We start from the raw sequence: 41,179 nt of genomic DNA, 5'->3' as shown, positions 1-41,179 counted from the left end.
AAGCTTTAATGGTCGATTTCGGGATGAGTGTCTGAACGAGCACTGGTTCAGCGATATCGTTCACGCCAGGAAAATCATTAACGACTGGCGGCAGGGCTATAACGAGTGCCGGCCTCATTCCTCACTGAATTATCGGACGCCAGCGGAATTTGCAACGGGCTGGCGAAATGGAAAAATTGAAGGTAAACAAACCGACATTACTAACTGACGATTGTGTTTAATACTGGGGGCAGGTCACCCTGAATCAGTTAAAAGTGTAATTCTCAGGACGCAGATGACTATATTTGGCACGAGGCGGACAGGTCCAAGAGGCATGACGTCTGCTATTGAGTGAGAAGTAGAAGTTCAAAATTGTGAACGATGCGTCATCATATGATGAACAAAAGAGATGTCGTTAAAAAAAATGGCACCTGTGAAAGTTACACAAAACTATATTAATTGCTTTTCATTAAAGCTGTATAGTGGCCTGCGGTGGTGATGACAATTTGTTGATGACTTTATATTTCGTTCATAAAGTTCAGAGCTTGCCTTGCCTGATGTTGTAGCGGTAATTGGATCTGGCAATCAACATATTGATATCACCACCGAGCTAGTACTGTTAATAACAGCTACTCAGTTTCTGATGGTTTTGGGCTACTCTCGGTTTCAGATGGTTCTGGGTTGCTATCAGTTTCAGGAGCATTCAAAGACTTATAATGATTTTCAATGTTTACCAATCCTGTATTCGTTATGTGGAGGATTTTCTTTCCTGATTGTGAGTGAGCAGATTGAAGACTAGTAAGCTCATCCTTGGCTCCTTTGGTAAGATCACTACCCCCCATTAGAACATGATTCTTACAGTCAGGGTTTTTTCTTATATCACCACCAAACTTAATTATTGTATCCTTGCCAAGCTTTCTATCAGTATTTTTTACATCAATTCTTGTTTTTTCTGTCTTAGTTATAACTTCACTTGGCGGTGAATTTGTAAGTACAGTACTTTCTGGAGAAATACTATCAGGGGTTTTGGATTCAGTATCTGGATTAGTAGATATTCTCTCTAGTTTATCCATAAAACCTTGTGGATGTTCAAGAACTATATCTGCACCACTATCCGCAGTATTTGTGTTAGTATGTCGAGTGAAGTCAACATCACCTTCGACATCCATGATATCAGTGATAACGCGAATAACTCTGGTTTCACCAATTCTACCCTTGTTTTTTTTAGACATTGGTTAACCCACCTTTAAAAAGACGTTTTTCACGCCTTGATAATTGTCAATTTTTAATTTCAGGATTGATATTAGATTTGCTAGCGTTTTAAATTTTTCAATATCATTAAAAGTGAAGTCAAGATTTTTATTATCCGCACTAATATCTGTTAACTTATCCTTGGAGGAGAGTGTGATTTTTTCATTCTCTTTTATTATCAATCGCTTGAAAGCTTCAAAAAAATAATCATAAATATCATTAATCGCGTCATCCCCTAAGCTCTCAATTTCTATTTGTTCATCACTCCCTTCCTCTTCATACATAACAGTAAGATTGAAATCCCAAGTATCTCTTATTTCTTTTAAAAGTCTTTGGTCAATAAAAGCCTTTTCAATGATGTGAGCAGTATTTTCTAATAATTTACCATCTAAAGATTGGTCATATTCCACTAATAATAAACTATTTGACATAAATCGCTCCTATTCTCTTAGATTATATGACATCGATCATGGATTTTTCCGGTTTTTTTCTAATTGTCAATATTTATTTTTTTCCAATAGCATCTGCTTCTGGTACGGAGCGGAGTTGCCAAGTCTGAATGAACACAGCCTGCCTGAACACTCACATCATAAGCATAAATAACGAACTCTGCGATAATTACCTGAAACGGGCAAAAACCAATAACAAGATAATCACTTGGATATCTGGTTGTACGCACTTTAATAACAATTAGTTACTGCTCTCGCCTCACTATAAACTCATCATAGAATGCGCCATTCCGCGGTATCAGTCGCTCGCTCAGTGAAACCATGCGAGCGGTAAAGTGCATATGTTGCGTGATTAGTAGTCACGCCTGAAAGCTTCACTGTTTTGGCTGAAGTTGCCACCTTCAGAGCCGCTTTGATAAGGGCTGATGGAAGCCCTGATCTCCTCATCTCAGTACGGACATACATTCCCCAGGTAGTGGCGATATGGATGTTTTGGGTAAAGTACTACAACTGACCCCGATGATGCCCAGCAACTTGTTACAGCGCTCTGAAATGAAGAGCTCCAGAAATGAATTTTTCCATGGTAACGGTAGTAACAACGGTCACACGCCGTCACATCAACGTTCTTACTGTTACGATTCCCTATTTGGCTCGGTAACAAAAGTAACACTGCCGGTCTGCTTTTATATCTCTTATACCCTCGCTGTAATTCAATATTGAACGCTTTCCCCGGTACAAGAAACGTGCATACAACTACAGGAGATTACTATGCACGATATTATCAATCAGGCCCGTGAGCTGTTGACAGCAAGACTGCACCGTAATGAGTCCTTGGGGTCCCCCAAAGAAACTGAAAGCTATCTCGCCCTCCAGCTTGGCGACCGTGAGCAGGAAGTCTTCGCGGTCATCTTTCTGGATAACCTTAATCAGGTTCTTCACTACAAGGAAATGTTCTACGGAAGTATCGCTTCCACCAGCGTCTACCCACGTGAAATAGCCCGCTTAGCGCTTCGTCTGAACGCTGCTGCGATTATCTGCTCCCATAACCATCCTTCGGGTCATCCTGAGCCATCAGCGGCTGACAAAGCCATTACCGAACGGATAAAGAACACGATGGAACTGATAGACGTTCGTGTGCTGGATCACGTTGTTGTCGGTGGCGGTCGGACCGTATCGTTTGCCGAAAGGGGCTGGCTATGAACTGCATACTGCCGTTACAGCGTGGTTTCATCGCGATAATGGAAAAGAACCGTAAACCCGGGGAGTGCATCCTCAACTTCCGTTCACCGGATTATTCGTCAGAGGGAGGTTACTGCCCGGTTGAGATCCGTCTGGTCCGTGATACGCTGGACTACGTTACCGAGTATTCCTACTTCGGCTACGAACAGGAAAAGTCATTGGATTTCGACTTTGGTCAGGGTATCGGTTTTCAGGCTTATGGAAGATATACCGACATCCGGAGTTACCGTGAGCTGTTCCTGCTATGGCAGCAAAACTTCATAACCTACTATCGGGCAGGCATCTATGAGGTCAAATCATGAACTGGAAAGCGTTACTCGTCGAAGCTTTGATTATGGCCTTAACGACTTTTGCAACCGTCTTCTTCCGGGGAATGGCTACACACTATGCACCCGACGAAGATTTCTTCTAATTTCCTCTCACTAATAGACCCCTGCCGCCAGGTATACCCTAAAGATCTGCCAGCATAACAACGGTGCAATGCCTCATGAAACCCTGCCACGATGCAGGTTTCGGATTTTGGCAGGTTTTGTGCACCGTAGCATACCTATTGGCAGGGTAAGGGGTTCATATGGCTATTGTTGGCTACGCCCGAGTATCCACCACAGGGCAAAGTTTGGATGTACAAATTTCAGCCTTATCCGGCTGTGAAAAAATCTTTAAAGAAATAATCAGTGGGGCTAAGGATGACCGCCCTCAGTTATTGGCAATGCTGGAATTTGTCCGTGAGGGGGACACTGTACAGGTAACGAAACTTTATCGTCTCGCCCGTAACACTCGCCACCTGCTGGAAATATCTGAGTACCTCCAGAAAAAAGGGGTGGCGTTGAGCATTCTTAACATTGGCATCAATACAGTCACTCCGACCGGAAAACTCATGCTGACTATGATAGGGGCAATCGCCACGTTCGAAAGAGAAATGATTCTGGAGCGTCAAGCTGAGGGGATAGCGCTGGCAAAACTAAAAGGTAAGTACAAGGGCAGAAAGGCCACTGCTCGTAGCAAATCACAGGAAGTTCTGGATATGCTGGATCAAGGACTGAGTAAGCCCGCAATTTCACGCCAGTTGGGAATAGGTATCACCAGTATTTATCGAATAGTCAGAAACAAATCAAGTTAAAGGAATACAAAATGAATCACGTTTCACTAATAACAGTGCTATCGCTTGTTATAGTCGTCTGTTTCCCCGCAAGAGCAGAAAGTAAAGTAATGGATATAACGTTAATCTGTGAGAAGAGCATAACCGCTGATATTCATTATGCTGATGAGCAAGGATTTATCGACATTAACACACCAAGTGGCGAGCGAAAAATACATTTACACAAAGCAGATGTTGTCGATAAATATTCGATTATGACCTTCTATGATGGGTTAGCACTGGCAAAAGTCATGTTTATGAATGGCAGTAAGCTAAATCACTTTGAATTGCAGATAGGTCCACACGGCGAGCTTAATACATGTAAAGGAGTCAGATAATGGTATTTAAAAATCGCCCCGAAGTCCTGTCAATACTGGCCGTAGTGCTTGCCCTAGCTTCCATCGGTTACGCTAAAGGTATCGTGGGCTATCAGGTCTGGACTACTGACGAAGGTTACAGTTTCGGCTTACAGGTCATGTTTCCCCGAATTATACTTATTCTCAGTGGCTTTATTGGTGCATGCGGTGCATTCGCTATTGCAAATAAATGCAGCCATTCACCAGATAAACCAGGCACTGTATATAAACTAGCATCCACTACAATGTTCATTATTGGTATTGGTCTCCTTGTCTACGGATTCTGGAACTGGAAAACCGACTATCAGGTAATCTACAGCATATTCGGGCCAGTATTTGTCGGAAACGGAATGTTCATTTTCATGCACAGGCTCAAATGGCTTAAAAGTAAAACTGTCACAGCGTCCTTTGCTGCGGTATTGCTGATACCAGCTTTTGTAGTAGCAAGCATAGGTAGGCCATCTCCGTTTGATGTATGGCAGTTTGTCGTTGTGCTAAATGGAGGAACAGGTTTATTCATATTGATGGCGGCTCTGAGCGGCAGTTTCGTTATGAACAGTATGATCTACCAAAAAGTTGAGCGGTAATTTGAAATAGTGATAAGGACAGAATCGAAGTGCGAAGATGATTTATTGTTCATCTATGATTCAATTTGGATGAACATAAAGTCTTGCCTTCGATTCTGCAATCAACACACTTACAACATTTCCCTGCTACTGCCTTGGTAGAGGTACTTCTGGAAGCCAATGAAAGTCTCTCTTACCACATCCGCCGAGCCTAGTTCGGCAAATGCATCGGCTAGGGCATTGTTATATTTGAGTTTGAGTAGTGGTCCAAGTTTGGTCTCATCTAGCTCAGTTACCCCTTCCTTAACATAATGGCCTAGCACAAAACTGAGGAAAGCATGTTGCTTGCTGTCAAATGCATTGCCGATAATTGTTTCGGCTCGGATGGCTCGCTCTTGCCTGGTTAATGGTTCGCTGGCATAAGCTACATACGCCAAGACATCAAATAGGTCACTTTCCTCAGCCTCAAGAACTTTCTGCATCTCAGTCAATTGATCAGCGCCAAATCCCTTTTCTGCCAAGCCATCGAGCAGTTTCTTACGCGTACTCGGCTCACTCCAGATAGTGCGGAGTTCATCCTCATCCTTGAAAAACTCTGGGAGTTTGCCAAACAGGTTTCCCATAAACTCCGTGGCTGACATTGGGGTACCATCCGGGTGCCAGAAGCTGGTTGCACTCATATGCTGTATTTTGCGGGCCTTGCCGTCTGCCAATTCGATTTTGATTTTTGCCTTCTTGTTGCAGCTACAAGGTTTATTACCGCACAATTGACATTGATCCTCGGGCGTCGGCTCCTTTAGGCATTCACATGGGCGTTGGTTACATACTGCACATATCTTTGCAACGGGTTTTTCGCATGAGCAGGGACTGGTACTACAGACTTCACACTCTTCGGGAGTCAAAGGTTCACCGTCCCATTCTGCATCGCTAAAGTGGTGATGGGCCTTCACAAAGTCATGGATAGTAAAGTAGTGTTTGCCATCATATAGACGAGTTCCACGGCCAATGATTTGCTTAAATTCAATCATTGAATTAATTGGGCGCATAAGAACAATATTACGCACATTGCGTGCATTTACCCCGGTAGACAATTTCTGTGAAGTAGTCAGTATTGTCGGGATCGATTTCTCGTTATCCTGAAACTCTCGTAGCCATTGTTCGCCTAGTGCTGCATCATCAGCAGTAACTCGATGGCAATAATTTGGATTGCTGCTTTTTTTAACCTGATTAATAAGGTCGCGAACAGCCAATGCATGCTCTTGGGTAACACAGAATACTATCGTCTTCTGGCTCTGATCGATCTCCTGCATGAATATTTCGATTCGCTTACTTTCTCGGGGTGTAATTTCGATAACGCGATTGAAATCCTTCTCAGTGTATACCCGGCCCCGCTCCACTTCACCTTCAACGACTTGATCATCGGATGTATAGATATATTCATCCAAAGTAGTGGCGTGCTGGCGCACCCTAAATGGCGTTAGGAAGCCATCGTTGATTCCTTCTTTGAGTGAATAGGTATAAACGGGGCTGCCAAAATAAACATAGGTATCAACGTTATCTTTGCGTTTTGGGGTCGCAGTCAATCCAAGTTGTACTGCTGGTTTAAAGTAGTTGAGAATGTCTCGCCAGTTACTCTCATCATTGGCACCACCTCGATGACATTCATCAATAATAATAAGGTCGAAGAAATCTGGCGGGTAGTCACCAAACACCGGGGATGGTTTGCCCTCGGCATTTGTGCCAGTCATGAAAGTTTGGAAAATAGTGAAGAAAATATTTCCATTCTTCGGTGCTTTCCCTTTCTTTTTTATCTCATCAGGGGAGATTCGTACTAAAGCATCTTCAGGGAAGGCAGAGAAGTCGTTGAACGCTTGGTTAGCAAGAATATTACGATCAGCCAGAAATAGAATACGTGGACGGCGAGTTGGTTCTTCCTCTTGTTTCCAGTCATTGAGGTTCCAGCGACTATGGAATAGCTTCCAGGCAAGTTGAAATGCGATAAATGTCTTGCCCGTGCCTGTAGCCAGGGTGAGTAAGATCCTATCTTGTCCTTCAGCTAGGGCTCTTAACACCCGCTCGATAGCAATGTCTTGATAGTAACGCCCCTGCCAATAGCCACCCTTATCTTCAAAGGGCACGGCAGTGAATCGATCCCACCACTGGTTTTGCAGCATAAAAGTGGCTTGCCATAGCTCATCTGGAGTAGGGAAACTGAGGACTGTTTCCTCCTTACCTGTTTCCATATCGATGGCATAGATACCTTGACCATTACTGGAATAGGCATAGCGGAGGGTAAGTTTGTTCGCGTAATCTTTAGCCTGTGCTACCCCGGATGTGAGCGGCTTGTCCCAGGCTTTGGCCTCGATTACAGCTAGCTTAGTATTTCTGTATTCCAGTACATAATCGGCGGAGAGCGCTTTACCACGTTTGCCATTACCTTCTAGTCGCCCTAGGGTGATGAGGTATTCTCGGCGAATACGGCTTCCAGGGAAGCTACCCCAACCAGCAGCAGCCAGCATGGGATCGATATGTTCGGCTCTTGTTTCGGCTTCATTCATAACTTTTATTCTCCCATGCCCAAATCTGTTCGCAAATTTTCTGGATTAACCATTGGCGTTCATCTATATCAGCTTTTCGGAATTTTTCATGTGATTGAAATTTGAGTTTTTGGTTTTCTGCCATAGATAAAAAATTCGGATTGTTTATGTAAGCTTGTGGATGCAACGATTTTGCCAGCAGATTTTCTTTCAGATAGTGTGGGACTTTCTCATCATAAGACATGGCTCCGTAAGATTGATTAGTGCCACGAGGTAAGAGGAGTAGGTCTCCTATCCGGTTTCGATAAGTGTCGAATTCATGTTTCTGATCAAACTCGTCGAAATGATCTTCAAACTTATCGGCCCAAATGTGCTCGACTTCGTAAGGTTTTGAGTTTTCAGCTTGAATAAAGTAAGTCGAGAAATTACTTTTAAGACCTGAGTGTGACTCGATATATGCAGTCACGCGTGAAAGAAGGAACTTAACGAAATAGCGATTCTGGCCGTGTAACCGAAAATGAGCCATACCTTCCCATTGTTCTTGCATCTCTTCAATCTTATTACCTAAGACTGAATGCAACTCTTCAATACTTTTGCCACGAATGTCCTTAACTAGCGAGTACATCGTGTAGCGAATCGAACTGGCACCAAAGTTTCTAAAGTTGATGGCTCGCCGTACGGAAAAGGTTTCTAGAAATTTCGCTACTAGATTTATTTTGAGCCTTACCGTTTCTCCGTTGTCCGACGAGCGGAGTGGAGCCAACATTAATGGTAAGCTTAATGAGTCGGCAATACCCCAGTTGTAGTGGTAGAAAACTTGTTCCCAACCAAGCTTTTCTTCATTTTGCGCTTCTAATATCTTCAAATATGCATCCAAATAGAACGCCATTTCAATGTGAACGAATTTTTGGAAGTCTTCCACCGAGTTGGCTTTTAACTTGGCTTTACCTATGTTGTCGCGAAACCAATTATGGAAGCGTGTGCCTATTTTCTCGAAATCTTCATTTGATGAGCCAGCTTTGCTCTGTCTGATCGTATCTGCGTATTGACTACGAAACCAAGCTTGGATGAAACGGAGGTCTTCCTCTTTACTTTCTAGATGCAAGTTCTGGATCGACTCTTTCCAGAAAGAGTTGGCTTTATCACGGCTTTTTTGATCGGGCAAACGGGATAAAATGTAGCTCTTTAACATTTCAGTGGCAGTTAGATTCAAGCCACGATCATTCATCGACTCGAAAATTGTATATGCATTTTCGTCAGAATAGGCCGTGATTTCGACCAAAATCACGTTGTATTTCAACCAGTCTAAAAAATAAGGAAACGCTGTAGCTTTTATCTCTTCAGGGAAAGCCAATTCGATATCGCAGTAGCGTTCCACCATATTGAAAGTAGATTCATCATCACCTTCTCGGACTTCGTAATGACCTTCCTGAAACAATTTTTCCAGACAGCGTTTACGCTCTTCAACCTGAATGTTGAAAGACTTTTCGCCGTATTTCTCGGAGAAAATCATCGGCTCGATAGACTCTTTTCCACCGTTCTGCTTTTGCAAATTGTTTAGATAAATCAGTAGGAGCGTGAGTGATGTCAGCCGTTGTTGTCCATCAATAATGCTGCGAGCCCCATCTTTACTGGCAACGACAAATGGACCAAGGTAATAATTATTATAATGTTCGACCTCAGATCTCGCATCACCATCCTCATAGGCGGCAAGAAAAGCAGAGCTCAGATCGGTCACCAGTTGCTCAATATGCTTTTTTTCCCAACTGTATTCGCGCTGGAAGTAATCAACCGTGTATTTTCGCTCGTTCAATACTTCAAACACGCAACGGTCATCTGCATCAATCTTGTGGTCGTCTTTGCTCATGCTTTATCCTTATAGCTTTCCACTGAATGCTTGGTGTAGAAGAGATTGTTTCAGCTCATCCAATGCGTCTATCTTTCGTTGGTTGAGGGAACTAAGGTGTTTGGTTTCTGCTTTCCGTTGATCAAGGTATGAAACAATCTTCATTTGCTCATCTAAAGGCGGAACAATCACAGGTAATAGGCGCAAATCTTCCAGATTAATTCCTACGTATGCAGCCCCTTTCTTCACTCCTCCGAGCCACTGCTGGCTAACACCTGACCCAATTAGGTAACTCAGGAAGTTTGGATTCATCTGAAGAGGGTCTACTGGAACCATGGCAACCTCTCGCGAAATATTCCAACCTGCCATTGTCTGTTCGACAACAGCAACTCCACCAAGGGTACCTCGAACGTTTACTAGGACCTCGCCACCCTTAAGTATGGTTCGTGAGTAATCCGCCGAAAGTTTTGCAGCTATTCGCTTTATTCCTCGTGTTTCGATATTAAGCCTACGAACATTACTTGTTCGTAGGCAGGGCACGCCATGTGGGGTTTCATCTCCAAGCTTGATGACACCGTAAGTAATTACTCTTGCAGGATCGCATAAATCAGCAAGAGGTTTTACCACCCATCCATTCCCTTTCTGACTAAAAATGCCATGAAGATAACTTTCAAAAAGGGTTAGCGAATTCTGGCGATTTTTCTCAGTGTTGGCTCTGGCTGCTGCTATTCCCTCAAATGCTTGTTCTAACAGGCTAACAATACGTTGCTGTTCGAATAGAGTTGGAAGGTTAATCTTAATCTGCTGGAGTTTCTGAATTGTCAGAGTATCCACAGTTGCACCATTTCCACGATCCAATTGCTCGAAAAATTGTGGTGATTTCAGCCATAAATTTACAAATTGGCTACTAACCTCACTTTTTCTCTTCATCCAAAGAATACTGGCATCCTTAAAGTAAAACCGATCATTTGGTTGAACAATATACGAATTACCGATGGTACCAATCGCTGTGATGATAATATCCCCTGCTTCAGGTACTCCGGATTTGGCAGAAAGTTCCTTGTAATGTTCTTCGGAAATAAAAAGCTCGTTATCGACCGATCCATCTAATGCTAAACGTGTCACTTCTCGACCGCGATAGAATGGAATTCCACATTCTTTCCATTGGGACTTCAATACTCGTTTGCTAGAACCAATCTGGAAAAGTGAACTAAGTGGTAGAGCTGTATGATTCATACCAACCCCCGAATGCTGGCTAATAATTTTGCACTCTTCGCATCGAGTATCGCTATTTCATCTATGATTTCCTGAGGTGAGCGGTGTACGAGTTCTTCCGCACCATTTGGGTTCTTCACCGTCAAATCATAATTGCTGCTGTTGATATCAGATATATTTAGACTCCAGCTTTTGTCTGAGTCAGCAAATCGTGCTTGAAAAGCCACAAATTCCGTTAGATCTTCATCATTCAACGGATTGGTTTTGCCCAAATTACGCCCTGGCTCAAGCTGATAGAACCAAACTTTGTTAGTCGTAGTGCCTTTGTCGAAAAATAGCACCACGGTTTTCACTCCTGCACCTTGGAAGGTACCACTAGGGCAATCCAGCACGGTATGTAGGTTGCAGCTCTCCAGAAGTAATTTACGTAGTGCCACTGAAGCATTGTCTGAGTTGGAAAGAAAGGTGTTCTTGATAACAATGGCGGCACGACCACCCACTTTTAGCATCTTGATAAAGTGTTGCAAAAATAGAAATGCCGTTTCGCCGGTACGGATCGGGAAGTTCTGTTGTACCTCTTTGCGTTCCTTGCCCCCGAATGGCGGATTGGCGAGAATTACTTCCATCCGTTCTTTTTCCTGAATATCCGCCAAATTCTCGGCCAGAGTATTAGTATGTTGGATGTTAGGCGCTTCGATTCCATGCAGAATCAGGTTCATAATGGCAATAACGTAGGCGAGGCTTTTCTTCTCCTTGCCGTAGAATGTCCGAGTTTGCAATGTATCGAAATCGGCGGTAGTGAGATTTGGGTTTGCTGACAAGTAATCGTGGGCTTCGCATAAGAAGCCCGCCGAGCCACAAGCCCCATCGTAAATACGCTCGCCAATGCATGGCTTGACTACCTGGATCATTGCACGAATCAGTGGGCGAGGTGTGTAGTATTCACCGCCGTTACGTCCGGCGTTTCCCATCCGCTTGATCTTTTCTTCATAGAGCGCTGAGAGTTCATGCTTCTCAACCTGCGAGCGAAAACGTAACTCGTCGATGTAATCGATGATATCTCGTAAGGTGTATCCGCTACGGATTTTGTTTCTAATCTCGCCGAAGATCTCCCCAATCTTGTATTCAATGGTATCCGGGCCACTGGCTCTTTGCTTGAAACCCTCGAGATAGCCAAACAAATCTTTGTCTACGAATTCAATCAGGTCATCGCCTGTTAAAGCAACATTGTGGTCAATCTTTCCATCCGCACCCTTAGGAGCGGCCCAGCGGGACCAGCGATAGCGCGGTGATAGGATTGGTGTGTAGGTTTTGCCTTCCAGCAGGGCTTCATTTTCTTTGTCCTGTTCAAGTCCATCGAGATACTTGAGAAACAGTAACCATGAGGTCTGTTCGGTATAATCCAGTTCTGAACTACAGCCAGACTCTTTGTGCAGGGCATCGTCAATATTTTTAAAGGCTTGATCAAACATGAATGGTATCCGAGTAATTCACTGAGTAAGGATCTGCCGTGACAGGCACTTACAGCTAATAGATTGAGTTGGCTACTATTCTATCGCTTACAGAAGTCGCTATAAACAGGCATTGGGTTATTTTGAAGTATTATTGGATGTACATGAGTGATATGGGAGAAATTAGACAGACCCCTACCCAACTTGCGGCGCCAACAACAAAGTTGGTGAGCTAGGCATCAGAAAGGCATCGTACTCAGTTTTGTACGGCGATAATGCCTGGAAGCAATAAAGCTAAAAAAGAGTTTAAAAAACATAATATAATCAGTATCCTATTAGATGTTTCACATCTCGTTCAATACAGAGTTGTCCCTTTACACTTGGCAGGTAAGTTTTTGAGGTGCCTTTATCAATGTCTGAGTTCATCCATCCCATTACGCAACTTGTGCATAGTACGGTACGCATTGAATGTACAGATTCACAAAACAGAATCTCATCAGGTTCCGGCTACATATTCATGTTTTGCGAGACAGAGGAAACGGCAATTCCTTGTGTAGTAACAAACAAACATGTTACCGAAGGTGCGATTCGTGGGGTTTTCCATTTAACATTAAAAAATGAAGACGGTACCCCAGCACTGGCGATGCATGAAGCTGTTGTTCTCGACGAATTGGAAAAATATTGCATCCCCCACCCGATAGCTGCAATCGATCTGGTCGCTTTTCCTATTGGGCCAATCTTGAACAGTGCAAGTAAAGAAGGACGAGCCTATCACTTTGTACCTCTTGGTAAACAGATGTTAGCGAGCAGCGAGCTTTTAGAGTCACTTCCCCCAATGGAGGAGATCGTAATGATTGGTTATCCGAACGGGTTATGGGATCAACTTCATAATCTGCCAATCATCAGAAAGGGGATTACGGCCACTCATCCCAAGCTGAAGCTGAATGGAAAACCTGAATTTCTCATTGATGCGGCTTGCTTCCCAGGGTCTTCGGGGTCACCTGTTTTTTTGGCAAATATTGGGAGTTATGTTAGCCCAGATGGTGCATTGTGTGCAGGAACTAGAATTGCATTACTTGGTACGCTATATGCGGGCCCTCAGCATACGACTAGCGGGGAAATTGTTGTTGTTGATGTTCCTACTGATACGAAACAGATATCAGTAGGAAGTATCCCTAATAACCTTGGGTACGTAATTCAGGCAAGTGAGCTTCTGGTTCTTGAAGATGCCGTAAAACAAGCCCTTCAGCTGGTTCCGAAGATGTCGCGAAATGCTCCTTGTCCCTGTGGAAGTGGACAGAAGTTCAAAAGGTGCTGTGGTGTCCTTGGCTAACTCATTTTTGAAAGTGGACTAAGCTATCTGATTCACTTCATTAAGGCACTTGTAATAAAAACTGCTCGCAGTTTTTTATCCCGTACATGGTCAGCATAATGAAACCTTTTTCATTCAATTAAGCGCGGAACGCAGATTTTTCCGAATATACTCGCGACGCACCCGGCGGCCTGTCCGTTAGCATCCTGAAACTTGAGTTATTTCGGGGATATATAAGCCAATAGGGAATAATACGTTAATCGGTTTAATAAATGTAATTTTTTGCCGGGAATATATAACCATGCTTATATGTTGGTTAAATATTCATCTCTTGCCGCAGGATTGTGACGGCGCTCGCGTGCTGAAATCCTGGTCCTTTCTGCCGTAGACGGTCAACCCATAAGAACGAGCCTAATGTTGCAAAATGTTGCTGTCTATCACATTAAATTGACGGTGGCGGGGCCATAGTAACGGCAAATCAGCGATAGCTATCCTGACAGTGGCCATCAGGCAATCAAAGCAATAGGGGCAGGCGACTTCCCATTACTGATGAATTTACATAAAATCACCCATAATAATAAGAGAGGCTATTATGATTGATCATGAACTAGGGAACTGGAAAGATTTTATCGAAGGCATGCTTCGTAAATAAATTCCGCAATGTGAGCAGGGTAATCTGACTGCGAAAATAACGATGCAGTGGATCTGAACACATAAAAAAGGCGACCCCTGTGGTCGCCTTTTTTGTTATTCCATCTCCACGAGAGATCCTCGCGATGGACGCAGGTTATTGCGGCCGCTCTTTCAGCGGGAAGCGGCGACGCACCAGCACAAAGAACAGCGGTACGAAGAAAATAGCGAGAATGGTGGCGGAGATCATGCCGCCCATCACCCCGGTGCCGACCGCGTGCTGGCTACCCGAACCCGCGCCGGTGCTGGTCGCCATCGGCAGCACGCCGAAAATAAAGGCCAGCGAGGTCATCAGAATCGGCCGCAGGCGCTGACGGCAGGCCGAAAGCGTCGCAACCAGCAGATCCTCGCCTTTTTCATTGAGCTCGTTGGCAAACTCGACGATCAGGATGGCGTTCTTTGCCGACAGGCCGATAACCGTCAGCAGCCCGACCTGGAAGTAAACATCGTTCTCAAGACCGCGCATCCAGGTTGCCAGCAGGGCGCCGATGACTCCCAGCGGCACCACCAGCATCACGGAGAACGGAACCGACCAGCTCTCATACAGCGCCGCCAGGCACAGGAAGACCACCAGCAGAGAGATCGCGTACAGCGCCGGGGCCTGGGCGCCGGATAAGCGCTCCTGGTAGGACATCGCCGTCCACTCGAGGCCGAAGCCGTTCGGCAGCTGCTGCGCCAGCTCTTCCATAATCGTCATCGCCGTACCGGTACTGACGCCCGGCGCGGCTTCGCCGACGATTTCGACCGCCGAGTAGCCGTTATAGCGTTCCAGGCGCGGCGAGCCGGTTTCCCAGCGCGAGCTGGCAAAGGCCGAGAAGGGAACCATCGTGCCGCTGCTGTTGCGCACGTACCACTGATTGATGTCGTCCGGCAGCATGCGATATTTTGCCGCCGCCTGGACGTAGACTTTTTTCACGCGGCCGCGATCCATAAAGTCGTTCACGTAGCTCGAGCCCCAGGCGGTTTGCAGCGTATCGTTGATGTCATCTATCGATATCCCCAGCGCCTGCGCCTTGCGCTGATCGATATCCACCTGCAGCTGCGGGCTATCGTCAAGGCCGTTGTGGCGCACGCGGGTCAGCTGAGGATTGTTGGCGGCCAGCTCCAGCAGGGAGTCGCGGGCGGCCATCAGCGCGTCGTGGCCGTTGCCGGCGTGGTCCTCAAGCTCCATATCGAAGCCGGCGGAGCTGCCCAGCCCGCTGATGGCCGGAGGGCTGCTGGCAAAGACGCGCGCCTCTTTAATCTTGTTAAAGGCTTTGGTTGCCCGTTCGATAATGGCAAAGGCGGAGCCGCTGGTGGGGTCCCTCTGGTCCCAGTCCTTCAGGCGTACGAACATTCGCGCCACGTTCTGGCCGTTGCCGCCCGGGCCGGAGCCGATGGTAGCGAACACCGATTCGACGTTGGTCTTCTCGTTCTTAAGGAAGTAGTCTTCGGCCTCCTGCACCACCTTCAGCGTCTGCTGCTGCGTAGAGCCGGCGGGCAGCTGCACCGAGGTGGTGAACATCCCGCGATCTTCCTGCGGCAGGAACGAGGTCGGCAGGTGCATAAACAGGAACACCATCCCGCCCAGCAGCAGGACGTAGATCATTATCCAGCGCAGCGAACGGTGCAGAATTTTCCCGACCGATGATTCGTAGCGGCTGGCGTTGCGGTCAAACATGCGGTTAAACCAGCCAAAGAAGCCTTTCTGACCGTGCAGTTCGCCTTTCTGAATCGGCTTGAGCAGGGTGGCGCACAGCGCCGGGGTGAGGATCATCGCTACCAGAACCGACAGCACCATCGCGGACACAATGGTGATTGAGAACTGACGGTAAATGGCGCCGGTGGTGCCGCCGAAGAAGGCCATCGGGATAAACACCGCCGACAGCACCATGGCGATACCCACCAGCGCGCCCTGGATTTGACCCATCGATTTGCGGGTCGCCTCCCGGGGCGAAAGTCCCTCCTCGCTCATGATACGTTCGACGTTCTCCACCACCACGATGGCGTCATCCACCAGCAGGCCGATCGCCAGCACCATGGCAAACATCGTCAGGGTGTTGATGCTGTAGCCGCAGGTATAGAGCACCGCGAAGGTGCCCATTAAGACGACCGGGACGGCAATGGTCGGGATCAGGGTGGCGCGGAAGTTTTGCAGGAACAGGTACATCACCAGGAACACCAGGGCGATCGCTTCAATCAGCGTTTTCACCACGTCGGTAATCGACGCCTTAACGAACGAGGTGGTCTCGTAGGCGATTTTATACTCCAGGCCGTGGGGGAAATATTGAGAAAGCTCGTTCAGGCGGGTGATGACCCGCTCGGCGGTGGCCATTTCGTTGGCGCCGGAGGCGAGCTTAATACCCAGCCCTGATGCCGCCTGGCGGTTATAGCGGCTGAGGTAATCGTACTTTTCGGCCCCCATCTCAACGCTGGCAACGTCGCCGAGCGTCACTTCCGAGCCATCCTGATTAACGCGCAGCGTAATATCGCGGAACTGATCCGGCGTCTGCAGCAGCGACTGGGCGTTGATGGTGGCGTTAAGCGCCTGCTTATCAACCGACGGCGTGCCGCCCAGCTGGCCTACGGCAATCTGGGCGTTCTGCGATTCGATGGCGTCTGTGACGTCTTTCGCCGTCATCTGGTAGCTGTTGAGCTTCGCCGGATCGAGCCAGATACGCATTGAGTACTGGGAGCCATAGGCATCGATATCGCCGACGCCGTTGACGCGGCTTAGGGGGTCCTGGACGTTACTGGCGACGTAGTCGGCAATATCCTGCTTGTCCATGCTGCCGTCGGTGGAGACAAAAGCGAGGGTCAGAATGTTGGTATCACCGGTCTTACGCACCGTGACGCCCTGATTCTGCACCGCCTGCGGCAGCTTACGCATCGCCGACTGCAGCTGGTTTTGCACCTGCTGCACCGCTTCATCGGGGTCGGTTCCGGCGGTAAAGCTCAGGGTGACCGTCGCCTGGCCGGTGGCGCTGCTCTGAGATGACATGTACATCAGGTTATCGAGGCCGGTCATATTCTGCTCGATAACCTGGGTGACGGTATTCTCCAGCGTTTGCGCGGAGGCGCCGGGGTAGTTGGCGGTGATCCTCACGTTCGGCGGCGCCAGCTCGGGATATTGCTCAACGGGAAGCGATAAAATCGCGAGCGTTCCGGTCAGGCATAAAAGAATAGCCAGTACCCACGCAAAAATGGGGCGATCGATAAAGAAATTCGCCATCAGAATTAGGACCTCATTTTGTACATTTTTTGTTATTGCACAGCTTGTGACACTCTAGCGGTAAGCCTGCAGGCAATCGTGGAGAAATTAAGGAGATAGTGTAATTTATCGTGTGCCTTTTACGGCATGGTAAAGAAGTGTCCTGCCCCTTTACTGAAGGTCGCTTCATGGCGTTACCCTTTCGCAATTGCTGCCGGAAGTAAACATCTTTTATCGCTTTTATGCCGGGCCTTAGCCTCTGTTAAGTAAGTAAAACATCATTTCATTTAAGTCAAAAAATTTGATCCAAAACGGATTATCGCCAGATAAGCGCTATCCTGGGCAAATGAACATTGTTTCCGTCCCACCTTGTCGGGTAATTAATAGCTATGCTAACCGCATGGTTATTTACCGGGAAGACGGAAGGATGCCATGAACCACTTTATTTTGAGCGATAGTCACAAATGCATCGGATGCCGGGCCTGCGAAGTGGCCTGCGTCATGGCGCATAACGATGAGCAGCACGTCCTGACCGAACGGCGTTTTTTGCCACGGATTGTGCTCATCAAAGGCGAGCAAAAATGTAACCCCATAACGTGTCACCATTGTGAAGGCGCGCCCTGCGCCCGCAGCTGTCCGAACGGCGCGATAAGCCGGGTTGACGGTAGCGTACAGGTGCGCCAGGAAAAATGTATCGGCTGTAAATCCTGCATGGTGGCCTGCCCGTTTGGGGTAATGCAAATAGTGCTTACGCCGCTGGCGGCGGGAAAAGTAAAGGCCACCGCGCACAAGTGCGATCTGTGTCGAGAGCGCGAAGCGGGTCCGGCCTGCGTGCAAAACTGTCCGGCTCAGGCGCTACAGCTGGCCGATGAAGAGACGCTGCTCGGCCTGGCGAAACGACGACGCCTGCGGGCGGCCCGCATGGAGGCGCAGCCGTGGCACAGCCATCCTGCAGAGCTCATGCCGGCAGAGCGTAATGAGAAGGTCGAGCAGATGGCGGCAACGCCGCCGCGCGCGGAGGCCGAGAGGCTCGCGCCGGCGCTGCGTAAAACGCATTTTTCTGAAATCTACCTGCCGCTTTCTGCGGCCCACGCGCAGCAGGAGGCTCAGCGCTGCCTGAAGTGCGGCGAGCACAGCATCTGCGAATGGACCTGCCCGCTGCACAACCACATCCCGCAGTGGATTGAAAAGGTTAAGGCCGGGGATATCGCCGCCGCCGTTGAGCTTTCCCACCAGACCAACTGCCTGCCGGAAATCACCGGCCGCGTCTGTCCGCAGGATCGCCTGTGCGAGGGGGCCTGCACGCTGCATGATGAACATGGTGCGGTCACCATCGGCAATATCGAACGCTATATTTCGGACCAGGCGCTGGCGGGCGGCTGGCGGCCGGATCTGTCGCGGGTGGTTGCCAGCGGTAAAAAGGTGGCGATTGTCGGCGCCGGCCCGGCCGGCCTCGCCTGCGCGGACCTGCTGGTACGTAACGGCGTGCAGCCGGTGGTGTTTGACCGGCACCCGGAAATCGGCGGCCTGCTCACCTTCGGTATTCCCGCCTTTAAGCTGGACAAATCGCTGCTCTCCCGGCGGCGGGAGATCTTTAGCGCAATGGGCGTGCGCTTTGAGCTGAACTGCGAGGTAGGCAAAGATCTTCCCCTCAACGCGCTGCTGGACGACTACGACGCGGTGTTTATCGGCGCCGGGACCTATCGCTCGATGAAGGCTGATTTGCCGAATGAGGAGGCTCCCGGGGTGTACGACGCGCTGCCGTTTCTGATTGCCAACACTAAGCAGGTGATGGGGCTGAGCGAGCTGGCGACGGAGCCCTATATCGATACCCACGGGCTGGAGGTGGTGGTGCTGGGCGGCGGCGATACGGCGATGGACTGCGTGCGCACCGCGCTGCGTCAGGGCGCGAAGCGGGTCACCTGCGCCTATCGCCGGGACGAGGCCAATATGCCGGGGTCGAAAAAAGAGGTCAAAAATGCCCGCGAAGAGGGGGCGGTATTTGAATTCAACGTTCAGCCGGTGACCCTGGAGCTGGATGCCAACGGCCGGGTCAATGGGGTGCGCTTCCTGCGAACCCGGCTCGGCGAACCGGACGCGCAGGGGCGCCGCGCGCCGTCGCCGATCGCGGGCAGCGAATTCGTGATGCCGGCGGATGCGGTGATTATGGCCTTTGGCTTTCACCCGCACGGCATGCCGTGGCTGGAGTCCGTCGGCGTGCAGCTGGACGGCCGCGGGCGGATCCGCGCGCACGTTGAAAGCCGCTACCGCTATCAGACCAGCCATCCGCAGATTTTCGCCGGCGGGGATGCGGTTCGCGGAGCCGACCTGGTGGTGACGGCGATGGCGGAGGGCCGCCATGCCGCACGGGGGATCGTCGATTTCCTCGGTCTAAAATCGATTCCGCCCTGCTAACGACAAAGCGCGCTCCGCGGCGTAGTATGACTGCGTCATTCTCTGCTGCGGGGCCGTATGCCACTCAATATCAACGTCATTAAAGATAAAATCCTCTCTGAAAACTGGTTCGTTTTGCGCAACATGACCTACGAGCTGACGCGCGGCGACGGCAGCGTGGTGCGACACAAGCGCGAGGTTTACGATCGCGGCAACGGCGCAACGGTTCTGCTCTACAACCGGCGCAAGCAAAGCGTGGTGCTGGTGCGCCAGTTCCGCGTCGCCACCTGGGTGAACGGTAACGAAGACGGCATGCTCATCGAGACCTGCGCCGGGCTGCTGGATAACGACGAGCCGGAAGCCTGCATTCGCAAAGAGGCGATCGAGGAGACCGGCTACGAGGTGGGTGAGGTTCGCAAGCTGTTCGAACTGTATATGTCTCCCGGCGGCGTCACCGAGCTTATCCATTTCTTTATCGCCGAATACAGCGATGCTCAGCGTAAAAACGGCGGCGGCGGGGTGGATGATGAGGAGATTGAGGTCCTGGAGCTGCCATTCAGCCAGGCGCTTGCGATGGTGGCCGGCGGCGAGATCCGCGACGGAAAAGCGGTTATCCTGCTGCAATATTTGCACGCTTCGGGGCTGATGGCCGGGGATCTCTGATAAATCCGATTGAGTAAAGGCGTATCGCTGGGGAAGATAGCGGCTGTTTTTCGCGCTATCTTCCGGGGTTGTACCACGCATGTTTTATCGGCTTATCTTGATTCTGCTTTTCGGCCTGTTCCCCGCCTCGCGGACGTGGGCGGTGCCGGTGCAGCAGACGTTCAGCGACTGGCTGGTGACCTGTAATAATCAAAACTTCTGCGTAACCCGCAACGTCGGGCTGCACTATGGCCTGGTGATGACCCTCAGCCGCAGCGCCGGTGCGGCAACCGATGCCAGCCTGCGCATTGAGCTGGGCGGGGTTGGCAATCCGGTCGCGGCGCTGGCACCGATCGGCCCTCGTCTGCTGCTGGACGGTAAACCTCTGGCGCTGGTGGATAAGCGCTGGCAGGTTGCCGACAAGCTGCTTAAAACCGGCGATAGTGCCACCATCGACGCTTTTCTCCAGCAGGTGCAGGAAGGGCAGGCGATAAGCCTGGTGGACGGCCTGCAGACCATTTCTTTGCAGGGCCTGAAGGCGGCGCTGCTGTTTATCGACAGCCGCCAGAAGCGGGTCGGCAGCGAAACGGCGTGGATTGGCAAAGGCGAAGAGCCGCCGCTCAGCGTCCCGCCGGCGCCGGCGCTGCGCACGGTGGCGAAAGTCGACGTATCGCAATCGCCGCTGAGCCGCGATGAGCTGAATGACCTCATGGACTATGGCAACGAGCGCATGAGCAACAGCGCATGCTCGCTGGATCCCTCCCTGCGGGAAGTGCGGGTTACCGCGCTGACCGATGAGAAGGTATTGCTGATGTTCAGCTGCGAAGCGGGGGCCTACAACACCGTATGGCTGGCGTGGTTGGTTTCGCGCCAGCAGCCGTACGTCGCGCGTCCGCTGCGCCTGACCCTGCCTTTCCAGCCGCCCGGCGGCGCAGGGCGCGAAATTGAGCTGATGAATGCCAGCATCGACGAACAGCGCCACGAGCTGGTAACCCTTGAGAAGGGGCGCGGCCCGGGGGATTGCGGCACCCAGACCCGCTGGCGTTATGACGGCCAGCGGTTTAGCCTGGTGCGCTTTGCTCAGCAGCCGCAGTGCGATAACTGGCAGAGGCCAGACGCCTGGCCTACGCTGTGGATCACCCGTTAAGCAGCCCTTCAGCCGTGCTGACGATATTCTCGACGGTAAAGCCAAAGAACGGGAACAGTTTATCCGCCGGCGCCGATTCGCCGTAGCTTCTCATGCCGACAATGGCCCCCTTCAGGCCGACGTATTTATACCAGTAGTCGGCAATCCCGGCCTCAACGGCAATGCGGGCGCTGACGTCAGACGGCAGTACGGATTCCCGGTATGCCTCATCCTGGGCATCAAACACGTCGGTTGACGGCAGCGACACCACCCGCACGTTGACCCCTTTCGCCAGCAGCTTCTCCGCCGCCAGGGCGGTGATCTCTATCTCCGAGCCGGTGGCTATCAGGATCAGATCCGGCTTGCCTCCGGCATCTTTCAGCACGTAGCCGCCGCGCGCAATATCGTCCACCTGCTGCGGCGTGCGCGCCATCTGCGCCAGGTTCTGGCGCGACAGGATCAGCGCGGTTGGGCCGGTCTGCCGTTCGATGGCCGCCCGCCAGGCGACCGCGGTTTCTACCTGATCGCAGGGGCGCCAGGTGCTGAAGTTGGGCGTCAGCCGCAGGCTGGCCAGCTGCTCAACCGACTGGTGAGTGGGGCCATCCTCCCCCAAACCAATGGAGTCATGGGTGTAAACCATGATCTGCCTGGCCTTCATCAGCGCGGCCATGCGCGCCGCGTTGCGGGCGTATTCCACGAACATCAGGAAGGTTGAGGTGTAGGGAATGAATCCGCCGTGCAGGGCAATGCCGTTGGCGATGGCGGTCATGCCAAACTCGCGGACGCCGTAGTGGATATAGTTGCCGGCAGGATCGTCCTTAATAGAGGTCGACCCGGACCAGATGGTCAGGTTGCTGGGCGCCAGATCCGCCGAGCCGCCGAGTAGCTCCGGCAGCGCGGGCCCGTAGGCGTTAAGCGCATTCTGTGAGGCCTTGCGGCTGGCGATTTTTTCCGGGCTGGCCTGCAGCTTCGCGATATAGCCGCGGACGATCTCGCTCCAGCTTTCAGGCAGATCGCCGCTCATCCGCCGCGTAAGTTCGTCCGCGAGCTCTGGGTACGCCTGTCGATAGGCGGCGAATTTGTCGTTCCACGCGCGTTCTGCTTTTTCACCGCGCGGCCGGGCATCCCACTTTTGATAGATCTCTTTTGGGATCTCGAACGGTGGATATTTCCAGCCCAGCTTCTCGCGGGCTAAGGCGACCTCTTTTTCCCCGAGCGCCGCGCCGTGCGCCTCTTCGGAGCCGGCTTTATTGGGGGAGCCGAAGCCGATGACGGTGCGGCAGATAATCAGCGATGGCTTATCTTTGACGCTTTGCGCCTCGCGAATTGCCTGCTCAATCGCCTGCGGGTCGTGGCCGTCGATATCGCCGATCACGTGCCAGCGATAGGCCCTGAAGCGTTCGGCGGTATCGTCGGTGAACCAACCCTCAACGTGACCGTCGATAGAGATGCCGTTATGGTCATAGAAGCCGATAAGCTTGCCCAGCCCGAGGGTTCCCGCCAGCGAGCTGGCCTCGTGCGAAACCCCCTCCATCAGGCAGCCGTCGCCCATAAAAACCCAGGTGTGGTGATCGACTATCTCATGTCCCGGGCGGTTGAACTGCGCCGCCAGCGTGCGTTCCGCGATCGCCATCCCGACCGCGTTCGCCAGGCCCTGACCGAGCGGGCCGGTGGTGGTCTCTACGCCTGGGGTGTAGCCATGCTCCGGGTGGCCGGGGGTTTTAGAGTGCAGCTGTCGGAAGTTTTTGAGCTCTTCCATCGGCAGGTCGTAGCCGGTCAGATGCAGGAGGCTGTAGAGCAGCATCGAGGCGTGGCCGTTGGACAGCACAAAGCGGTCGCGATCGTACCAGTGCGGGTTCTCCGGGTTGTGCTGGAGGAAGTCATTCCACAGGACTTCGGCGATATCCGCCATGCCCATCGGGGCGCCGGGATGGCCGGAATTGGCTTTCTGAACTGCGTCCATGCTGAGGGCGCGAATCGCGTTGGCAAGTTCTCTTCGGGACATAATGTACTCCTGAAACAATATGTTGCATGAGTTTTTTGTGATGAATGGTAGCGGAAGTTTTAGGGTGAATAACTAAAAAGCATAGCAGACAGGGCTATCATTGCCTGCGAAACTAGGTTACAAAAATGTTATAAATCGATAACAAATATACCTTTGTGATGGCGAGAGTTTGGCGGTGTTCAAAGTTTGGAAAGCCGTCAGGCGAGATACTATGCCCCACCTTGGGTGGACATCAGGATAGACATTGCCCGTCACCCCCTACGATCGATACGTGAAAGGAACAATAAAATGGATGAGCAGTTGAAACAAAGCGCCCTCGACTTCCATGAATTTCCCGTCCCTGGAAAAATTCAGGTTGTGCCGACCAAACCCCTTGCGACGCAGCGCGACCTCGCGCTGGCCTACTCGCCGGGCGTAGCAGCGCCTTGCCTGGAGATCGAAAAAGACCCGCTGGCCGCCTATAAATACACCGCGCGCGGCAACCTGGTTGCGGTCGTCTCCAACGGTACCGCGGTGCTCGGCCTCGGCAATATCGGCGCGCTCGCCGGCAAGCCGGTGATGGAAGGTAAGGGCGTTTTATTTAAGAAGTTCGCCGGCATTGACGTGTTTGATATTGAAGTTGACGAGCTGGACCCGGATAAGTTTATCAACGTGGTTGCCGCGCTGGAGCCAACCTTTGGCGGTATTAACCTGGAAGATATCAAGGCGCCAGAGTGTTTCTACATCGAGCAGAAGCTGCGCGAGCGCATGAATATCCCGGTATTCCATGACGATCAGCACGGCACGGCCATTATCAGCACCGCCGCCATTCTCAACGGCCTGCGGGTGGTCGAGAAAAACCTCTCCGACGTGCGGATGGTGGTTTCCGGGGCGGGCGCCGCGGCTATCGCCTGTATGAACCTGCTGGTGGTGCTGGGCATGCAGAAACACAACATTGTGGTCTGCGACTCCAAGGGGGTGATTTATAAAGAGCGTGAGCCAAACATGGCGGAGACCAAGGCGGCCTACGCGGTGGACGACGACGGCAAGCGCACCCTCGACGACGTGATCGACGGGGCGGATATTTTCCTCGGCTGCTCCGGCCCGAAAGTGCTGACGCCGGAGATGGTGAAAAAAATGGCCCGCGCGCCGCTGATCCTCGCGCTGGCTAACCCGGAACCGGAAATCCTGCCGCCGCTGGCGAAACAGGTCCGCGAAGACGCGATTATCTGCACCGGCCGCTCTGACTATCCGAACCAGGTTAACAACGTGCTGTGCTTCCCGTTTATCTTCCGCGGCGCGCTGGACGTCGGCGCCACGGCGATTAACGAAGAGATGAAGCTGGCGGCAGTACACGCGATTGCTGAACTGGCGCACGCCGAGCAGAGTGAAGTGGTGGCCTCCGCCTACGGCGATCAGGATCTGAGCTTCGGGCCGGAATACATCATCCCGAAACCGTTCGATCCGCGGCTGATCGTGAAGATCGCGCCGGCGGTGGCGAAGGCGGCGATGGACTCCGGCGTGGCGACGCGCCCGATTGCCGACTTTGATGCCTACATCGAGAAACTCAGCGAGTTCGTTTACAAAACCAACCTGTTTATGAAGCCGATTTTCTCCCAGGCGCGCAAAGAGCCGAAGCGCGTGGTGCTGGCAGAAGGGGAGGAGACGCGGGTTCTGCACGCGACTCAGGAGCTGGTCTCTCTGGGGCTGGCGAAGCCGATTCTGGTAGGACGCCCGAGCGTTATCGAAATGCGCATTCAGAAGCTCGGCCTGCAGATTAAACCCGGCGTTGATTTTGAGATCGTCAACAATGAATCCGATCCGCGCTTTAAGGAGTACTGGAGCGAATACTATCAGCTGATGAAACGCAGCGGCGTCACCCAGGAGCAGGCGCAGCGGGCGGTTATCAGCAATACCACGGTGATTGGCGCGATCATGGTCCATCGCGGCGAGGCGGATGCGATGATCTGCGGCACCATCGGTGATTACCATGAGCACTACGCCGTGATTCAGCCGCTGTTTGGCTATCGCGACGGCGTGAACACGGCGGGGGCGATGAACGCGCTGCTGCTGCCGAGCGGCAACACCTTCATTGCCGATACCTACGTCAACCATGACCCGACGCCGGAGCAGCTGGCCGAAATCGCCCTGATGGCGGCGGAGAGCGTGCGCCGCTTCGGTATCGAACCGCGCGTTGCGCTGCTGTCGCACTCTAACTTCGGCTCCGCCAACTGCCCGTCGGCGAGCAAAATGCGCAAGACCCTCGAGCTGGTGAAGGCGAGCGCGCCGGATCTGATGATCGATGGCGAAATGCACGGCGACGCCGCGCTGGTCGAAAGTATTCGTCACGATCGGATGCCGGACAGCCCGCTGAAAGGGGCGGCCAACATTCTGGTGATGCCGAATATGGAAGCCGCGCGCATTAGCTACAACCTGCTGCGGGTCTCGAGCTCGGAAGGGGTGACCGTTGGGCCGGTGCTGATGGGGGTGGCAAAACCGGTGCATATTCTGACGCCGATTGCCTCCGTTCGCCGCATCGTCAATATGGTGGCGCTGGCGGTTGTGGAAGCGCAAACTCAGCCGCTGTGATCGACAAAGCCCCGTTCGGGGCTTTGTTTTATATCCACTCTTTGACTTTGATGAACTCACTCAGGGCAGCCTCCGGGCTGCCTTCTTGCGGCTGGTAGTCATACTCCCAGCGCACCAGCGGCGGCATCGACATCAGAATCGACTCCGTGCGTCCGCCGGTCTGCAGACCAAACAGCGTCCCGCGATCCCATACCAGGTTGAACTCAACGTAGCGCCCGCGGCGATAGAGCTGAAACTGACGCTCCCGCTCGCCGTACGGCATCGCTTTGCGCCGCTCAACGATCGGCAGATAGGCGTCGGTGTAGCCGTTGCCCACCGCCTGCATAAAGCGGAAGCAGTGGTCGAAGTCCGGGGTATTTAAATCGTCGAAGAACAGGCCGCCGATGCCGCGCTGCTCGTTGCGGTGCCTGAGGAAGAAGTAGTCATCGCACCACTTTTTGTAGCGCGGATAGACCGCTTCGCCAAACGGCTGGCACAGGTCGCGCGCGGTGCGGTGCCAGTGAACGGCATCCTCGTCAAAGCCGTAAAAAGGGGTCAGGTCAAACCCGCCGCCAAACCACCATACCGGGTCCGCACCGGGCTTTTCGGCGATGAAAAAGCGCACGTTGGCGTGGCTGGTCGGCACGTAGGGACTGCGCGGGTGAACCACCAGCGAAACGCCCATCGCCTCAAAGCTGCGGCCGGCCAGCTCCGGGCGATGCGCCGTGGCCGAAGCCGGCATGGCGTCGCCGTGAACGTGAGAAAAGTTGACCCCGGCCTGCTCAAAGATTGCGCCTTCACGCAGCACCCGGCTTCGCCCGCCGCCTCCGCCTTCGCGCTGCCAGCTATCTTCGATAAACGGCTGTCCGTCGAGGGCGCTAAGCTGCCGGCAGATAGCGTCCTGCAGCTGGAGGAGATAGCGTTTAACCTGTTGCACGTCGGGCTTCATTTACGTCTCTTTGAGTGGGCTTTTTGGTTATCGAACCAGTGGAAGTAGCTGATGATGCCGGAGGCAATGGCGCTGGCGATTTTCTGCCGAAACGCGGTGGTACCTAACAGCTTTTCCTCGCCCGGATTGGTAATAAATGAGGTCTCGACCAGCACCGACGGAATCGACGGCGACTTCAGCACGACGAAGGCCGCCTGTTCGGTGTTGCGGCTGTGCAGCTTATGCACCGGCTTAATATTTTTCAGGATATGTGAGCCCAGCGTCAGGCTGTTTTTAATGGTGTCCGTCTGGACCAGATCGAACAGCACCTGCTGTAGCAGATGGTCTTTCGCGGTGGTCTTTTTCCCCGCCACCTCATCGGCGCGGTTTTCGCGATCGGAGAGGTATTTCGCCATCGCGCTACTGGCGCCGCGGTTGGAGAGGGCAAATACGGACGCCCCGGCGGCGCTGGGGTTAGTAAAGCCGTCGGCGTGAATAGACATAAACAGATCCGCACCGTGCTGGTGGGCAATTTCCACGCGGTCGTACAGCGGAATAAATGTATCGCCAGTGCGCGTCAGGCGCGCGTCGATGCCGTTACTGCGCAGAATGCTGCGTACGGTTTTGGCAATCGCCAGCACGACGTGTTTCTCTTTGGAGCCGTTATGACCGATAGCGCCGGTATCAATACCGCCGTGTCCCGGGTCGAGCATCACGACGCGCTTCGCGCCCGCTTTTTTGGCGGCCGGCTTACTGTGCCCGTTGGAAGTCGTCAGCGGCTGTTCTTTTGCGCTGGCCTGCGAGGCAATCCCGCTAAGGGTTACGGCAGCCAGCCCGGCTTTCAGCACCTGGCGGCGCGAAGCAAGTATTTTTAATGGTTTAAAAGTGCTCATTCGGCCTGAATTACAAACAAGTGGTACCCAATGTTATATCGTATCGTGTTTTTCGTTACGACCTTTCGTAATAAGAATTGTTTTACTTTTCATTTCAATACGTGACAAGGTCATATTATGTCATTTTTTGAGGTTAATTTCGCCTGATATTGGCTATCGGGCGTAATCACGCCATAATCACTTTTTTTATGCCTAAAAGATGGGGAATACCATGGAGATACGCGTTTTTCGCCAGCAGGATTTTGAAGAGGTGATAACTCTCTGGGAGCGCTGCGAGCTTCTGCGCCCGTGGAATGACCCGGAAATGGACATCGAGCGTAAGGTTAATCACGATGTTAGCCTGTTTCTGGTTGCCGAGGTTAACGGTGAGGTCGTTGGCACGGTAATGGGCGGCTACGACGGTCATCGCGGTTCGGCCTACTATCTCGGCGTTCATCCGGAGTATCGCGGACGCGGCATCGCCAACGCGCTGCTTAACCGGCTGGAAAAAAAGCTCACCGCCCGCGGCTGCCCAAAAATTAATATCATGATCCGCGAAGACAACGAGGTCGTGCAGGGCATGTATGAACGGCTTGGCTACGAATATGCGGACGTGCTCAGCCTGGGTAAGCGTTTGATTGAAGATGAAGAATACTGAGCTCATCCCCGCCGATTTTGATGCGCACGGCCGGCTAAGGCTGCCGTTTCTTTTCTGGTGCGTCCTGCTGCTGCAGGCGCGAACCTGGGTGCTGTTTATTATGGCCGGGGCGTCGCGGCAGCAGGGCGATGCGCTGCTGAATCTGTTCTACCCCGATCATGACAACTTCTGGCTTGGGCTGCTGCCCGGAATACCGGCGGTGCTGGCGTTTATCGTCAGCGGCCAGCGGCAGCGCTTTCCCCGCTTCTGGCCGCTGATACGCTGGCTGCTGGTGCTCTCTCAGGCGCTGCTGCTTATCTGGCAGCCGCTGCTGTGGCTGGGCGGCGAGTCGCCTTCGGCCCTGACCATCGGCCTGCTGGTGGCGGATATTTATGCGCTGTGGTGGCTGCTGAGCAGCCGTCGGCTGAGAGCCTGTTTCCAGGAAGAGCAGGTTTAACGGCACTTTTTGCCGATCCCGCACTCCAACAGGCGTCAAATTAACAGGAAAGGACGATCTCATGAAATCGCTACGTTTACTTCTTTGCGCGCTCCCGCTGGCGTTAACCGGCTGCTCGACGATGAGCGCGGTTAACTGGTCCGGGGCCCTGCCGTGGAACTGGTTTGGTTCCTCCATGGAGGTCACCGAGCAGGGGGTGGGTAATCTGACGGCCGCCACGCCGCTGAATGAACAGGCCATCAGCGACGCGCTCGGCGGCGGCTACCGCCTGCGCAGCGGCATGAAAACCGCCAACGGCAATATCGTGCGCTACTTTGAGGCGCTGAAGGACGACAGGGTGGTGATGACGATTAACGGCGAGAACGGCACCATCAGCCGCATCGACGTGCGCGACAGCGAAATCAAAACCGAGAGCGGTGTGCAGGTAGGGACTCCGTTCAGCGAGCTGTACAGCAAAGCGTTCGGCAACTGTCAGAAGGCCAGCAGCGACAACGGTGCGGTGGTCGAGTGTCAGGCGCAGGGCAGCCAGCATATCAGCTACGCCTTCACCGGCCACTGGAGCGGCCCGGAAGAGCTGATGCCTTCAGACGATACGCTGAAAAACTGGAAAATCGGTAAAATCACCTGGCGCCGCTAATTTGATCTGGAGAGACACGACGGCGGCAAAAAACGCGTACAATAGTCGCGTTTAAGCGCCACAGCGTTGTGGTTGTCTCATTTCAGGAGGAGCGATGTCTCAGGTTCAGAGCGGCATTTTGCCGGAACATTGCCGTGCGGCGATTTGGATTGAAGCCAATGTAAAAGGGGACGTTAACGCCCTGCGTGAAGCCAGCAAAAACTTTATCGATAAGTTAGCCACCTTTCAGGCTAAATTCCCGGACGCGCAGCTGGGGGCGGCTATTGCCTTTGGCAATAACGTCTGGCGCGAGCTGAGCGGCGGCGTGGGTGCCGAAGAGCTAAAAGAGTTTCCCGTTTACGGAAAAGGCCTGGCGCCATCGACTCAGTACGATCTGCTGATTCATATCCTGTCCTCTCGTCATGAAGTGAACTTCTCCGTCGCCCAGGCGGCGATGGCGGCGTTTGGCGGCATCGTTGAGGTCAAAGAGGAAGTCCACGGCTTCCGCTGGATCGAAGAGCGTGACCTCAGCGGCTTTGTCGACGGTACCGAAAACCCGGCCGGCGAAGAGACGCGTCGCGAGGTGGCGATTATCAAAGATGGCGTCGATGCGGGCGGGAGCTACGTCTTCGTTCAGCGCTGGGAGCACAACCTCAAGCAGCTAAACCGCATGAGCGTTCCCGATCAGGAGATGATGTTTGGCCGGACCAAAGAGGCCAATGAAGAGATTGACGGCGACGATCGTCCGGAGACCTCGCATCTCAGCCGCGTTGATCTGAAAGAGGACGGCAAGGGGCTGAAAATTCTGCGTCAGAGCCTGCCGTACGGTACCGCCAGCGGCACGCATGGCCTCTATTTCTGCGCCTACTGCGCCCGTATCCATAATATTGAACAGCAGCTGCTGAGCATGTTTGGTGATACCGACGGCAAGCGCGACGCCATGCTGCGCTTTACCAAACCGGTGACCGGCGGCTACTACTTCGCGCCGTCCGTCGAGCGTATTCTGGCGCTGTAGGTCTTCCTGCGCCATTGCCCTCTCCCTCGCGGGGAGGGCTGCTATCAGCGCCTGCCTCTCTCTAACGTTGCCGCCGGCCGCGGTTTTCAAACTCCTTATTCTCTTTTCTACTTCCAAATCGCCAAACGGTATATAAAACCGTTACTCCTTTGGTACTCGTTATAAATATTATGACCATATGAAAGTCATCAATCTTATAAGGGTGCGCAATGGCCGTTAAATCACTGAACAAAGGATACCTGGCGCTGGCTGCTTCTGTGCTGCTGGTTGCGCAGGCTCAGGCGACTGAATTGCTGAACAGTTCCTACGATGTTTCTCGCGAGCTGTTTGCCGCCCTTAACCCGCCGTTTGAACAGCAGTGGGCGAAAGATAACGCCGGCGATAAGCTGACGATTAAGCAGTCCCACGCCGGCTCGTCAAAGCAGGCGCTGGCGATCCTGCAGGGCTTAAAAGCCGACGTGGTGACCTATAACCAGGTGACCGACGTGCAGGTCCTGCATGACAAAGGCAACCTGATCCCGGCCGACTGGCAAAGCCGCCTGCCGAACAACAGCTCGCCGTTCTACTCGACGATGGGCTTCCTGGTGCGCAAAGGGAACCCGAAAAACATCCATGACTGGAACGATCTCGTCCGTTCCGACGTGAAGCTTATCTTCCCGAACCCGAAAACATCGGGCAACGCGCGCTACACCTATTTAGCCGCATGGGGCGCAGCGGATAAAGCCGACGGCGGCGATAAAGCCAAAACCGAGCAGTTCATGACCCAGTTCCTGAAGAATGTCGAAGTGTTTGATACCGGCGGCCGCGGCGCGACCACCACCTTTGCGGAACGCGGGCTGGGCGATGTGCTGATTAGCTTCGAATCGGAAGTGAACAACATCCGCAAGCAGTATGAAGCGCAGGGGTTTGAGGTGGTGGTGCCGAAAACCAATATTCTTGCCGAATTCCCGGTGGCGTGGGTGGATAAAAACGTCAAAGCCAACGGTACGGAGAAGGCGGCAAAAGCCTATCTGAACTGGCTCTACGGCCCGCAGGCGCAGACGATCATCACCGACTACTACTATCGCGTGAACAATCCGCAGGTGATGGAAACGCTGAAGGATAAGTTCCCGCAGACCGAACTGTTCCGCGTCGAGGATAAGTTTGGCTCCTGGCCGGAGGTCATGAAAACCCACTTTGCCAGCGGCGGTGAGCTGGACAAACTGTTGGCGGCGGGGCGTAAGTAATGTTTGCTGTTGCCTCTAAGCGCGTGCTGCCGGGCTTTACCCTGAGCCTCGGCACCAGCCTGCTGTTTGTCTGTTTAATTCTGCTGCTTCCTCTGAGCGCGCTGGTGATGCAGCTGGCGCAGATGAGCTGGGGACAGTACTGGGATGTTGTTACCAACCCGCAGGTGGTTGCCGCGTATAAGGTGACGCTGCTGTCGGCCTTTGTGGCCTCTATTTTTAACGGCGTGTTTGGCCTGCTGATGGCGTGGATCCTGACGCGCTACCGCTTTCCCGGCCGCACGCTGCTCGATGCGCTGATCGATCTGCCCTTTGCGCTGCCGACGGCGGTAGCGGGCCTGACCCTGGCGTCGCTGTTTTCGGTCAACGGCTTTTACGGCGAGTGGCTGGCGCAGTTTGATATCAAGGTTACCTACACCTGGCTGGGTATCGCGGTGGCGATGGCCTTTACCAGCATTCCGTTCGTGGTGCGTACCGTCCAGCCGGTGCTGGAAGAGCTGGGTCCTGAATACGAAGAGGCCGCGGAAACGCTGGGCGCCACGCGTCTGCAGAGCTTCCGCAAAGTCGTGCTTCCGGAGCTCTCTCCGGCGCTGCTGGCCGGCGTTGCCCTGTCATTTACCCGCAGCCTGGGTGAGTTTGGAGCGGTTATCTTTATCGCCGGAAATATCGCGTGGAAGACGGAAGTCACCTCGCTGATGATTTTTGTGCGTCTGCAGGAGTTTGACTACCCGGCGGCGAGCGCGATTGCCTCGGTGATCCTGGCCGCCTCGCTGCTGCTGCTGTTTTCCATCAACACCCTGCAAAGTCGCTTTGGTCGACGTGTGGTAGGTCACTAATGGCGGAAGTTACTCAATTGAAGCGTTACGACACGCCCCGCATCAACTGGGGAAAATGGTTTCTGATTGGTACCGGGATGCTGGTTTCCGCCTTCATTCTTATCGTGCCGATGGTTTACATCTTCGTTCAGGCCTTTAGTAAAGGCCTGATGCCGGTCCTGCAAAACCTCGCCGACCCGGATATGCTGCACGCGATCTGGCTGACGGTGATGATTGCGCTGATTACGGTCCCGGTGAACCTGGTGTTCGGTACGCTGCTGGCCTGGCTGGTGACGCGATTTACCTTCCCCGGCCGCCAGCTTCTGCTGACGCTGCTGGATATCCCTTTTGCCGTTTCGCCGGTGGTGGCGGGGCTGGTCTATCTGCTGTTTTACGGCTCTAACGGCCCGCTTGGCGGCTGGCTGGATGAGCATAACCTGCAAATTATGTTTGCCTGGCCGGGCATGGTGCTGGCAACGATCTTCGTGACCTGTCCGTTTGTGGTGCGCGAGCTGGTGCCGGTGATGATGAGCCAGGGCAGCAACGAAGATGAGGCGGCGATTCTGCTCGGCGCGTCGGGCTGGCAGATGTTCCGTCGGGTGACGCTGCCCAATATTCGCTGGGCGCTGCTGTACGGCGTGGTGCTGACCAACGCGCGCGCCATCGGCGAGTTCGGCGCGGTGTCGGTGGTCTCCGGGTCAATTCGCGGCGAGACGCTGTCGCTGCCGCTGCAAATTGAGCTGCTGGAGCAGGATTACAATACCGTGGGTTCATTTACCGCCGCAGCCCTGCTGACGTTAATGGCTATTTTGACCCTGTTTTTGAAAAGTTTAGTGCAGTGGCGTTTGGCCAATCAGGAAAAACGCGCGCAGCTGGAGGGAAATCATGAGCATTGAGATTGCCAATATTAAGAAATCTTTTGGTCGCACCCAGGTGCTGAATGATATCTCGCTGGATATCCCTTCCGGACAGATGGTCGCGCTGCTGGGGCCGTCAGGCTCCGGGAAAACGACGCTGCTGCGCATTATTGCCGGCCTGGAGAATCAGTCCAGCGGCCATATTCGCTTTCACGGCACCGACGTGAGCCGAGTGCACGCCCGCGATCGTAAAGTGGGCTTTGTGTTCCAGCACTACGCGCTGTTCCGCCATATGACGGTATTCGACAATATCGCCTTTGGCCTGACGGTGCTGCCGCGCCGCGAACGGCCTAACGCCGCCGGGATCAAGGCTAAGGTGACGAAGCTGCTGGAAATGGTGCAGCTGGCGCACCTTGCCGATCGCTATCCGGCGCAGCTCTCCGGCGGTCAGAAACAGCGCGTGGCCCTTGCGCGCGCGCTGGCCGTTGAGCCGCAGATTCTGCTGCTTGATGAGCCCTTCGGCGCGCTGGATGCCCAGGTGCGTAAAGAGCTCCGCCGCTGGCTGCGTCAGCTGCATGAAGAGCTGAAGTTTACCAGCGTGTTTGTGACCCACGATCAGGAAGAGGCAATGGAAGTCGCCGATCGCGTGGTGGTCATGAGCCAGGGCAGCATCGAGCAGGCCGACGCCCCGGAACGGGTCTGGCGCGAACCTTCTACCCGCTTCGTGCTGGAGTTTATGGGCGAAGTTAACCGCCTGAAGGGGACCATCCGCGGCGGCCAGTTCCACGTTGGCGCCCACCGCTGGCCGTTGGGCTATACCCCGGCGTATCAGGGGCCGGTCGATCTGTTCCTGCGTCCGTGGGAGGTCGATATCAGCCGCCGTACCAGCCTTGATTCACCGCTGCCGGTACAGGTGCTGGAAGCCAGCCCGAAAGGCCACTACACCCAATTAGTCGTGCAGCCGCTCGGGTGGTATGACGAGCCGCTGACCGTGGTCCTGCCCGGCGATGACGCGCCGTATCGCGGCGAACGTCTGTTTGTCGGCTTGCAAAACGCGCGCCTGTACAACGGCAAAGAGCGCATCGAGCCGCGCGAGGAGCTTGCTCTGGCAGAATCTGCCTGATAGCTTAACCCTCAGTTTATCGTCGTTCAGGCGACGGCAAGGATTAGGTAGCCCGGATGCAACGCCATCCGGGGACGTTTGCAGGCCGGGTAAACTCAGACCCCGGCCTTTTTATTGGGTAAAAACCGTGAATACATTAGAACAAACCATCGGCAATACTCCTCTGGTTAAACTCCAGCGCCTGGGGCCGGACAACGGCAGCGAAATCTGGGTCAAACTGGAAGGCAATAACCCGGCGGGTTCCGTTAAGGACCGCGCCGCGCTTTCGATGATCGTCGAGGCGGAAAAACGTGGCGAAATCGCGCCCGGCGACGTGCTGATTGAAGCGACCAGCGGCAATACCGGCATCGCGCTGGCGATGATTGCGGCGCTGAAAGGCTATCAGATGAAGCTGCTGATGCCCGACAATATGAGCCAGGAGCGCCGCGCCGCCATGCGGGCATACGGCGCCGAGCTGATTTTGGTCACTAAAGAGCAGGGAATGGAAGGCGCGCGCGACCTCGCCGCCGAGATGGCGCAGCGTGGCGAAGGCAGGCTGCTGGATCAGTTCAATAACCCCGATAACCCCTACGCGCACTACACCACCACCGGGCCGGAAATTTGGCAGCAGACCGAGGGGCGCATCAGCCATTTTGTCTCCAGCATGGGGACGACCGGTACGATTACCGGCGTTTCACGCTTCCTGCGCGAGCAGAATAAGCCGGTGAGTATTGTCGGCCTGCAGCCGGAGGAGGGGAGCAGCATCCCGGGCATCCGCCGCTGGCCGGCGGAGTATATGCCGGGCATTTTTAACGCCTCGCTGGTGGACGCGGTGCTGGATATTCATCAGCAGGATGCGGAAAACACCATGCGCATGCTGGCTATCCGGGAAGGCATTTTTTGCGGCGTAAGCTCCGGCGGTGCGGTGGCCGGCGCGCTGCGTATTGCCCGGGAAAATCCCGGGGCGGTGGTGGTGGCGATCGTCTGCGATCGCGGCGATCGCTACCTCTCCACCGGCGTGTTTGGCGAAGAGCACTTTGCCCAGGGCGCGGGTATTTAAACCGGCGGCTGGTCCAGCAGGTCGGTGCCGTAGGAGTTATCAACGCTGCAGAGCCAGCGATCGTTCTGCAGCTGGAAAACGTAGGTCGCGCGGCGAGTGACCTGCGTTGAACCACCCTCCGCGGTGGGGATATCCAGCCGCGTTTCCATTATCACCAGCGCATTTCCCGCGCCTTCAATAATCTCCATTTTTCCCTGGGTGACGACCAGCCGATGCTGAAAATAGTCGGCAATCGCGACGAAAGCCTTGCGGATATTCTCTTTGCCCCTGACCACCATTCCCGGCTTAACGACCAGCACGGCGTCTTCCGCGTAGTAAGCCATTAAGGTGGCGTAGTCTTCCTGCGAGATAGCCCGGTCGCAGGCTTCGATGGCCGCTTTCAGCTGCGGGTTTGACATGATATTGACTCCGGTTTGTGTGGGGAAAGCGCGTGATGAAGATCCCCGGCCAGCCGGTCAATCTCATCGGGAGTGAGGGCGGCGAGCGAGAGCCGTAATCCATACGACGGCGCGCGAATGCCAAAGGGCTCGCCTTCGCGCACCAGCCAACCGGCGCGGGCCAGGCGCAGCGCAAGCGGCTGGCTCGGTGCCGACAGCGGAAGCCAAAAGTTCAGGCCATCGCCGGGGCCAGGGTTATCGATACCGCGGCGGGAAAGGGCGCTGGCCAGCCTTTCATTACGCTGGCGGTAGGCGCGGCGGGCTGCCGTCAGGGAGGCGGTAAACGAACTATCATTCAGACAGGCCAGCACCAGGTCCTGCAGCAGATGGCTGACCCACTGGCTACCGGAGTTGAGGCGCAGCCTCAGCGCCGCTGAGGTGGTGGGATCGCTGGCGACAACCGCCAGCCGCAAGTCGGGCCCCAGCGCCTTCGACATCGAGCGGATCAGCGCCCAGCGCCGGGTCTCCTCGGGCAGAGGAGAGTGCCACGGCGTGGAGGAGAGCAGCGCAAAATGGTCGTCGAGAATGACCAGCACCTGCGGGTAGCGGGCCAGGATTTCGCGGATCGCTGCCGCCCGCGCCTCGCTCAGGCTGCAGCCGGTGGGATTGTGCGCGCGCGGGGTGATAATGACCGCCCGGGCGCCCTGGCGTAACGCCTCCTCCAGCGCGGCGGGCTGCATGCCTTCGCTATCGACCGGCACCGGACAGGCGTTAAAACCGGCATAGCGCAGCATGTTGATGCTGCTGAGAAAGCAGGGGTCTTCCACCACCACCCGATCGCCGGGCAGCAGCAGCGCGCACAGGAGCCGCTCCAGGGCGTCAATCGCGCCGCTGGTGAGGTTGATTTCGCTCTCAGCTCTCACGTCTTTTTGCACCCAGTCGTGCGCCCAGCGGGCCAGCTTCGGGTCGACGGCGGCGCTGCCGTACAGGCGCGGAGCCGGGCTGAGGCCAGGAAGATAGCGGGTGAGGTCGGGGAGACGCCGTGGGTCGGGGTTGCCGCCGGAAATGTCGTTCAGCGCGGAGCCCTGGGCACTGCCTTCGAGCACCATTGGTGCGCCGGGGGCTCTGATTGCCGTACCGTTGCGCCCCTGGCTTACGGCCAGGCCGGAGGTCACCAGGCGCTTATAGGCCGCGGCGACGGTATTGCGGTTAACGGCAAGTCTGGTAGCCAGCTCGCGAACCGGAGGCAGCATGTCGCCGGGTTGTAACGTTCCGCTCTGCACCAGATGACGGATGTTATCGAAGATATCATTGGCGGTTTTTCCGGCGAACATTATTGACCTATGACAAAATGAATTTTAGCATAAGACGAATAATAATCAGGGTATAACCCGCTGTCCAGCGGGGGGAGACGGGATGGGCCAGCAAGACGAAATACAATCGGTGCTCTTCAATGACAAAAGCCGGGCGCTGCAGGTCGATATCGTTGCCGTGCAGTCGCAGGTCGTTTACGGCAGCGTGGGCAACAGCATCGCGGTGCCGGCAATCGAACAGCACGGCCTGCGGGTCATGGCGGTGCCGACGGTACTGTTCAGCAATACGCCGCACTATGATACGTACTACGGCGGGGTGATCCCGGAAGAGTGGTTCGTTGGCTATCTGCGCGCGCTGGAAGAGCGCGATGCGCTACGCGAGCTGCGGGCGGTTACCGCGGGCTATATGGGGAGCGCGGTGCAGATTGAGCGTCTGGCGCAGTGGCTGATACGGATCCGCGACAGCCATCCTGAGCTGTGTATTCTGGTCGATCCGGTGATCGGCGACGTTGACAGCGGCATTTACGTTAAGGCAGAAATCCCGGAGGCCTACCGTCGCCACCTGCTGCCGCTGGCCCAGGGGATCACGCCTAACCTCTTTGAGCTGGAAACGCTCAGCGGTATGTCCTGCCGCAGCCAGCAGGAGGCGGTGAGCGCCGCGCGTAGCCTGCTGTCCGAAACGCTGAAATGGGTGGTTATCACCAGCGCGCCGGGCCTCGATAGCGCCACCATGAATGTGCTGGTAGTGACGGCAGAGTCGGTGGAGGTGGTCGTCCATCCGCGGGTAGAGACGGATCTGAAGGGCACGGGCGACCTTTTCTGCGCCGAGCTGATCAGCGGTTTAGTGAGCGGACAGGCGCTAGGTGACGCCACGCGCGCAGCGGCGCAGCGGGTGCTGGCGGTGATGACCTGGACCGCGGAGCACGGTAGCGATGAGCTGATCCTGCCAGCGCCGGGAAGAGGGTAACGGCCGGATTCGGCGATGTTGAGATAAAAAAAATGGCGCCAGAAGGCGCCATTTTTCTGCGGCAAGAATTACTTCTTGATGCGAATAACCGGAGTTTCACCCACGGTCACGCTACCGGACAGTTTGATCAGCTCTTTGATCTCGTCCATATTGGAGATAACAACCGGAGTCAGGGTAGACTTGGCTTTCTCTTCCAGCAGCGGCAGGTCAAATTCGATAACCGGGTCACCGATTTTCACGCGCTGGCCTTCTTCAGCAATACGCTTAAAGCCTTCGCCTTTCAGCTCAACGGTATCAATACCGAAGTGAACGAACAGCTCGATGCCGCTATCGGATTCGATAGAGAACGCATGGTTGGTTTCAAAGATTTTACCGATGGTGCCGTCTACCGGCGCAACCATTTTGTTGCCGGTAGGCTTGATGGCGATGCCATCACCCACAATTTTTTCTGCAAAAACCACATCCGGCACGTCTTCGATGTTAACGATCTCGCCAGAGAGCGGAGCAATAATCTCAATAGTTCCGGTGTCTTTTTTGTCATCAGAAACCAGAGATTTCAATTTATCGAACAAACCCATGATCTTCTCCTAAGCAGTAATTTGGGCCGCGCATCTTATGGATTAGCAGATTGTTTTTTCTTCAATGAACTTGTTAACCAGCGTCATTAACTCGTCCGTTGTCGGTTGAGCAAGAGCCTGCTCTGCTAATACTTTCGCATCTTCGAAGTTCGTGTTACGAATAATCTTCTTGATGCGCGGGATGGAAATGGCGCTCATAGAGAATTCGTCCAGCCCCATACCCAGCAACAGAAGTGTAGCACGTTCATCGCCCGCAAGCTCACCACACATGCCGGTCCATTTGCCTTCAGCGTGAGAAGCATCAATAACTTGCTTAATCAGCGTCAGGACGGATGGTGACATTGGCTGGTAAAGATGTGAAATCATATCATTACCACGGTCAACTGCCAGAGTATACTGCGTTAAATCATTGGTTCCGATACTAAAGAAATCCACTTCCTTCGCTAAGTGACGGGCAATCGTGGCAGCGGCCGGTGTTTCAACCATCACGCCAACTTCGATTGTTTCGTCAAATGCTTTACCTTCGTCACGCAGTTCCTGCTTATAGATTTCAATCTCTTTCTTCAGCGCACGCACTTCTTCAACGGAGATGATCATCGGGAACATGATACGCAGCTTACCGAAAGCAGAGGCACGCAGGATGGCGCGAACCTGGTCACGCAGGATCTCTTTACGATCCATCGCGATACGCACGGCACGCCAGCCGAGGAACGGGTTCTCTTCTTTCGGGAAGTTCATGTACGGCAGCTCTTTATCGCCGCCGATATCCATGGTGCGAACGATAACGGCCTGAGAGCCGCACGCTTCAGCTACCGCTTTGTAGGCGGCAAACTGTTCTTCTTCAGTCGGCAGCGCGTCGCGGTCCATGAACAGGAATTCGGTACGGTACAGGCCTACGCCTTCCGCGCCGTTACGTTCAGCGCCGTCGATATCGCGAACGGTACCGATGTTGGCGCACACTTCAACCTGATGGCCGTCGAGCGTGATGGCCGGCAGATCTTTCAGCTTCGCCAGCTCGGCTTTCTCTTCAGCGACCTGAGCCTGCAGATCGCGCAGCTCTTCAATTTGTTCGTTGCTTGGGTTAACCAGCACCTGGTTGTTGACCGCGTCAAGAACCAGATAGTCGCCGTTTTTCACCTGCGTGGTTACGCTACCGGTACCGACAATTGCCGGCAGCTCAAGGGAGCGCGCCATGATGGAGGTGTGGGAAGTACGGCCGCCCGCGTCGGTGATAAAGCCCAGCACCTTGTTCAGGTTCAGCTGTGCAGTTTCTGACGGGGTAAGATCGGCGGCAACCAGAATGACTTCATCCTGAATCGCGCTCAGATCGATGATAGCCAGGCCAAGGATGTTACGCAGCAGGCGCTTACCAATATCGCGTACGTCAGCCGCACGCTCTTTCAGGTATTCGTCATCCAGCTCTTCCAGAGCGATAGCCTGGCCTTCGATAATTTCATTAGCTGCCGCGTCGGCAGTCATGTGCTTATCTTTAATCAGGGCTATGATTTCCTGCTCAAGCTCCTCATCTTCCAGCAGCATGATGTGCCCTTCGAAGATGGCTTCTTTTTCTTCACCGAAAGTTTCACCAGCTTTGGTTTTGATGACCTCCAGCTGGGCGGAGGCCTTGGTGCGGCCACTCAGGAAACGTTCAATTTCCTGCTCAACCTTATCGGCAGAAATTTTCTTCCGGTCGATGACAATTTCGTCTTCTTTCAGCAGGAGAGCCTTACCGAAAGCGATACCCGGGGATGCTAAAATGCCTGAAATCATAACCCTACCTTACTTGTGACTGATATTAAAAAGAACCCGTGAACTTATTCGAGTTCAGCCATCAGTTTTACCAGATGCTCAACTGCTTTCTGCTCATCTTCGCCTTCAGCGGAGATGGTGACTACGGTACCCTGAGTCAGACCCAGAGTTTGCAGTTTGAACAGGCTTTTGGCGCTGGCGCTTTTGCCGTTGGAGGTAACAGTGATCTCAGAAGTAAAGCCTTTAGCTTCTTTAACAAACTGAGCAGCAGGGCGGGTGTGCAGACCGTTCGGAGCGGTAATGGTAACTTCTTGCTGGAACATTATATTTCCCCAACTTATAGGTTTAGTGTTGTGGACCTAAAGTCTAGCCTAACGGCCAGGCTTTAGCCTGTATTGTTAGCGCCGGCGTTACGTGTCTGGCTAAGGTGTCGGCAGCGGTGAACCGCTGTGAGGACCATCTGGCCGTTGACGTCTGGCACGTCATTAAACATTATGCCGCGAAAGGAAGACTTGAACCAAATCATAAAATCGATTCAGCTTATGGAAATCCAATTCTGAATAATTTCGCGCATCAAAATAAATGTGCTGGTTAAATACCAGACCCTACGCGGTGAATCAATGCCAGGAGGGGTAAAACTTTGACGTATGCCACAAAAAAGCACCTAAAAAGGTGCTTTT

At 53.6% G+C, this 41,179-nt stretch carries 37 protein-coding genes and 1 pseudogene; 22 read left to right on the top strand and 16 right to left on the bottom strand.

The genetic code is table 11. From position 1 onward, the window contains the following. Positions 1-208: integrase core domain-containing protein (locus EDF75_RS11765; protein ID WP_133599394.1), on the top strand; the 208-nt coding region annotated here is incomplete at its 5' end. 400 nt (positions 209-608) lie between these two features. Here EDF75_RS11765 and EDF75_RS11760 read toward each other — a convergent pair. From EDF75_RS11760 to EDF75_RS27600, 3 genes are all read right to left on the bottom strand, one after another. Then, entirely contained in the window at positions 609-1,211 is a 603-nt protein-coding gene (locus tag EDF75_RS11760) for a hypothetical protein (protein ID WP_133599392.1), read from the bottom strand. Positions 1,212-1,214: 3 nt separating this feature from the next. Beyond that, on the bottom strand, positions 1,215-1,661 hold the full coding sequence (locus EDF75_RS11755; RefSeq protein ID WP_133599390.1) for a hypothetical protein: 447 nt from the start codon (positions 1,659-1,661) through the stop codon (positions 1,215-1,217). 291 nt (positions 1,662-1,952) lie between these two features. Then, complete coding sequence (locus EDF75_RS27600) at positions 1,953-2,162, bottom strand: GNAT family N-acetyltransferase (protein ID WP_463671428.1); 210 nt, start codon at positions 2,160-2,162, stop codon at positions 1,953-1,955. A 285-nt stretch (positions 2,163-2,447) separates the two neighbouring features. Here EDF75_RS27600 and radC point away from each other — a divergent pair, with 285 nt between their 5' ends. The 5 genes from radC to EDF75_RS11725 all read left to right on the top strand — a co-directional run bounded on the left by radC (position 2,448) and on the right by EDF75_RS11725 (position 4,999). Beyond that, complete coding sequence (radC, locus tag EDF75_RS11745; protein WP_133599386.1) at positions 2,448-2,879, top strand: RadC family protein; 432 nt, start codon at positions 2,448-2,450, stop codon at positions 2,877-2,879. Then, a complete protein-coding gene (locus EDF75_RS11740; protein ID WP_133599385.1) occupies positions 2,876-3,220 on the top strand; it encodes a DUF2787 family protein in 345 nt (114 codons plus the stop codon). The genes radC and EDF75_RS11740 overlap by 4 nt, the downstream gene beginning before the upstream one ends. A gap of 269 nt (positions 3,221-3,489) precedes the next feature. Continuing rightward, positions 3,490-4,038 (top strand): recombinase family protein, encoded by a 549-nt coding sequence (locus EDF75_RS11735; protein ID WP_133599383.1) that lies wholly within the window; start codon positions 3,490-3,492, stop codon positions 4,036-4,038. A gap of 11 nt (positions 4,039-4,049) precedes the next feature. Continuing rightward, positions 4,050-4,394, top strand: coding sequence for a hypothetical protein (locus EDF75_RS11730; protein ID WP_133599381.1), 345 nt, complete (start codon positions 4,050-4,052; stop codon positions 4,392-4,394). After that, entirely contained in the window at positions 4,394-4,999 is a 606-nt protein-coding gene (locus EDF75_RS11725; protein WP_133599379.1) for a hypothetical protein, read from the top strand. The genes EDF75_RS11730 and EDF75_RS11725 overlap by 1 nt, the downstream gene beginning before the upstream one ends. Before the next feature lie 110 nt (positions 5,000-5,109). On the opposite strand, the gene hsdR is transcribed toward EDF75_RS11725, so the two are convergent. From hsdR to EDF75_RS11705, 4 genes are read right to left on the bottom strand one after another with little or no spacing between them, the layout of a single operon-like run. Further along, a complete protein-coding gene (gene hsdR / locus EDF75_RS11720) occupies positions 5,110-7,536 on the bottom strand; it encodes an EcoAI/FtnUII family type I restriction enzme subunit R (RefSeq protein WP_133599377.1) in 2,427 nt (808 codons plus the stop codon). Continuing rightward, positions 7,529-9,382 (bottom strand): DUF262 domain-containing protein, encoded by a 1,854-nt coding sequence (locus EDF75_RS11715; protein ID WP_133599375.1) that lies wholly within the window; start codon positions 9,380-9,382, stop codon positions 7,529-7,531. The genes hsdR and EDF75_RS11715 overlap by 8 nt, the downstream gene beginning before the upstream one ends. A 9-nt stretch (positions 9,383-9,391) precedes the next feature. Then, positions 9,392-10,597: a restriction endonuclease subunit S gene (locus EDF75_RS11710; protein WP_133599373.1), complete on the bottom strand. Its 1,206-nt coding sequence runs from the start codon at positions 10,595-10,597 to the stop codon at positions 9,392-9,394. After that, the gene (locus EDF75_RS11705; RefSeq protein ID WP_133599371.1) at positions 10,594-12,048 is read right to left on the bottom strand and encodes a class I SAM-dependent DNA methyltransferase; all 1,455 of its coding nucleotides are present in this window, start codon (positions 12,046-12,048) and stop codon (positions 10,594-10,596) included. Before EDF75_RS11705 ends, EDF75_RS11710 begins: the two co-directional genes overlap by 4 nt. A gap of 391 nt (positions 12,049-12,439) precedes the next feature. Here EDF75_RS11705 and EDF75_RS11700 point away from each other — a divergent pair, with 391 nt between their 5' ends. Beyond that, positions 12,440-13,360, top strand: a complete 921-nt coding sequence (locus EDF75_RS11700; RefSeq protein WP_133599369.1) for a S1 family peptidase — start codon at positions 12,440-12,442, stop codon at positions 13,358-13,360. 571 nt (positions 13,361-13,931) lie between these two features. Continuing rightward, positions 13,932-13,991 (top strand): protein YpfM, encoded by a 60-nt coding sequence (ypfM, locus tag EDF75_RS11695; protein ID WP_115193902.1) that lies wholly within the window; start codon positions 13,932-13,934, stop codon positions 13,989-13,991. Between the two features lie 135 nt (positions 13,992-14,126). On the opposite strand, the gene acrD is transcribed toward ypfM, so the two are convergent. Beyond that, positions 14,127-17,240 (bottom strand): multidrug efflux RND transporter permease AcrD, encoded by a 3,114-nt coding sequence (acrD, locus tag EDF75_RS11690; protein ID WP_133599367.1) that lies wholly within the window; start codon positions 17,238-17,240, stop codon positions 14,127-14,129. Positions 17,241-17,651: 411 nt separating this feature from the next. Here acrD and aegA point away from each other — a divergent pair, with 411 nt between their 5' ends. The 3 genes and pseudogenes from aegA (at position 17,652) to EDF75_RS11675 (ending at position 21,402) form a co-directional block, all read left to right on the top strand. Next, a complete protein-coding gene (aegA, locus tag EDF75_RS11685; protein ID WP_133599365.1) occupies positions 17,652-19,634 on the top strand; it encodes a formate-dependent uric acid utilization protein AegA in 1,983 nt (660 codons plus the stop codon). A 57-nt stretch (positions 19,635-19,691) separates the two neighbouring features. Next, a pseudogene (gene nudK / locus EDF75_RS11680) lies at positions 19,692-20,289 on the top strand (GDP-mannose pyrophosphatase NudK). A gap of 66 nt (positions 20,290-20,355) precedes the next feature. Then, positions 20,356-21,402, top strand: coding sequence for a DUF1176 domain-containing protein (locus EDF75_RS11675; protein ID WP_133599361.1), 1,047 nt, complete (start codon positions 20,356-20,358; stop codon positions 21,400-21,402). Here the strand turns inward: EDF75_RS11675 and tkt are convergent. Beyond that, positions 21,392-23,386, bottom strand: coding sequence for a transketolase (gene tkt / locus EDF75_RS11670; RefSeq protein ID WP_133599359.1), 1,995 nt, complete (start codon positions 23,384-23,386; stop codon positions 21,392-21,394). The genes EDF75_RS11675 and tkt overlap by 11 nt on opposite strands. Before the next feature lie 288 nt (positions 23,387-23,674). On the opposite strand from tkt, the gene maeB reads away from it, so the two are divergent. Beyond that, a complete protein-coding gene (gene maeB, locus EDF75_RS11665) occupies positions 23,675-25,954 on the top strand; it encodes an NADP-dependent oxaloacetate-decarboxylating malate dehydrogenase (protein ID WP_133599357.1) in 2,280 nt (759 codons plus the stop codon). 28 nt (positions 25,955-25,982) lie between these two features. Here maeB and hemF read toward each other — a convergent pair whose 3' ends face one another. After that, positions 25,983-26,882: an oxygen-dependent coproporphyrinogen oxidase gene (hemF, locus tag EDF75_RS11660; protein ID WP_133599355.1), complete on the bottom strand. Its 900-nt coding sequence runs from the start codon at positions 26,880-26,882 to the stop codon at positions 25,983-25,985. Further along, complete coding sequence (gene amiA, locus EDF75_RS11655) at positions 26,879-27,754, bottom strand: N-acetylmuramoyl-L-alanine amidase AmiA (protein ID WP_041146663.1); 876 nt, start codon at positions 27,752-27,754, stop codon at positions 26,879-26,881. The genes hemF and amiA overlap by 4 nt, the downstream gene beginning before the upstream one ends. Before the next feature lie 211 nt (positions 27,755-27,965). Between amiA and EDF75_RS11650 the strand changes: the two genes are divergently transcribed. From EDF75_RS11650 to cysM, 9 genes are all read left to right on the top strand, one after another. Next, on the top strand, positions 27,966-28,391 hold the full coding sequence (locus tag EDF75_RS11650) for a GNAT family acetyltransferase (protein WP_041146662.1): 426 nt from the start codon (positions 27,966-27,968) through the stop codon (positions 28,389-28,391). Next, positions 28,378-28,827: a DUF2919 domain-containing protein gene (locus tag EDF75_RS11645; RefSeq protein WP_133599353.1), complete on the top strand. Its 450-nt coding sequence runs from the start codon at positions 28,378-28,380 to the stop codon at positions 28,825-28,827. Before EDF75_RS11650 ends, EDF75_RS11645 begins: the two co-directional genes overlap by 14 nt. A 61-nt stretch (positions 28,828-28,888) precedes the next feature. Next, entirely contained in the window at positions 28,889-29,464 is a 576-nt protein-coding gene (locus EDF75_RS11640) for an RpoE-regulated lipoprotein (RefSeq protein WP_045856209.1), read from the top strand. Between the two features lie 94 nt (positions 29,465-29,558). Continuing rightward, entirely contained in the window at positions 29,559-30,458 is a 900-nt protein-coding gene (locus EDF75_RS11635; RefSeq protein WP_133599351.1) for a Dyp-type peroxidase, read from the top strand. Between the two features lie 209 nt (positions 30,459-30,667). Then, positions 30,668-31,684 carry a sulfate ABC transporter substrate-binding protein gene (locus tag EDF75_RS11630; RefSeq protein WP_133599349.1) on the top strand — a complete coding sequence of 339 codons (1,017 nt, stop codon included), beginning with the start codon at positions 30,668-30,670 and terminating at the stop codon, positions 31,682-31,684. Further along, positions 31,684-32,517: a sulfate/thiosulfate ABC transporter permease CysT gene (cysT, locus tag EDF75_RS11625; protein WP_095100406.1), complete on the top strand. Its 834-nt coding sequence runs from the start codon at positions 31,684-31,686 to the stop codon at positions 32,515-32,517. Before EDF75_RS11630 ends, cysT begins: the two co-directional genes overlap by 1 nt. Next, complete coding sequence (gene cysW, locus EDF75_RS11620) at positions 32,517-33,392, top strand: sulfate/thiosulfate ABC transporter permease CysW (protein ID WP_045856202.1); 876 nt, start codon at positions 32,517-32,519, stop codon at positions 33,390-33,392. Before cysT ends, cysW begins: the two co-directional genes overlap by 1 nt. Next, positions 33,382-34,476, top strand: coding sequence for a sulfate/thiosulfate ABC transporter ATP-binding protein CysA (gene cysA, locus EDF75_RS11615; protein ID WP_123710300.1), 1,095 nt, complete (start codon positions 33,382-33,384; stop codon positions 34,474-34,476). The genes cysW and cysA overlap by 11 nt, the downstream gene beginning before the upstream one ends. A gap of 127 nt (positions 34,477-34,603) precedes the next feature. Next, positions 34,604-35,515 carry a cysteine synthase CysM gene (gene cysM, locus EDF75_RS11610; protein WP_133599347.1) on the top strand — a complete coding sequence of 304 codons (912 nt, stop codon included), beginning with the start codon at positions 34,604-34,606 and terminating at the stop codon, positions 35,513-35,515. On the opposite strand, the gene EDF75_RS11605 is transcribed toward cysM, so the two are convergent. Both EDF75_RS11605 and ptsJ read right to left on the bottom strand, forming a co-directional pair. Beyond that, positions 35,512-35,913, bottom strand: a complete 402-nt coding sequence (locus tag EDF75_RS11605) for a YybH family protein (RefSeq protein WP_123710298.1) — start codon at positions 35,911-35,913, stop codon at positions 35,512-35,514. The genes cysM and EDF75_RS11605 overlap by 4 nt on opposite strands. After that, positions 35,895-37,226, bottom strand: a complete 1,332-nt coding sequence (gene ptsJ, locus EDF75_RS11600) for a MocR-like B6 salvage transcription factor PtsJ (protein WP_133599345.1) — start codon at positions 37,224-37,226, stop codon at positions 35,895-35,897. Before ptsJ ends, EDF75_RS11605 begins: the two co-directional genes overlap by 19 nt. An 82-nt stretch (positions 37,227-37,308) precedes the next feature. Here ptsJ and pdxK point away from each other — a divergent pair, with 82 nt between their 5' ends. Continuing rightward, positions 37,309-38,172: a pyridoxine/pyridoxal/pyridoxamine kinase gene (gene pdxK / locus EDF75_RS11595; RefSeq protein ID WP_133599343.1), complete on the top strand. Its 864-nt coding sequence runs from the start codon at positions 37,309-37,311 to the stop codon at positions 38,170-38,172. Positions 38,173-38,240: 68 nt separating this feature from the next. Here pdxK and crr read toward each other — a convergent pair whose 3' ends face one another. From crr to ptsH, 3 genes are read right to left on the bottom strand one after another with little or no spacing between them, the layout of a single operon-like run. Continuing rightward, a complete protein-coding gene (gene crr, locus EDF75_RS11590; RefSeq protein WP_041146650.1) occupies positions 38,241-38,750 on the bottom strand; it encodes a PTS glucose transporter subunit IIA in 510 nt (169 codons plus the stop codon). A gap of 42 nt (positions 38,751-38,792) precedes the next feature. Next, a complete protein-coding gene (ptsI, locus tag EDF75_RS11585; RefSeq protein ID WP_041146649.1) occupies positions 38,793-40,520 on the bottom strand; it encodes a phosphoenolpyruvate-protein phosphotransferase PtsI in 1,728 nt (575 codons plus the stop codon). A 44-nt stretch (positions 40,521-40,564) separates the two neighbouring features. Next, positions 40,565-40,822: a phosphocarrier protein Hpr gene (gene ptsH, locus EDF75_RS11580; protein WP_000487600.1), complete on the bottom strand. Its 258-nt coding sequence runs from the start codon at positions 40,820-40,822 to the stop codon at positions 40,565-40,567. Positions 40,823-41,179 lie beyond the last annotated feature (357 nt).

The sequence above is a fragment of the Klebsiella sp. BIGb0149 genome, assembly GCF_004362605.1.
GTDB classification, from domain to species: Bacteria; Pseudomonadota; Gammaproteobacteria; order Enterobacterales; family Enterobacteriaceae; genus Klebsiella; species Klebsiella terrigena.
Note: the sequence above shows the minus strand (reverse complement) of the source record. Positions and strands in the feature narration are given on the sequence as shown.

Bases quoted from the DNA above. Each gene is read 5' to 3' on its own strand.
- pdxK (WP_133599343.1), top strand. From the start codon at position 37,309: ATGGGCCAGCAAGACGAAATACAATCGGTGCTCTTCAATGACAAAAGC.
- maeB (WP_133599357.1), top strand. From the start codon at position 23,675: ATGGATGAGCAGTTGAAACAAAGCGCCCTCGACTTCCATGAATTTCCC.
- EDF75_RS11675 (WP_133599361.1), top strand. From the start codon at position 20,356: ATGTTTTATCGGCTTATCTTGATTCTGCTTTTCGGCCTGTTCCCCGCC.
- cysA (WP_123710300.1), top strand. From the start codon at position 33,382: ATGAGCATTGAGATTGCCAATATTAAGAAATCTTTTGGTCGCACCCAG.
- EDF75_RS11710 (WP_133599373.1), bottom strand. From the start codon at position 10,597: ATGAATCATACAGCTCTACCACTTAGTTCACTTTTCCAGATTGGTTCT.
- EDF75_RS11740 (WP_133599385.1), top strand. From the start codon at position 2,876: ATGAACTGCATACTGCCGTTACAGCGTGGTTTCATCGCGATAATGGAA.
- crr (WP_041146650.1), bottom strand. From the start codon at position 38,750: ATGGGTTTGTTCGATAAATTGAAATCTCTGGTTTCTGATGACAAAAAA.
- cysT (WP_095100406.1), top strand. From the start codon at position 31,684: ATGTTTGCTGTTGCCTCTAAGCGCGTGCTGCCGGGCTTTACCCTGAGC.
- EDF75_RS11630 (WP_133599349.1), top strand. From the start codon at position 30,668: ATGGCCGTTAAATCACTGAACAAAGGATACCTGGCGCTGGCTGCTTCT.
- hsdR (WP_133599377.1), bottom strand. From the start codon at position 7,536: ATGAATGAAGCCGAAACAAGAGCCGAACATATCGATCCCATGCTGGCT.
- radC (WP_133599386.1), top strand. From the start codon at position 2,448: ATGCACGATATTATCAATCAGGCCCGTGAGCTGTTGACAGCAAGACTG.
- EDF75_RS11760 (WP_133599392.1), bottom strand. From the start codon at position 1,211: ATGTCTAAAAAAAACAAGGGTAGAATTGGTGAAACCAGAGTTATTCGC.
- EDF75_RS11705 (WP_133599371.1), bottom strand. From the start codon at position 12,048: ATGTTTGATCAAGCCTTTAAAAATATTGACGATGCCCTGCACAAAGAG.
- EDF75_RS11640 (WP_045856209.1), top strand. From the start codon at position 28,889: ATGAAATCGCTACGTTTACTTCTTTGCGCGCTCCCGCTGGCGTTAACC.
- ptsI (WP_041146649.1), bottom strand. From the start codon at position 40,520: ATGATTTCAGGCATTTTAGCATCCCCGGGTATCGCTTTCGGTAAGGCT.
- EDF75_RS11735 (WP_133599383.1), top strand. From the start codon at position 3,490: ATGGCTATTGTTGGCTACGCCCGAGTATCCACCACAGGGCAAAGTTTG.
- tkt (WP_133599359.1), bottom strand. From the start codon at position 23,386: ATGTCCCGAAGAGAACTTGCCAACGCGATTCGCGCCCTCAGCATGGAC.
- EDF75_RS11715 (WP_133599375.1), bottom strand. From the start codon at position 9,382: ATGAGCAAAGACGACCACAAGATTGATGCAGATGACCGTTGCGTGTTT.
- aegA (WP_133599365.1), top strand. From the start codon at position 17,652: ATGAACCACTTTATTTTGAGCGATAGTCACAAATGCATCGGATGCCGG.
- ptsH (WP_000487600.1), bottom strand. From the start codon at position 40,822: ATGTTCCAGCAAGAAGTTACCATTACCGCTCCGAACGGTCTGCACACC.
- EDF75_RS11605 (WP_123710298.1), bottom strand. From the start codon at position 35,913: ATGTCAAACCCGCAGCTGAAAGCGGCCATCGAAGCCTGCGACCGGGCT.
- EDF75_RS11635 (WP_133599351.1), top strand. From the start codon at position 29,559: ATGTCTCAGGTTCAGAGCGGCATTTTGCCGGAACATTGCCGTGCGGCG.
- amiA (WP_041146663.1), bottom strand. From the start codon at position 27,754: ATGAGCACTTTTAAACCATTAAAAATACTTGCTTCGCGCCGCCAGGTG.
- EDF75_RS11645 (WP_133599353.1), top strand. From the start codon at position 28,378: ATGAAGAATACTGAGCTCATCCCCGCCGATTTTGATGCGCACGGCCGG.
- EDF75_RS11725 (WP_133599379.1), top strand. From the start codon at position 4,394: ATGGTATTTAAAAATCGCCCCGAAGTCCTGTCAATACTGGCCGTAGTG.
- EDF75_RS11755 (WP_133599390.1), bottom strand. From the start codon at position 1,661: ATGTCAAATAGTTTATTATTAGTGGAATATGACCAATCTTTAGATGGT.
- EDF75_RS11650 (WP_041146662.1), top strand. From the start codon at position 27,966: ATGGAGATACGCGTTTTTCGCCAGCAGGATTTTGAAGAGGTGATAACT.
- EDF75_RS11730 (WP_133599381.1), top strand. From the start codon at position 4,050: ATGAATCACGTTTCACTAATAACAGTGCTATCGCTTGTTATAGTCGTC.
- acrD (WP_133599367.1), bottom strand. From the start codon at position 17,240: ATGGCGAATTTCTTTATCGATCGCCCCATTTTTGCGTGGGTACTGGCT.
- EDF75_RS11700 (WP_133599369.1), top strand. From the start codon at position 12,440: ATGTCTGAGTTCATCCATCCCATTACGCAACTTGTGCATAGTACGGTA.
- hemF (WP_133599355.1), bottom strand. From the start codon at position 26,882: ATGAAGCCCGACGTGCAACAGGTTAAACGCTATCTCCTCCAGCTGCAG.
- cysW (WP_045856202.1), top strand. From the start codon at position 32,517: ATGGCGGAAGTTACTCAATTGAAGCGTTACGACACGCCCCGCATCAAC.
- ptsJ (WP_133599345.1), bottom strand. From the start codon at position 37,226: ATGTTCGCCGGAAAAACCGCCAATGATATCTTCGATAACATCCGTCAT.